This is a genomic window from Nocardia takedensis NBRC 100417 (genome assembly GCF_000308695.1).
Lineage (GTDB): Bacteria > Actinomycetota > Actinomycetes > Mycobacteriales > Mycobacteriaceae > Nocardia > Nocardia takedensis.
On the sequence record NZ_BAGG01000088.1, the window covers coordinates 1 to 57,671 of the forward strand.

Genomic DNA, 57,671 nt, shown 5'->3' on the forward strand with positions numbered 1-57,671 from the left:
CTACACCGGCATGTTCGCGATGAAATCCGACGCCATGCTCACCTACGACACCTGGTACGTGGTGCTCTCGCTGGTCATCGCGGTGGTCGCCGCCACGGCGGCCCTGTGGTTCACCGTGAACGTGCGCGGCATGATCGCCGCCGTCGGCGCGGCGCTGATCATGGCCGTCGCGGTCTGCGGCATGCACTACACGGGCATGGCGGGCATGCACGCCCAGCACGCGGGTCACCACGACACGCCGCCCGGCACCGACGCCCTGCACCTGTTGGCCCCGCTGATCGTCGGCATCAGCATCGTCACCATGGTGCTGCTCATCGCCGTCAGCCTGACCTCCATCGAACGCGACATCGACCTGCCCCCGCTGCGGCCCGCCACCATCCGCCCGGCCACCGACGACGTGGCGCCGCCGCCGCCCAAACACGTCTCCCTGTGGTCGACGGACAACGCTGCGGCACAGGCGGATCCGCCGAATCGGCCCGCGTCCGAATCGAACGGCACGGCCTACTGGCCGACTCGCGAGGTTCCGGGCGCTCGCTGAGCCGCTGCCCACGCGGGTGGAGCATGCCGGTCGGCGGCGAGGCGTCGGCCCAGCCGGCGACCGCCCGGTCGCCGCGGGCAGAGGCGACCCGGTCACGGCGCGCACCGGACACCCGGTGGGTCGGCGCGCATCCGTCGTGCGGTCTCGACGCGCGTCGAGACCATGCGGCGACCGAGCGGCGGGCGGGTCGATCGCCGCGACCGGCGCGCGCACGGCAGACTCGTGCGGGTGGTCACCGCGTACCGCTCCCCTTGGCTCGAGACCGTCGGACTGCGGTCCCGGCTGCGCGAGGCGCGCGTCCGGTGGCGTGCGCCGGGCGCGGCGCGGCGGGTCCTGCCCGCGATCCGGGACCACCTGGGCGCGGCGCCCGCCGCCACCGCCTACGCCTTCACGCTGTTCGTCACGTGGTGGACCCTGCGCGGCGTCGGGCCCGCGGTGGAGCGCAGGCTGATCCTGTCGGCATCGACGAATCTGTACAACATGCGCCACAATCCGGTGCAGGTGCTGGTCGCCTCGGCGTTCTGGACCGAGGGCGGCTTCCCGTGGCTGACCATCGCCGGTTTCCTGGTGGTCATGGCGGCCGCCGAGCGCTGGCTCGGGACGACCCGCTGGATCCTGCTGTTCGCCGCCGGGCACATCGGGGCGACATTGCTCACCGTCACCGCGATCGATCACGCCATCGATCGCGGCCTGATCCCGGTGCGGGTGGCCACGGCCGCCGACGTCGGCACCAGTTACGGCTTCACCGCGGTCCTCACCGCGATGACGTTCCGTTTCCGGGGGTGGGTCCGACTGCTGTGGGCGGGCACGATCCTGGCGGTGCTGGCGGCGGCGCTGTGGCTGGACCCGACCTTCACCGACTACGGCCACCTGTGCGCGGCGCTGATCGGACTGCTGGTGGGCGCGCTGGCGGTGGGGTTCTGGACCGTGCTGCGGCGGCGGGAACGGGCCGAAGCGGCCTGAACCTCAGCCGCTGACCGCCCGGCGCTGGGTGAGCCCGACCACCGGTTCCACCACCCGCGCCATCACCGGCCCCAGGATCGCCATGAGCAGCACGTACGCGGAGGCCAGCGCCGCCAGTTCGCCGGGGACCGCCCCCATGGTGACGGCCAGACCCGCGATGACGATGGAGAATTCGCCGCGCGCGACCAGCGCCGCGCCCGTGCGGGCCCGCCCCATCCGCCCGATGCCCTGCCGCGCCGCCGCCCACCATCCGGTGCCGACCTTCGTCGCCACGGTGATCACCGCCAGCAGCACCGCCCAGCCCAGGACCGGCGGGATGGCCTGCGGGTCGGTGCTCAGGCCGAAGGCGACGAAGAAGATCGCGGCGAACAGGTCGCGCAGGGGTTCGAGCAGTTTGACGGCCTCGCGGGCGGTCGATCCGGAGATCGCGATGCCGAGCAGGAACGCCCCGACCGCCGCGGAGACGTTGAGCGCGGAGGCCGCGCCCGCCACCAGCAGGGCGGCGCCGAGCAGTTTGAGCAGGAAGACCTCGTTGTCGGAGCTGTCCACGACCGCCGAGACGAAACGCCCGTAGCGCAGGGCGACCACCAGGACCACCGTCACCATCGCCAACGCCAGGCCCAGGCCCTCGAGTCCGGCCAGCAGGCTCATCCCGGCCAGGACCGTGGTCAGCACCGGGAGGTAGACCGCCATCGCCAAGTCCTCGAACACCAGGATCGACAGGAGCACCGGTGTTTCGCGGTTACCGAGCCTGCCCAGGTCGTTGAGCACCTTGGCGACGATGCCCGAGGAGGAGATGTAGGTGACCCCGGCCATGGTGACGGCGCCGGTGAAACCCCAGCCGAGCAGCACCGCGACCACCGCGCCGGGCGTCGCGTTGGCGACGATGTCGACCAGGCCCGCCGCCCAGGATCGGCGCAACCCGGTGACCAGTTCGGCCGCGGTGTACTCGAGGCCGAGCAGCAGCAACAGCAGCACCACGCCGATCTCGCTCGCGATGTGGCCGAATTCGTTGGCCGCGCCGAGTTCGACGAATCCGCCCTGCCCGAAGGCCAGACCGCCCAGCAGGTACAGCGGGATGGGCGACATCCCGATCCGCGCCGCCACCCGGCCGAGCATGCCGAGCACGAACAGAACCGCCCCGAGCTCGAGCAACGCGAGCGCGGTGGCGTTCACGGGTCACCCGTGGGACAGGATCTTCGCGGCCGCGTCCAGGCCGTCGGGGGTGCCGACCACGACCAGTACGTCGTCGGCGGTGAAGGTGAAATCCGGTCCGGGCGAGGGGTGCAGCTGTCCGGCGCGCATGACCGCCACGATGGAGGCTTTGGTGCGCGTGCGCATGCCGGTCTCGCCCAGCGTGCGCCCCTCGTACGGGGAGTCCTCGCCGATGGGCAGCTGTCTGGTGGTGATGCCGGGCAGATCCCGGTGGTCCTCACGCAGCTGGGCGACGAGTTGGGGCGCGCCGAGCAGGTTGGCCAGGACGGCGGCCTCGTCGGCGGACAGCGGGATCTGGGCGGCGCAGGAATCCGGATCGTCCAGTTTGGAGACGATCAGGTCGATGCCGCCGTCGCGGTGGTCGACCACACCGATGCGGCGGCCCGACCGCGCCTGGAAATCCTTGCGTACCCCGATTCCGGGCAATGCGGTGACATCGACGTTCACCACTCCACACTAACTCTCGGGACGCGCTGTGTGCCGGACAGCCCCGAGTGCGTCCGGCGCGGCGCGCGAGCACGCCCGCGACCTGGTCATATCCCGCCGGGAACGAGCGGCTCGAAGGTGCCGTCGGGGCCGGGCAAGTAGTCGACCACGGCGGTGACCGCCCCGACCGGCAGCGGACCGTAGAGGTGCGGGAACAGCATGGACTCCGGATCTCCGGGCACGCCGGGCTCCCATTCGATCGGGGAGCCGACGCGGGCGGGGTCGATGCGCAGCAGCACCAGGTCGCGGCGTCCGTGGAACAGTCGGTTGGCGGGCAGGTGCGCCTGGGCCGGTGTGGAGAGGTGGATGAAACCGACCTCCGCCAGTGAAGATGTCCGATACTCGCCGGCCGGCCTAGCGCTGAGCCACTCCTCCAGGGTGCAGATGTGAACAAGCGTGTGAGTGTCGTGGATCACGGGTAATCTCCCGGTAGACAACTGGATCGGCCGGATCGAGGCGTGAACGACGATGTGTGCAGGAGCGGGGCCCGCGATGTTCGCCCGTGGCGAAATCGCAGGTCATGTTATCGAAAACACACTGAATCATTCGCGGGAACAAAGCCCCCGTCCCGAACGTCTGACAGAGTAGTCGTACCACTGCTGGGAAGTAGCGGTTGCGAGCCCCGCGGAGTGACCACGGGGCCCCACACCAGGTGAACGGTCTGTAGTGCCGGGAGCCAGGACGGAGGAGTCATGCCAGGAACCCTGACCAGCACCCCGCTGACCGCGGTCGATCGCTGCGACCGCTGCGGTGCGGCGGCACGGGTACGTGCCACGCTGCCCGCCGGTGGAGAGTTGCTCTTCTGCCAGCACCACGCGAACGAGCACATGGATCGCCTGCGTGAGCTGGACGCCGTGATCGACACGGAGTCCGCGCCCACCCCCTGAAACCCGTGGTATTCGCGTCCCGACACAACAGCATCGAACAACAGAACAACGCTTTGACCGGCAGCGGGCGACCAAGTCGCCCGCTGCCCCTATGTGCGCGACCCGTCTGTGCGCGACCCGTCGGGTCCGCCCAGGAGGCCCGTCAGCAGTCGCGCGAGACCGAACTCGAAGGCGTCCTCGGGGTCGGCGGGAGCCTGGTAGTGCTCCCCCACCGCCGCGCCCACCCGTGAGGACAGCGGGAACCGCTCGACCGGCATGAGTTGTTCGAGCAGCGGTGCGTGCTCCTCCCACCACCGCGCGTCGGTCAGCACTTCGGCCTCGCGTCGCGCCGCGACGGCCACGCGGGCGTTGCCGGTCGCGAAATCGGTGAGCACCGCGATGGTGCGGTCCATGTCCAGATCGGTCAGTCCGATCCCGTCCAGCGCCGCCAACTGACGTTCGTAGCGTCGGATCCGGCCCGGCCCGAGCACCAGTCGCCAGGGCGAGACCTCCAGCAGCCACGGGTGGGCCAGGTATTCGGCGCGGATCTCGCGGGCGACGGCCGCGGCGCGCTCACGCGGCGTCCCGCCGAACGGTTCGTCACCCGCGCTGTCGGCGATGGCGTCGACCATCAGCACCGTCAGCGCCTCCTTGCTGGGCACGTAGGTGTAGAGGCTCATCGGGCGCATGTCCAGTTCGGCGGCGACGGTGCGCATGGACACCCGCTCGATGCCGTCGCGGTCGGCCAGCGCCACGGCGGTGTCCACGACCGTGTCGACGCTGATCTTGGGGCGGGGTCCGCGCCCGCCCGCCCGCGGCGGCACGACGTGCCGCCACAGCAGGGTCATGAGCTGTTCGGCGGTGCGGGTGGCGGTGTCGTCGCTCACGTCTTCCCTCGGCTGGGCGGGAAATAAATTCAGTACAGTGTACGTTGTCATGGCTTCCCGTACGCCCTACGACGATAGAGGTGTCATCCTGTCCGCGACACAGGCCACCTATCTCCCCGACCGCCACATGTTCGCGCTGTGGACCTGGACCGGCCTGCGCGCAGGCCCGCCCCCCGGCATCGGCGACCGCGAAACCCTCCCCTTGGCCGTCCCCGACCCGACCGGTGAACTCACCGTCACCGAGGTGGACTGCGCGTTGCTGGCCCCCGACGGCCTCCCTACCGCACCGATCGACCGCCCCGCTGCCTCGCTGCTGCTGTGGCGGCGGGTCCTCGACGGCGACGACACGGTGCACACGCTGCCCGTCGCCGCGCACGCCGTCCCGAACGCGATCGGCGGCGCGGTGGTCTCGGCCGAGCGGGCGCTGCGGACACTGCGCGACACCCTGCGCGCCGACGCCCTTCCCACCGCCGACCTGCGCCCCTACCAAGTGCGCGGCATCGGGTGGCTGCGCGAGACCGTCGACGCTTTCGGCGGCGCGGTGCTGGCCGACGAGATGGGCCTGGGCAAGACGGTGCAGGCGATCGGACTCCTGCTCGGCCGCACCGATCGCGGGCCCGGACTCGTCGTCTGCCCGACCTCGCTGGTCGGCAACTGGGCCCACGAGATGACCCGCTTCGCCCCGCGCCTGCGGCCGGTGCTCTGGCGCGGCGGCCCCTTGCCCGATGACGCGCCGGACACGGTGCTGGTGACCGGGTACCCGACGCTGCGCCCGCACGGCCACCTGCTCGCCGAACGGTCCTGGGCGACGGTGATCTTCGATGAGGCGCAAGCGCTGAAGAATCCGCGTACCCAGGTCGCCCGGGCCGCGCGCGCCCTGAGCGCCGAGGCCGCGGTGGCGCTCACCGGCACCCCGGTGGAGAACCATCTCGAGGAACTGTGGGCACTGTTGAACCTGGTCGCCCCGCGCATGTTCGCCCACCGCGGCCAGTTCCGCCGCCGGTTCGTGCGCCCGATCGGCGAAGGGTCGACCGAAGCCGCCGCTCGCCTGCGCGACGCTGTCGAACCGGTGCTGTTGGCCCGCCGCAAATCCCAGGTCGCGGCCAGCCTGCCGCCCAAGATCCACAGCGACCTGCTCTGCGATCTCACCGCCGAACAGGAACAGCTCTACGACCGACTGCTGGAACGGATCGTCGAGGAGGGCTTCGGCGCGGGCATCGAACGTCGCGGTCGCGTCCTGGCCGCGCTCACCGAACTCAAACTGGTCTGCAACCACCCCGGCCTGGTCACCGGTGACCTCACCGAACTCGGCGGACGCTCCGGCAAACTGGACCTGTGCGCCGACATCATCGGCGCCAACCTGGAGAACCGGTCGCCCACACTGGTGTTCACCCAGTACCGCCGCACCGGCGATCTGCTGGTCCGGCACCTGCGCGAACAGTTCGGCCTGGACGCGCCGTTCTTCCACGGCGGCCTGGACGGGGCCGAACGCGACGCGATCGTGCGCGGTTTCCAGGCCGAGGACGGTCCCCCCGTGCTGGTGCTGAGTCTGCGCGCGGCGGGCACCGGACTAACCCTCACCCGCGCCGCCGACGTCGTCCACTTCGACCGCTGGTGGAATCCCGCCGTGGAGGCGCAGGCCTCGGACCGGGCGCACCGCATCGGTCAGACGCGCACCGTCACCGTCACCACGCTGACCTCCGCCACCACCGTGGAGGAGCACATCGCCGGCATGCACGACCGCAAATCCGCGCTCACCGACCTGTCCGACAGCGACGGCATCGCCGCGCTGGCCCGACTCGACGACGATCGACTGGTCGCGATCCTGCGCCGAGTCCGGGAGGAGAACTGATGGCCGACAACGAATTCGGCTACACCCGCTGGGGCATGGACTGGGTGCGGCTGGCCGAACCGCTCGACGCGCGTCGCCCGGAACCGCTGCTGCCCCGCGCCCGCAGCATCGCCCGCAACGGCGGTGTGCGGGCGAGGATCACGGGCCGCGACGTGAAGGCGAGCATCCATCGCGGCGACCAGGCGTCGGTGACCCACCTCGAGGTCGCCCCGCTGTCGCGGGCGCGCGCGGCCGCCGTGGCCGCCGTCGTGGGCGACGCCGTGGTCCTCACCGACGAGCAGCATCGGGCGCTGGTCGCCGCGCAGGCGTCACCCGCCCCGGTGGTGGCCGCCACCGACTGCTCCTGTTCGGCGCGCACGGCCCGCTGCCTGCACGTGCTCGCGGTGCTCTACGACCTCGCGCGCCGAGTGGACGAGAACCCGCGCGTCGCCTTGGAGATCCAGGGCTACTTCGACGCGGCCACGGACGAGGCCGCGCCGGTCGAATCGCCGCGCTGGACGCCGATCAACGCGCTGGACCCCCGGTACTACTTCGAGGAACCCACCGGCTGAACGGCGGTCCGGCGGTGCGCGGCAACCGCCCGGGTCGGCACTGGTCCCTCGCACGTCTTCGAGGCGCGGAGACGCGCGTGGCAATCCCCGACCACGCGCGGACACTGTCGGCGCGCCGCGGGGCGACGGTGCGCACCACCCCACCGGTCAAGGGCGCGGCGGGTGCTTATCCGCGTCGCAGGGCGGCGATGCTCCTCTGGGTCGCAGGGCGGCGGGTGGTCACCTGCGGCGCAGGGCGACGGTGGTCATCTGCTGCGCAGGGCGGCGATGCGCTCGCCGAGTTGGTCGGCGGTGGCCAGCGCGGTGGGCGGGCCGCCGCATTCGCGCCGCAGTTCGCCGTGGATGACCCCGTGCGGTTTGCCGGTGCGATGGTGGTGCATGGCGACCAGGCTGTTCAGTTCGCGGCGCAGTTCGCCGAGTCGGTCGGCGGTGGCGACCCGTTCGGCCGCGGCGGTGGCCACCGGCGCGGCGGGGGCAGGCGTCACGGACCGCTCGGCGACCTGTTTGGTCTGGCGCTCGCGCAGCAGCGCGCGCATCTGCTCGGCGTCGAGCAGACCGGGAATCCCCAGGTAGTCGGCTTCCTCGTCACTGCCGGAGAAGGTCGCGGTGCCGAAGGAGGAACCGTCGTAGATGACCTGGTCGAGTTCGGCGTCGGCGGCCAGCGCGACGAAGGACTTCTCCTCCTCGCCCGGTTCGTCCTTCTGCTTGTTGGCATCGATCAGCAGGTCGTCCTCGAGACCGTCCTTCTCCCGGTGCGGCTTGCCGATGATGTGGTCGCGCTGCAACTCCAACTGCGCGGCCAGGTCCAGCAGCACCGGCACCGAGGGCAGGAAGACGCTGGCGGTCTCGCCGGGGCGACGCGCGCGCACGAACCGACCGATGGCCTGGGCGAAGTACAGCGGGGTCGAGGCGCTGGTGGCGTAGACGCCGACGGCCAGGCGCGGCACGTCGACGCCTTCGGACACCATGCGCACCGCGACCATCCACGGTTGGGTGTTGCGGCTGAACTCGGCGATCCGGTTCGAGGAGGTCGGATCGTCGGACAGCACCAGCGCGGGCTTCTCGCCGGAGATGTGTTCGAGCAGTTCGGCGTAATCGCGGGCGCGTTCCTGATCGGTCGCGATGACCAGGCCGCCCGCGTCGGGCATGCCGGAGGCCCGCAACTGGCGCAACCGGGTGTCGGCGGCCCGCAGCACGGCCGAGATCCAGTCGCCCGCCGGATCGAGCGCCGTGCGCCAGGCGCGGGCGGTCTGCTCGGCGTTCAACGGCTCGCCCAGACGGGCGGAATACTCCTCGCCCGCGCTGTCGCGCCAGTGCGCCTCACCGGAGTAGGCGAGGAAGACCACCGGCCGCACGACGCCGTCGGCGAGGGCTTCGGCGTAGCCGTAGGTGTGGTCGGCGCGCGACTGCGGCAGCCCGCCCTCCCCCGGTTCGTAGGTGACGAACGGGATCATGCTGTCGTCGCTGCGGAACGGGGTTCCGGTCAGCGCGAGGCGGCGGGTGGCGTCGCCGAACGCGTCGGCGGTGGCCTCGCCCCAGCTCTTGGCGTCGCCCGCGTGATGGATCTCGTCGAGGATGACCAAGGTGCGGCGGTTCTCGGTGCGCACCCGGTGCCGCGAGGGGTGCGAGGCGATCTGCGCGTAGGTGACGACCACGCCGTGGTAGTCGCCCGAGGTGCCGCCCGTGGCGTTGGAGAATCGCGAATCCAGCGCGATCCCGCTGCGCGCGGCCGATTCGGCCCACTGGTGCTTGAGGTGTTCGGTGGGCGCGACCACGGTGATCTGATCGACGGTGCGATCGGCCAGCAACTCCGCGGCGACCCGCAGCGCGAAGGTGGTCTTGCCCGCGCCGGGCGTCGCGACGGCGAGGAAGTCGCGCGGTTTGGTGGTGAGGTATTTCGTCAGGGCCCGCCGCTGCCAGGCGCGTAGCGCGCCGCCGCCGGCGGTCGTTCCCGAATCGCCCGGCGAGGCCCCACTTCCCGCCGCGGCGCCTCCCGATCCAGTCACGCAGAAGACCCTACTCGGCGACTTCGGTGTGTCGCCAAACCGACGCGGCGGGCGCGACCGGCGTCACAGTTTCGCCGGTGATCCACGTCGCGTTCACGCGGTCAGCATCGACACGTCGCCCCGACAATCCGGTACGTCGAGCGCACGTGCGCGATGCTGTAGGCACGATGACCGACGACAGTTCCACCGGCGAGCCCGATCCGCGGGGCGGCGACGAGCCGATCCACGGCGGTGGCGCGGGCACACGCCCCGCACACGCCGCCGCCCTCACCCGGCGGACCCGACGGGTGGGCCGGGCGACTTGGCGGCTGATCCGGCGGGTGGCGATCAAGGCGTGGAACGACTCGATCTTCGCGAAATCGGCGGCGGCGGCGTTCTGGCAGACCCTGTCGCTGGCCCCGCTGCTGCTGGGCGTGTTGGGCAGCCTCGGCTACGTGGGCGGCTGGTTCGGCCCCGACACCGTCGAGATCGTGCGCGCCAAGATCATCGCCTTCAGCCGGGACCTGTTCAGTTCCTCGGTGGTCTCGGATCTGATCGAACCCACCGTCGCCGACGTGCTCGGCAAGGGGCGCGGCGCGGTGGTGTCGGTGGGTTTCGTGCTGTCGCTGTGGGCGGGTTCCTCGGCGATGGCGACCTTCGTCGACTCGATCGTGGAAGCGCACGGCCAGCAGGACGCGCGACATCCGGTGTGGCAGCGCATCTTCGCCCTGCTGCTGTACGTGTTGTTCCTGGTGGCGGCGGTGTTCATCCTGCCGCTGGTGGCGCTGGGCCCCGCGATCATCGGCCGGGTCCTGCCCGATATCTGGCGCGAACCCGGACTGCGACTGCTCGACGCGTTCTACTACCCGGGCGTCGGCCTGCTGCTGATCGTCGGTCTGACCACGCTCTACAAACTGGCGCTGCACCGCACGCTGCCCTGGCACCGACTCTTCGGCGGCGCGCTGGTGGCGGGCGTGTTCTTCATGACCGCCAGTGAGGGACTGCGGCGGTATCTGTCCTGGGTGACCCGCACGGGCGTCAGCTACGGAGCGCTCGCCACGCCCATCGCGTTCCTGCTGTTCACGTTCTTCCTCGGCTTCGCGGTGATCCTGGGCGCGGAATTCAACGCGGCCGTACAGGAGTTCTGGCCCGCGCGCGCGACCCGTCTGGAGCAGATGAAGCGCTGGTGGGCCGATCAGGTCCGCGGTGACGGCGACGACGAGGAAGACGACGGCGCGGACCGACCGCACGCGGCGGGCGGCACCGCCCAGCCCGACGTGCCGATGGTGTTCGACAAGCCGCCCGCCCGTCCGGAAACCGCGGACGTGCCCGTCGAGCGGCCCGCCTCCCCGGCGGTCGCACCGGCGCGGGGCGCGGCCGGGACGGCGGGCGGACCGGGTCAGTCGCCCTTCTTGAGCCCGTCGTAGATCTTCTTGCACTCGGGGCAGACCGGCGAACCGGGCTTGGCCGAGCGCGTCACCGGGAAGACCTCACCGCACAGGGCGACCACGTGGGTTCCCATGACGGCGCTCTCGGCGATCTTGTCCTTCTTCACGTAGTGGAAGAATTTCGGGGTGTCGTCGCCCGTCGTCTCGTCGGTCGTCGAATCCGGGCGAACCAGGGTGTCGGTACTCACGACCTCCATGATGCCGCATCCGCGCCGCCGTCGCTGTCGACAGGGTCCGCCTTCGGCAGGGCCCCGACCTGGGCGTGTGCATGCCGCACCCGCTCGTGCCAGACTCGAAGGCATGCAGCAGCACGGGGATGCCGACGAGGCCGACGACATCGGCCCCGGTGATCGCCCCGACGTCGAGACGTCCGGAGCGCGACGCTCGCGCGGCTACTTCCCCGGGCAGGCCGAGCACGCGGTGCTCATCACCGAGGCCGCGCCCTCGCTCGAGGATCAGCACCGCGCCCGCGTGCGGCGCTACACGATGATCATGGCCTTCCGCATCCCGTGCCTGATCGGCGCGGCCGTGGCCTACAGCGTGTGGCAGAACGCGCTGGTGTCGCTGCTGATCATCGGCATCTCGATTCCCCTGCCGTGGATCGCGGTGCTCATCGCCAACGACCGGCCGCCGCGGCGCAAGGACGAACCGAGTCGCTGGGACGGTCGCGGCCACCGGCCCGCCCTCGAATCAGGGCAACACCGCTCGATCGACGGCTGAGTCGACCGCCACGGGCCGCGGTCGCCGGATCAGGATCGACATCACCGCGGCCGCCCCGCACAGCGCGCCCGCCAGCAGCCAGGCCAGGTCGTAGCTGCCTCGCAGGTCGCGCACCAGGCCCGCGCCCGTGGCGGCCGCGGCCGCGCCGATCTGATGCGAGGCGAAGACCCAGCCGAAGGCGATCGGGCCGTCCGCGCCGAACATCTCCCGGCACAGCGCCACCGTCGGCGGCACCGTGGCGATCCAGTCCAGCCCGTAGAAGATGATGAACACCCACATGCTCGGTTCGGTCTCCGGCGCGAACAGCGACGGCAGGATCAACAGCGACAATCCGCGCAGGGTGTAGTAGGCCAGCAGCAGGTAGCGGGGGTCGAGCAGGTCGGTCAGCCAGCCCGACAGGATCGTGCCTGCGACGTCGAAGATCCCGATCACCGCCAGCAACCCCGCCGCCGTCGTCGCGGGCATGCCGTGATCGTGCGCGGCGGTGACGAAGTGGGTGCCGACCAACCCGTTCGTGGACGCCCCGCACACCGCGAAACCGCCCGCCAGCAGCCAGAATCCGCGGGTGCGCGCGATCGAGGCCAACACCGTCAGCGCCCGGCCCGCGCCCGCTCCCGCGGGGACGCTCAGCGCGACGTCGCCGGGCGGCGCGCCGTAGGCGGTGACGCCCATGTCGGCGGGATGGTCGCGGATGAACAGCAGCACCAGCGGCACCACCGCCAGCGCGGTCGCCGCGACCACCAGCGCGGGCACGCGCCACCCGTGCTCGTCGGCGAGCGCGGCGATCAACGGCAGGAAGATCAACTGACCCGTCGCGCCCGCCGCGATGAGCACGCCGGTGACCAGCCCGCGATGCCGAACGAACCACCGTCCGGTGATGGTCGCCACGAATGGCATCGACATCGAGCCGACGCCGACGCCGACCAGCAGTCCCCAGGTCAGCACCAACTGCCAGGACGCGGTCATGAACACCGTCAGCCCGTTGCCCGCCGCGACGAGCACCAGGGCGCACGCCACCACCCGACGGATACCGAAACGGTCCATCAGCGCCGCCGCGAACGGTGAGATCAGGCCGTAGAGCAGCAGATTCAGCGAGACCGCCGCGCCGATCGTCGCGTGCGACCAGCCGAATTCCCGGTGCAGCGGTTCCATCAGCACGCCGGGCACCGACCGGAACGCCGCCGCACCCAGCAGGGCGACGAAGCCGACGCCCGCCACCACCCAGGCCGGATGCGGCCCGCGCCGCCCGGCGACCGCGATCACCGGTTCGTCGCGGTCGCGCACCCTTTCGCATTCCGTCACGGAACGAGGGTGCCCGATCCCGCCGTCGCCCACGAGTACGGCGAACGCCACGTCCCGTCGAAATCCCGCCGGCCGCGCGCCGGTTCGGCTCCCGAATCCGCTCGACACGAACCGAGCCGCCCCCTACTGTGTCCCCGGGGCATACCGGGTGCGTGTGTCCGACGACACACGGGAGCGGCGGATGATTCGCTGGGTCTGGGCCTTTCTCGACCGGCCCGCTCACCATTTCGACGACTGCGCGCGATTCTGGGCCGAGGTCACCGGCACGGCCGCCTCGGCACGGCGCGGCCACGACGACGAATTCCTCACGCTGCTGCCCGACCCCGCGCTCGCGGCCGCCGCGTCGGTGAAGATGCAGGCCGTGCGCGGCCTCGGCGGCGTGCACCTCGACCTCGACGTCGACGACGTCGCCGCGGCGGTGCGCGTCGCGCTGGACCTGGGCGCGTCCCTGGTCGCCAACCACCCCACCTACGCGGTGCTGCGCTCGCCGTCCGGGCAGATCTTCTGCTTCACCCCGCACGGTCGGACCCGCGGCGTGCCCGCCCCCGCCTTCCGCGCGCCCGACGGCACCCACAGCCGCATCGATCAGGTCTGCCTGGACATCGGACCGGCCGACCACGCCGTCGAGACCGCGTTCTGGCAGACCCTGACGGGCTGGGAGCACCGGCAGGGCAGGCTGCCGGAATTCGCGCGACTGCGCTCCTCGGACGGTCTGGCGGTGCAGTTGCTGCTGCAACGTCTCGGCGAGGACCGGCGCACCACCGCGCACATCGACCTGTCCTCCTCCGATATCGAGGCCACCGCGGCGTGGCACGAATCGCTCGGCGCGCGCGTGGTCGAACGCCACGAACACTGGATCGTGCTGCGCGACCCGGGCGCGGGCGTCTACTGCGTCACCGCGCGCGACCCGCACGGCGTCTGAACTCCGCGGCGGCAGGAATGGCAGAGTACCGATGTGCCCACCCCGCGAACCACCACCGCGTCCCCGCTCACCGCGCTGTGCCCGGATCTGCGTACCGCGCTGACCAGGGTCGGCTACGACGCGGACACCCTGCTCGAGGTCCTCGGTGACCAGGCCCATGCCGCGCTCGGCCGTCAGGAACCGGTGCCGGTCCGGCGGGCCGCGCGCGCGGCGGGCGACCTCGGCACGCTGATCCTGCTGTTCCTGGTGGGCGACGACGTCGCCGACCGCGACGCGGCGTCCGCGTTCGCCCCGCTCGAGGTGGACCGCGCCGTCGCCGCGGGCCTGCTGACCCGCTCGGGCGACCGGGTGCGCGCGGCGTTGGACCTGCGACCGCTGGACGTGGGCGCGGGCACCCGCTGGGTGCTCTCGGACCTGGACGACTCCATGCGCCGCCGCACCCTCACCGAGGACCACGTGCTCGGCGTCGGGCACGCCTCGCTGTCGCTGTTGCGCGCCACCCCCACCCGTCCGGTGGGCTCGGTCCTGGACCTGGGCACCGGATGCGGCGTGCAGGCCGTACACGCCGGTTCCTATGGGCGGTCGGTCACCGCCACCGACGTCAATCCGCGCGCGCTGTGGCTGGCCGAGGCGACCGCGGCCCTCAACGAACTCGACATCGATTTCCTCGAGGGTTCCTGGTTCGACCCGGTGGCGGGTCGCCGCTTCGATCAGGTGGTCGCCAATCCCCCGTTCGTGGTGGGCCCGGCCCGCGTCGAGCACACCTACCGCGATTCCGGTCTCGCGCTGGACGGCGCGAGCGAACTCGTCCTGTCGCGCGCGCCGGAATTCCTCGCCCCAGGCGGGACCGCCGCGCTGCTGGCCGCCTGGGCGCACGTCGAAGGACAGGACTGGCGGCAGCGGGTGTCCTCGTGGCTGCCCGCCGAAGGCGTCGACGCCTGGGTCGTGCAGCGCGACGTCGCCGATCCGGCTCTGTATGTCGGCACCTGGCTGCGTGACGCGGGCCTCGACCCGCGTGAGGCGGGAGCGCAGGAGCGCGCCGAGCGCTGGCTCGACGCGTTCGAGGCCGCCGACGTGGCGGGAATCGGCTTCGGGTTCGTCTACCTGCGCGCGATCGACGGTCCGACCGAGGTGCTGGCCGAGGACCTCGCCCACGGCTTCGAGGACCCGCTCGGCGCGGAGGCGAGCGACTATTTCGAGCGGTCGGCCTGGTTGCGCGCGGTCGCCCGGGACCCCGACCTGGCCTGGTCCGCGCGTTTCGCCGTCGACCCCGCCACCGCGCTGGAGCGGATCTACCTCTCGGGCGAGCACGGCTGGGAACAGCGGGTCGCGCGACTGCACCGCGGCGACGGCCCGCGCTGGCAGCACGAAGTGGACGACGTCACAGCTTCGCTGGTGGCCGGAATGCGGGCCGACGGTCCGCCGTTGCACGAGGTGGTCGAACTGCTCGCCCTCGCGCACGGATACGACGCGGACGATCCGGAACTGGCCGCCGATTCGCTGTCGGTGGTCACCGGTCTGGTCCGACACGGGCTGATCCGGCCCGTGTGAACCGGTCCGTGTAATCGCGGGAGAACGGGTAAGCGACGGGTACGAGCGCGGACGAGGTCAGCACCGTGTTCCGACCCGTGGGGGTTCTCAGGAACTTCTCAGCAGGAGAGCCGAGAACCCGCAGCTCAGAGCGGTTTATCACCGCCGCGAGCGGGAACTTTCCTCAGGTCGGGTCCGTTGTTCGGAGTGAGACACCACCGACAGGAGGCAAGTCATGACAAGCCCCGCCACCACTCGTGTGCGCACCAGCGATTCCGACCTCGACGCCCAGAGCCCCGCCGCCGACCTGGTACGCGTGTACCTCAACGGGATCGGTCGCACGGCGCTGCTCACGGCCGCCGACGAGGTCGAGCTGGCCAAGCGCATCGAGGCGGGCCTCTACGCGCAGCACCTGCTCGAGACCGGCAAGCGTCTGTCGGCCGGCCGCAAGCGGGATCTGGCCGCCGTCGTGCGCGAGGGTCAGGCCGCGCGTTCGCACCTGCTCGAGGCCAACCTCCGCCTCGTGGTCTCGCTCGCCAAGCGCTACACCGGCCGCGGCATGCCGCTGCTGGATCTGATCCAGGAGGGCAACCTCGGGCTGATCCGCGCGATGGAGAAGTTCGACTACGCCAAGGGATTCAAGTTCTCCACCTACGCCACCTGGTGGATCCGCCAGGCCATCACCCGCGGCATGGCCGACCAGAGCCGCACGATCCGGCTGCCCGTCCACCTGGTCGAACAGGTGAACAAGCTCGCCAGAATCAAGCGCGAACTGCACCAGCAACTCGGCCGCGAGGCCACCGACGACGAACTGGCCAACGAATCGGGCATCCCGGTCGAGAAGATCTCCGATCTACTGGACCACAGCCGCGACCCGGTGAGCCTGGACATGCCGGTCGGCAACGACGAAGAGGCCCCGCTCGGTGATTTCATCGAGGATTCCGAGGCCACCTCCGCCGAGTCGGCCGTGATCGCCGGTCTGCTGCACCACGACGTCCGCAGCGTGCTCGCCACGCTGGACGAACGCGAACAGCAGGTCATCCGGCTGCGCTTCGGCCTCGACGACGGTCAGCCGCGCACCCTCGACCAGATCGGCAAGCTGTTCGGCCTCTCGCGCGAGCGGGTGCGTCAGATCGAGCGCGAAGTCATGGCCAAGCTGCGCAAGGGCGAGCGCGCCGACAGGCTGCGCGCTTACGCCAGCTGATCCCCTCGGTGGTCGTGTGACCACCTCGTACCCGGTGGCCGGAATCCGGCCACCGTCCCAGCGCCGGCCGGTGCCCGCGCGCCCGTCCCCTCCGGGTCGCGCGAACCGGTCGGCGAACGCGTCTCCGGGGTTCGGCAACACTCAGTTCTGGTCGACCTGCACGTCGTAGTTGACGGTGTCGTCCTGCACGCTCGTGACGGTGACGGTCAGGCCGAGTTGATCCCCGCCCTCGGTCAGCGTGCAACGCATCGTCGTCCCCACCTTGCCGTCGAGGTCGCCGGGGCAGTCGATCGAATCCGGTTCCTGGCCGACCTTCTCGGTCAGCGTCTGCTTGACCGACTTCTCCAGTTCGGATTCGTCGATTTTCGGATCCGAGCCGATGGAGACCGAACACGCGGTCAACGCACAGGCCAGCAGCGGCAGGGCGATGGCGGCGAGCTTGTTCATGGCAGTACCTCTCGTAGGCGGGAGTCCATGGTGCCTCGAGATCACCGCCCGCATAGGCCCATTGACGACGGCACGCCGGATACGACGGCGCGGCCGGGGTGTCCGCCAGGTGTGTCCGCCCGCCTCAGGCCAATCGGCGCGGCCCCACGTCGAAACGACTCGGTTGCGGACCGACCCGCACCCGGGCGTAGAGGATCGCCGCCGAAGTCGGTGCGGCGAGCACCGGTTCGCACAGCAACTCTCGCACCTCCGGCAGATCGTCGAACAGCGCCGAGATCCGGCGGGCCGACTCCGCCAGGGCCGCCTTGTCCACCCGGGGACTGGCCGGGGTGCCCGAGAGCAGCGCCGCCGCGCGCGGCGCGTCGATCAAGGCCACCGATTCGTCCTCGGTCAACGGCAGCGCCCGATACGCGCGGTCGCCGAGCAGTTCGATGATGAGCCCCGACAATCCGAATTCGATCACCGACCCGAACGACGGATCGTCCTGCACCCGCAGGATGCAGCCCACGCCGGTCGGCGCCATCTTCTGGATGTGCAGCACCGGGTCGCCGCAGATGTCGACCAGATCCCGGTAGCCCTGCCGCACCGCCTCCGGTCGCCACAGGTCCAGGCGAACACCGCTGAGATCCGGGCGACGTCGCCACAACTCCCCGGTGGCCTTGGCCGCCACCGGATATCCCAGGGCCTCGGCCGCCGCGACGGCCTCGTCCTCGTCGCGCACCTCCCGGAACTCGACGATGTGGATGCCGTAGCAGCCCAACAGATCCACGGCCTCCAGATCGGTCAGCCAGCGACCGCCCTCGGCCATCCAGCCCGCCACCAGATCTCGCGCCCGGTCGACGTCCATGCCGTCGGGGCGCACCACGGCCGAGACCGGCTTGTCACGCCACTCGGCGTAACGCCGCACCCGCGCCAACGCGCGCGCGGCCCGCTCGGGATCGGGATAGGACGGGATCGATCCGCGCACCGCGATGCCGCCGGGACCGCGCTCGGACAGCAGGTTCGGGATGCCCTGCTCGGCGACGAACGTGGTCAGGATCGGCTTGCTCGCCTCCGGAACGGCCTGTGCCGCCGCGCGGATCGCGTCGGCGAAACCGGCCATCGGCAAGGGCACGGGGGGCGCGAAAACGACGATGACCGCATCGATCTCGTCGTCGCGCAAGGCCGCCACCACCGCGTCGAGATAGCTGCCGGGCGTGGCCTGCGGACCCAGATTCACCGGCTCGCCCACCTCGAGGCCCTCGCCGCGGGCGGCGTCGACCGCCAGCCAACTCAGCGCGGTGCTGTTGGAGACCACCGCCAACCGTCCGCCCGCGGGCAGCGGTTGGTAGCCGAGCAGGGCGGCGCAGTCGAACAACTCCGAGATCGAGTCGACCTGCACGATGCCCGCCTGCGCGAACAGATCCCGCACGATCGAACGGTCCATGTCGCCGGTCGGCTGGGTGCGCGCGGCCAGCCTGCCGCTGCTGACCGCGACGATCGGCTTGGTGCGGGCCACCCGGCGCGCGATCCGCGAGAACTTGCGCGGATTACCGAAACTCTCCAGGTACAGCAGGATCACCTCGGTGTCGGCGGCGGTGTCCCAGTACTGGAGCAGATCGTTGCCCGAGACGTCGGCGCGGTTGCCCGCCGAGACGAAAGTGGACAGTCCCAGATTGCGGGCCGCGGCCTCCCCCAGGATCGCCGCGCCCAACGGACCGGACTGGCAGAAGAACCCGATCCGGCCGCGGGCGGGCAGGATCGAGGCCAGCGTCGCGTTGAGCGAGACGGCCGGATCGGTGTTCGCGATGCCCAGCGCGCTCGGGCCGACCACGCGCATCCCGTGCCCGCGCGCCGCAGCCACCAGATCGCGTTCGGCCGCCATGCCTTCGGCCCCCGTCTCGCCGAAACCCGCGGTCAGCACCACCAGGCCCTTGACGCCCTTGGCCATACAGTCGTCGAGCACCGAGCCGATCGCGGCAGCGGGCACCGCCACCACCGCCAGATCCACCTCGTCGGGAATGTCACGGACGGTGGGATAGGCGAATACGCCGCGCACCGACCGGCGATTCGGGTTGACCGGATACACCGGCCCCTGGAAGACGCCGGAGAGCAGATTCGCCAGCATCACCCCGCCCACGCGGCCCACCGCCGGAGTCGCGCCGATCACCGCGATCGATCGGGGGGCGAGCAGATTGCCGACACTGCGCGCCTCGGAGGCCCGTTCGCGGGCGTCGCGCACCGAGACCAGCGCCTCGGTGGGATCGATCGCGAATTCCAGGTGCAGCACCGAACCGTCGCGGCTGCGCTCGACCTGATAGCCGGCTTCCCGGAACACGGTGACCATGGTGGTGTTCTCGGCGAGCACCTCGGCGACGAAGGTGTCGATCTTGGCCTCCGCGGCCGAACCCGCCAGATGTTCGAGCAGGATCGAGCCCAGACCGCGGCCCTGGTGGCCGTCGGCCACCACGAACGCGACTTCGGCCGAGCGCGGGCCCGGCCGGTCCAACAGTTCGTACCGGCCGACCGCGATGATCTGATCGCCCAGTTCCAGGACCAGCCCGACCCGGTCGCGATAGTCGACGTGGGTGGTGCGGTAGAGGTCGCGCGGTGAGATGCGCGGGTAGGGGCCGAAGTAGCGCAGATAGCGCGTGCGGTCCGACAGCGCCGCGTGGAACTGCTGCAACCCCTCGGCATCGTCGGGGGTGATGGGGCGCAACCGCACCACCCGACCGTCGGCGGCCAGGACGTCGGCGAACCAGTGCTGCGGCGGCGGGGGCGGGTCGGCCGGCGTACTCGGCGAGTCCACGCCCGGGGTCTGCTCAGTCACGAGGGTCCTCCGCATCCAGGCCGAGCAGCCCGAAAACCGCTCGGCGCGTGGCCGTCACGGCCGTGTCGACGGCCCGTTGCGCGCGATCGACACGCGGGTCGCCGGTTTCGGGTGTGCCGCCGGGGCCGTCCCACGGGCGGTAGGCGATGTCGCCGCCGTCGCCCATCGTCGGCGGCGCCGTGACCGTCGGCGCCTCCGCCGCCATCGCCTCGATCCAGGTCGACGGCACCGGGGTCGACGGGTCGACGTCGCGGTCCAACGCCGTGGCCAACAGATGCGTCCACGCGCGCGGGACCACGCGGACCGGGCTGTAACCACCGCCGCCCACCGCCAACCAGCGGCCTTCGGCGTAGCGGTCGGCCAGATCCCGCATCGCCAGGAACGCGGCGCGCTGGCCGTCGACGGTCAATTCCAGGTCGGCCAGCGGATCCTCGCGATGGGTGTCCACACCGCACTGTCCGACGATGATCTGCGGGCGGAAAGCCGCGAGCACACCGGGCACGACCGCGTGGAAACCGCGCAGCCACTGCGCGTCGGCGGTGCCCGGCAGCACCGCCAGATTGACCGCGGTGCCCGCCGCGGCCCCGCTGCCGGTCTCGTCCGGCCAGCCGGTGTTGGGCCACAGCGTCGCCGGATGCTGGTGGATGGAGAAGGTCAGCACCCGGGGGTCGTGGTAGAACGCCCGCTGGACCCCGTCGCCGTGGTGGACGTCGATGTCGAGATAGGCGATGCGATCGAAACCGTGGTCGAGCAGCCAGGAGATCGCCACCGCGGCGTCGTTGTAGATGCAGAAACCCGCGGCCGCGTCCGCCATCGCGTGATGCATACCGCCGCCGATGCTCACCGCGCGCCTGGTCCGTCCCTCGGCGATCTCCCTGGCCGCGGCCAGCGTGCCGCCGACGATCACCGAGGCGGCGGCGTGCATGCGCGGAAAGACCGGGTTGTCCTCGGAGCCCAACCCGTACGGTGGCGCGTGCAGCGCCACCGGCGGCGCCTGCGCCTGTTCGACGGCCTGGAGGTAGGCGGGTGTGTGCACCCGCAGCAGATCCGATTCGCTCGCCGGTCGCGGGGCGATGCGTTCGACGCCCTCGAGCACGCCCAGACTTTCGGCCAGCGCCATGGTGTACGCCAGTCGGGCCGGTTTCATGGGATGCTGCGGTGTCCAGGTGTAGTCCAGGAAACGTTCGCTCCACACCACCGCGGCGGAGGGGCCCGGCGCGAGCGCGGCCGGGGCCGGTGCGCCCTCGAGCGGGGCGGGCTGATCCTCGGGCGGGGTAGTGGCCATGATCGCAACGGTACGCGGGAAGCTGCCACACCCGTTCGACGTTGACATGCAGTAGAAATAGAGCATGTGCCGACGAGGCGGCCCCATGGGTGCCCACTCGGAGATCCGCCGCCGCACCGACCGGTGCGGGCGAGCAGTACGACGGCCCGGCGAGCGTGGGCCCCGTGACGGTCCTCCACGGGGATCCGTGCTGGCGAGTGGGTAGAATTCGGGCAGACGAAGGGGTAACAGGTGAAGGATCTGGTCGACACCACGGAGATGTATCTCCGTACGATTTACGACCTCGAGGAGGAGGGCGTGGTGCCCCTGCGCGCCCGGATCGCCGAGCGCCTCGAGCAGAGCGGTCCCACGGTCAGCCAGACCGTGGCCCGCATGGAACGCGACGGGTTGCTGCTCGTCGCGGGCGACCGCCATCTGGAGCTGACCGACAAGGGCCGCAGCATGGCGGTGGCCGTGATGCGCAAGCACCGGCTCGCCGAGCGGTTGCTGGTCGACATCATCGGTCTGGACTGGCAGAACGTGCACGCCGAGGCGTGCCGCTGGGAACACGTGATGAGCGAGGACGTCGAACGCCGTCTGGTCGAGGTGCTCAACCACCCCACCACATCCCCCTACGGCAACCCGATCCCCGGCCTGGACGAACTCGGCATCGCCGCGCCGATCGATTCGGTCGAGACCCTCGTCCGGCTCTCCGAACTGCCCAACGGTCATTCCCATGCCGTGGTGGTCCGTCGACTGGCCGAGCACATCCAGACCGATCCCGAGGTCATCGGTCGCCTGCGCGAGGCGGGTGTGGTGCCGGACGCGCGCGTCACGGTGGAGAGCAAGCCGGGTTCGGTCATCATCACCGTGCCGGGCCACGACGGTTTCGAGTTGCCCGAGGAGATGGCGCACGCCGTGCAGGTGAAGTTGGTCGCCGGGTGAGGCTTCTCGTCACGGGCGGCGCGGGATACGTCGGCGGCGTCTGCGCGCGGGTCCTGCTCGAGCAGGGCCACGACGTCGTGGTCGTCGACGATCTGAGCACCGGCAACGCCGACGGCGTGCCCGAGGGCGCGCGCTTCGTGCAGGGCGATGTCGCCGAGGCGGCTCCCGCGCTGCTGCGCGCCGAATCCTTCGACGGCGTCCTGCATTTCGCGGCGCAGTCGCTGGTCGGCGAATCGGTACAGCAACCGGAGAAGTATTGGCACGGCAACGTGGTCAAGACGCTGGAACTGCTGGAGGCCATGCGGCACAGCGGAACCGGACGTCTGGTGTTCTCCTCCACCGCCGCCGTCTACGGCGAACCCGATCGGGTGCCGATCACCGAGGACGCGCCCACCCGTCCGACCAATCCGTACGGCGCCTCCAAACTCGCCATCGATCACGCGATCACCTCCTACGCGATCGCGCACGGACTCGCGGCGACGAGCCTGCGCTATTTCAACGTCGCGGGCGCTTACGGCGGCCTCGGTGAGAACCGCGTGGTGGAAACCCATCTCATCCCCCTCGTGTTGCAGGTGGCCCTCGGTCATCGCAAGGCCATCTCCGTCTTCGGTACCGACTGGCCGACCCACGACGGCACCGCCGTGCGCGACTACATCCACATCCGCGATCTGGCCCAGGCGCATCTGCTGGCCTTGGACACCGCCGAGGCGGGTGTGCACCGGATCTACAATCTCGGCAGCGGCACCGGTTTCTCGGTCCGCGACGTCATCTCGGCCTGCGAGCGGGTCACCGGGCTGCCGATCGCGGCCCAGGACGCGCCGCGCCGTCCCGGCGATCCCGCCGTGCTGATCGCCTCGAGCGCCCGCGCCGTGCAGGAGTTGGGCTGGCTACCCGTGCACAACGATCTCGACGAGATCGTCTCCGACGCGTGGTCGTTCCTCCAGTCCCTCGGCGACCGGGCGCACAGCGCGCGCTGACCGCTACCGGCGCGCCAAGCGCAGGTAGCGCACGGCCGCCCCGGCGAATCCGGCCGCCGCGAGCAGGACACACCACAGGATCGCCTGCGGTGCGCTCTCGGCGGTCCCGCCGCCGAGCAGGCCGCGCACGGTGTCGATGACCGGGGTGGCCGGTTGGTGTTCGGCGAAGCCGCGCAGCCACTCCGGCATCGTGGAGGTGCGTACGAACGCGCTGCTGATGTACGGGATGAACATGATCGCGTAGGTCAGCCCGCCCGCCGCCTCGGGATTGCTCGCGATCATGCCCAGCGCCACCGCGATCCAGGAGATCGCCGTGACGAACAGCGTGATCACCGCGACCGCCGCGATCCACTGCCCCACATCGGCCCCCGGACGGAAGCCGAGCAGCAGCGCGACCGTCACCGCGACCGCGATGGCGAGCAGATTGCGGACGATCCCTTCGGTCACGTGGCCGACCAACAGCGCCGAGCGGAACATGGGCAGGGTGCGGAACCGGTCGATACTGCCCCTGGTCATATCCGCCGAAACCGCGGTGGCGGTGATGGAAGACCCGAAGCCGGTGCACAGCACCATGATTCCGGGCACCACGTAGTCCAGATACGGTCCGCCGACCGCGATCGCGCCGCCGAAGACGTAGGTGAACATCAGCATCACCAGGATCGGCATGAGCAGCGAGATGATCAGGGTGTCGCGGCTGCGCAGGGTGTGGCGCGCGCAGCGCCGGAACATCACCGCGCAATCGGCGATCGCCGCGCCGATCACCGGGCGCTCGCCTCGACCAGGTCGGCGGCGTGTTCGACGGTCCCCTCGGTGCGCAGGGCGCCGGCGAACCGCTCGGCCGCCGCCCGCTGCCGCCGCCCCAGCAACGGCGCCAGGGTGTGTTCCAGGCGGGGCCTGTTCAACCGGGTGAACGGCAGATGCGCTCCGACCCCGAGTCGACTCACCTGCGCACCCCACAGCGGCTGCTCGAAGGAGACCGAGCACACGAGGGTGGGCAGACCGGCGCGCAGACTCTCGAACAGCGTGCCGACCCCGCCGTGGTGCACGGCCGCCGCGCAGCGCGGGAACACCAGGTCGTGCGCGAACGAGCCGACGACCGCGATGTCGGGTCCGCCGCGGACCGCGTCGCGATCCAGATCGCTCCCCCCGGCGCTGACCAGCGCGCGCACACCCAGGCGCTGCGCCACCTCCGTCACCATCGCGAGGACGGCGGCGGTGTCGCGAATCGGCATGCTGCCGAAGCCGAAGAACACCGGCGGCTCACCCCGGTCGATCCAGTCCAGAATGGCCTCGTGGTCGCCGGCGAGTTCGCCTACCGCCGCGCGGGCCTGCTGGTCGAGGGTGAGGAATCCGGTGAACGGCCTGCGCTCGTCCCACTGTTCGGGCAGCCCAGGAACCAGCGCCGGATCGTAGATCTGGAGTTCCGGGACCCCTCGCCGTTCGAGCACCGCGGCCGTGCTCGCCCGTGAGGGCGGCAGACCGAGGTCGGCGCGCAGCGCGTTGAGGTAGCGCATGAACACCACCCGCCGCAGATTCTCGGCGACCGTCCAGGTAGCCCGGTTGACGCCGGCGGGCGGATTCCACTGCGGGGGCAACGATCCGGGAAACGGATAGGCGTTGTTGGCACGGCACGGGAAGTAGTGGAGGCTGACCAAGGGCACCCCCATCGCCTCGGCCACCGAACTCGCCCGGTCTTCGGTGACGGTGCTCGCCACGATCAGGTCGGCCCCCGCGCACACCTCGATCACCTCGCGATTCATCCGCTCGGCGTAGCCCGCCATCTGCCGGGCCACCAACTGCATCAGCCGCAGGGTGTTGCCCGCGGCCAGCGCGCGCTGCCCCTCCTCGGAGCTGTAGAGCCGCTGGACATCGGGCCCGCAGGGGCGGGCCGTCAGTCCGGTCGCGGTGACGAAATCGACCAGATTCGGCGGGGCGCCCACCACGATGTCGTGTCCTCGGCGGCGCAGTTCGAGCGCCAGCGCGACCACCGGTTGCACATCCCCCCGGGTCCCGGTGAGCGGGATCGCGATTCTCACGTCGGCCCTTTCGGTGCGGTTTGCTGCCCCGGCAACCGTACTGCCCCCGTCACGCACCTGCCCGTCCCCGAATTGAGGGCTCTCCGTACGGCGCGTGAATAAGTACAGTGCTGTGGTGTGCACGTAGCGCTGTTCATGGACTACCACCCGGAGACTCTGGGCGGCATCCAGATCGCGGTCGCCTCGCTGTGCCGCGGACTGCGACTCGCCGGACACCGCGTCACCCTGTTCGTCGCCCCGATGCCCGGCGCGGCCCCCAGCCCCGACATCGTGGAACTCTACGCGCGCGGCCCGCTGGTGAATGGATTCCCGGTGGTGGTACCCGGCGCGCGCAACGACGAATTGGTCGATGCCGTGTTCGCCGCGCACCACCCTGTCGACATCGTGCACACCCACACCACCTACGGGGTGGCGATCTCCGGGATGCGCGCCGCGCGCAGGCACGGCATTCCCCTGGTGCACACCGCGCAGAGCCGCGACGACGCGTTCATCGAACACACCTCGCCCGCACCGTACGCCGCCGCGTTGGCGCTGCGGATCCTGCACGGGCGCTACGTCCCGCATCGCGGCCGCACCCCGCGCGGCGTCGAGTCCCGGGCCGCCCGCAACGCCTGGCGCACCGTGGTGGCGCAGGCCGCGGCCGCCGATCGGGTGATCGCACCGACCCGGCATTTCGCCGAGGCGCTGCGGGCGCACGGGCTGACCGTCGCGCCGCGAGTGGTCTCCAACGGCGTCGACGACGATCTGGTCGACCGTTTGCGCGAGCTGCCGAGCGGGCCGGAGACCGACGGCCCGCTGCGCCTGGTGTGGAGCGGGCGTCTCTCGGCCGAGAAGCGCCCGCTGGCCGCTGTCGAGGCGGTGCGGCGCGTGCCAGACTGCACCCTCGACCTGTTCGGCGAGGGCGACCAGGCCGAGCCGATCGCGGCCTTCGTCACCGAGCACGGCCTCGCCGACCGGATCCGGCTGCACGGCAGGCGCACTCGCGAGCAGTGGTTGACCGCGGCCCGGCGCGCGGACGCCCTGCTGTTCACCTCCCACGGGTTCGACACCCAGGGCATGGTGCTGCTCGAGGCGGTGGCCGCGGGCGTCCCCGTCCTCTACTGCGATCCCGATCTGGACGAATCGGTGCCCGAGGGCGGCGGGCGGCGCGGCGCCGACCCCTCCCCCGAAGCCTTGGCCGGCATCGTCGCCGACCTCGCGGCCGATCGCGCGGACCTCGCCGCGATGCGCGCCGCCCTTGCCGCACACACCGACTCGGTCCGCAGCTCGCACCACCTCGCCGAGGTGCTCGCGGTGTACGCCGGGGCGCGCGGCGAGCTCGACCCGCCACCGATCCCGGCCACGCTGGCCGAGGTGCCGACCGCACCGGGGGCTCTGCCGGTGGTCGGGCACACGCTGCGCGCGCTGCGCGACGCTCCCGGTTTCGTCACCTCGCTGTCCGCGCTCGGGCCGATCGTGCGGATCCGCTTCGGGCTCAAGACCGGTTACCTGCTGACCACCCCGGACCTGGTGCGCGAGGTCGGACTCGGGGACGCGGAGTTCAACCGCGACGATCTGCGCGAGGCGATCGTGGACGTGGCGGGCTCCGCGGTGAACGTGCTGCGCGGCGAGGAGCACAAACTGCGCAGGCGGATGATCGCCCCCGCGCTGCGTCAGGGCCGTCTCGCCGAGTACTCGGCCGCCGCCGCGGGGATCGCGCACCGCTGGGCGGCGGCCCTCCCCGCCGACGCGCGGGTCGACCTGATGGACGAAGCCCACGGTCTGATCCTGGACACCGTCTCCTCGACGCTGTTCACCGCTGATTTCGGGGACCGCGCGCGACTGGAGATCCGGGACAACGTGCCGTGGCTGCTCAGCGAGGTGATCCTGCGCACCGCCCTGCCGCCGCAACTGCGCCGGATGCGGGTGCTCGCGGACCGCCGCTGGCGCAGCAGATCCCGCAAGCTGCGCGCGGCGATCGGCGGGGTGGTCGGTGAATACCGCCGCCGCGGCGAGGATTACAACGACGTGGTCTCGGCCCTGATCCGCCACACCGACCCGGAGACCGGCGCGCGACTGTCCGACGAGCACATCATCGACGAGGCGATCCTCATGCTCGCGGGCGGCGTCGGTTCGATGGCCTCGCTGACGGGTTGGCTGTGGCACGAGGTGATGGCACGGCCGCCGATCGCCGAGCGGTTGTGGGCCGAACTCGACGCCGTCGTGGGCTCCGATCCCGTCGGGCCCGAACACCTCCCGGCGCTGCCCTACCTCAAGCAGGTGGTCGCCGAGACGCTGCGCTTCTGGGGCCCGTGGATCAGTGCGGGCACCGCCGACGGCGATATCCGGGTGGGCGGCCTGACGATTCCCGACGGCACGGCCGTCATGTTCAGCCCGTACATGGTCCAGCACGACCCGCGTTACTTCGCCGCCCCGGAGGACTTCGATCCGGACCGGTGGTCGCCCGAGCGCGCGGGCGAGGTTGACAAGAAGGCGAATCTGTCCTTCGGCGTGGGCCGTCGCCGCTGCCTCGGCGACCATTTCGCGATGCTGGAGATCGCCCTGGCCTCGGCCGCGCTGCTCTCGCGCTGGCGCCCCGAACCGGATCCGCGCTACGTCGTGCGCGCGTCGAACCGCGATTTCGTGCTCTCGCCCTCGGCGCTGCCCGTCACCCTGCGCCCCCGCTGACCGAGCGCGCGGCGCCGACGAACCGCCCGTGGTCATTCGGGCCGCCCGCCGAGGTCGACGCCGAGGCGCGCGGCGGTGGCATGACCGCTGCGGGCCAGCCTGCGCAAGGTCTCGGGCCGCATTCCCGCGCGCAGCGCGGTCTCGAGCAGAATCGCCATCGGGTTGGTGGGGTCGGCCTCGAGAGCCGCGTCCAGGGCGATGCCCGCGAACGGACCGTCGCCGCGGATGTAGGCGCTGTAGCCCAGCAGCGCCGCTAGATCGGCGCGGTCGGGGCCGGTGCTGGCCCGGGTCAGGGTGAGCCACAGTTGTTCCGCGGCCCAGGCGTGTTCGCCCACGGCGAGAGCGAACACGCTGTCGCGCACGCACCGGTCGCGCAAGGCCACCACGACCTCGGCGAGCACCGGTGTGGCGAGTGCGCCGCCCGCGTCGATCTCGGCCACCCGCCACAGCACGTATTCCAGCGCGGCGCGCCGGTAGCGGTCGACGGCGCCGTGCCGCACCGCCACGGCGAACCGGTCACGCGCCAGACCGGCCGCGGTGTTCAGGCAGGCGTCGAATTCCGCTCGCCCCGCGGTGTTCTCGGCCAACAGGCTCACGAGTTCGGCGCGGGTGCGATGGATCGGGCGGCCGTCCACCACGTGTGCCACGGTGACCGGCGAGGCGTCCGGATCCGGCACCCGGCCGTGCTGGTGCGGGTCGAACAGATTCCACCAGGGGTGTCCCGCGGCGATGGCGGGCGTCGCCCACGCGCCGACGAGATCGATGCCGCGCCCGGTGAGCCGCCGTTCGAGGGCGGCGACCAGTGCCGCGGCTTCCGCGCGGCCGGCGTCCGCGGTGGCGGCGCGGCCCGGGAGGGAGGTGGGCGGGCCCTCGGTCAGGCCGTCGTCGACGACGACGGCGAGCACCTGCCGGGCGTCGTCGACCGCGCAGACCTGGCCGACGCAGCCGGCGAACGTCTCGATCGGGTCGGTGTCCGGGACGTCCTCGCACAGGTCGAAACGCACCACCGCCTCGATGACCGGTGTGGCGTGCGCGCCCTCCACGCCGATCACGGCCACGACCAGCGACCGCTCCGGACGGAAACCCACCATCGCGGGCAGAGCCGCGATCAGCTCGCCCGGATCCTCGACGCGCAGGGCCCCGTAGCGCGGCGCCGTCTCGCCGCACATCGCGGTGCGCGCCACCAGCGTCGGGAACTCGCCGAAATCGTCGGGCGGCTCCGAGATCGGGCGGCGGCCGTGCGCCTGGACCGCCAGGCCCCGGCCCAGCGGCGGCGGGCCGTCGTGCCGTCCGACCGGACGGCGGCACCACCGCGCGGCGGCGGGGCCGTTGTCGAGGGAGGTCGCGGATTCGCCACCGCGATCGTGCGGTTCGGTCGATGGGCTCATGGGGTCGATCCTGCGCTCGGAGCGGGCGACGGGGATCGCGCCGACCAGGGGATCCGGCGGCCCTGTGGACGAACGGGGCGCTGTGGACGACGCGCCGCGACGCGCCCCGCGCCACCGGCGGTCAGGCTTCGCGGACCTCGCGGACCGCGACGGCGAACAACTCGTCCTGGGCCGCGCTGTCGGGGATCTCGGTCACCTCGGCGAAGATCATGTAGGTCACCGTGATCCGCACGTCCGCGATCTGGGCGGCCACCGTCCGCATGGTCTGGACGAGGCCGACGCCGCCCACGTCGGGGCGCACCGTGTGACGCAGGGCGAGGGTGTCGTCGGCGTCGACGTCCGGCGGGTCGACCAGGGTGGTGCGCACGGTCGTCGTCGGGCCCGCGCCGCTGACCTGCATCTCCCCGCAGCCGAGCAACTGGGCGCGCAGTTCCGACAGCGGCCGGGTGGTGCGGGTCAGCTCGACGGTCAGGGTCGCGCGGGTCTCGTTGTCGGTGCCCACCGCCACGGCCGTGTTCTCGGGGCCCGGCGCGGCGGCGGGCGGGGTGCACGACGCAGGCGTCACGCGCGCGCCGCGCGGCACGCCGGTCAGATCGCCCGCCGCCTGCGCCGCGGCCTCCGGCGGCAGGCGCACGGCCGGATAGCGGGCCGGGAACTGGCCGGGATCGGGCAGCAGCGCGGCCAGATCGCCCGGTATCCGGCGCTGGACCGCGGTCTGGTCGGCGGCCAACGGGGATCCGGCCACGAGGCCGCCGCACCCGGTCAGCAGCGCTAGAATGACCGAGACCACGCCCGATGCGGCGATGGTCACCCCCCGCCTCGAAACCGGCACAGTCACGGGGCTCACTGTGCCAAACTCCCCGTGGTCGTCGGCGATGCCACGCCGTGCCGATCCCGGGGCCTCGCTCCGGGCGATTCGGCCCGGACGGGAATGCACACCTCCCGAACGCTGTTGCGCACACTGTTGGGCGGTGTCACACCGTGCGCGGTGCACGTCACCGTCATGGGGGACAATGGATGAGGTTCCCTCGCGCGGCGCACGTCGGGTGCCGGGACACGAACGTCCCGCATCGCATCGGCCGGTGGGTGCGGACCGCGCAGGAAGGAGTACGCGATGGACTACGAGTCGCGAATGTACGAACTGGAGTTCCCCGCTCCGCAGCTGTCCTCCGCCGATGGCTCGGGTCCGGTCCTCGTGCACGGACTGGAAGGCTTCACCGACGCCGGTCACGCCGTCCGGCTGGCCACCACCCACCTGCGCGAGAGCCTCGAGTCCGAACTCGTCGCCTCGTTCGACGTGGACGAATTGCTGGACTACCGCTCGCGTCGTCCGCTGATGACGTTCAAGACCGACCACTTCGCCGACTACGCCGAGCCGGAGCTGAACCTGTGGGCGCTGCGCGACACCGCGGGCACCCCCTTCCTGCTGTTGGCGGGCATCGAGCCGGATCTGCGCTGGGAGAAGTTCACCTCGGCGGTGCGCCTGCTGTCCGAACAGCTCGGCGTGCGGCGCACCATCGGTCTGAGCGCGATCCCGATGGCGATCCCGCACACCCGGCCGCTCGGGGTCACCGCGCATTCCTCCGATCGCGACCTGATCGCCGATCACCAGCGCTGGCCGGGTGAGTTGCAGGTGCCGGGCAGCGCGTCCTCGCTGCTGGAGTACCGGATGGCCCAGCACGGCCACGAATCGGTCGGTTTCTCCGTGCACGTGCCGCACTACCTGGCCCAGACCGCCTATCCCGAGGCCGCGCAGACCTTGTTGGAGAACGTCGCCGACAACGCGGGCCTGGAGATTCCGCTGGCCGCGCTCGGCGAGGCCGCGGCGCGGGTGCGCGAACAGGTCAACGAGCACATCGCGGGCAATTCCGAGGTCGAGACGGTCGTGCACGCGCTCGAGCGCCAGTACGACAGTTTCGTCAGTGCCCAGGAGCAGCAGTCCAGTCTGCTCGCGGGCGACGGCGAACTGCCCAGCGGCGACGAGTTGGGCGCGGAGTTCGAGCGGTTCCTGGCCGAACAGGGCGGCTGGGACGGCGAGGGCCCGGCCCGCGGCTGACGGTGTCGCCGCGAGGTCGGAGCCGACTCGGGGCGGGTGATCCGAGCCCGTAGGGTGTGCGGAGTGGATCTGACCGAACTGCTGGAGATACCGGGGACCGACGCGGACGCGCTGTACGAGTCGTTCGGGCTCTGGGCCGCCGCCCAGGGCACCCCGCTGTATCCCGCGCAGGACGAGGCGCTGCTGGAGCTGGCCTCGGGGTCCCACGTCATCCTGGCCACGCCGACCGGTTCGGGCAAGTCCCTGGTCGCGGTGGGCGCGCACCTGTTCGCGCTGACCCGCGGGCAGCGCACCTACTACACCGCCCCGATCAAAGCGCTGGTCAGCGAGAAGTTCTTCGCGCTGTGCGAGGTGTTCGGCGCGGAGCGGGTCGGCATGGTGACCGGTGACGCGGCGGTCAACGCCGACGCGCCCATCATCTGCGCGACCGCCGAGATCCTGGCCAATCTGGCGTTGCGCGAGGGCGCGGACGCCGAGGTGGGCCAGGTGGTGATGGACGAGTTCCATTTCTACGCCGATCCCGATCGCGGCTGGGCCTGGCAGGTGCCGTTGCTGGAGTTGCCGCGCGCGCAGTTCCTGCTGATGTCGGCGACGCTGGGCGAGGTCGATTTCTTCGCCCGCGATCTGGAGCGGCGCACCGGCAATCCCGCGGCGATCGTGGCGGGGACCGAACGTCCGGTGCCGCTGCATTTCTCCTATGCCAGGACGCCGATCACCGAAACGCTCGAGGAATTGGTCACCACCCACCAATCCCCGGTCTACGTGGTGCATTTCACCCAGGCGGCGGCCTTGGAGCGGGCGCAGGCGCTGACCAGCGTGAACTTCGCCTCCCGCGCCGAGAAGGACGCGATCGCGGCGGCGCTGGGCGGATTTCGTTTCGCGTCGGGTTTCGGCAAGACCCTCTCGCGGCTCATCCGGCACGGGATCGGCGTGCACCACGCGGGCATGTTGCCGAAGTACCGCCGACTGGTCGAGCGACTGGCCCAGGAAGGGCTGCTGAAAGTGGTGTGCGGCACCGACACCCTCGGCGTCGGGATCAACGTGCCGATCCGCACGGTGCTGCTGACGGGGCTCACCAAATTCGACGGGGTGCGCACCCGCAGACTCAAAGCGCGCGAATTCCACCAGATCGCCGGGCGGGCGGGGCGTGCCGGTTTCGACACCATGGGCACGGTGGTGGTGCAGGCCCCCGAGCACGAGGTGGAGAACACCCGACTGCTCGCGAAGGCGGGGGACGACCCGAAGAAGCAGCGCAAGGTGCAGCGGCGCAAGCCGCCGGAGGGGTTCGTCTCCTGGAGCGAGGAGACCTTCGACCGCTTGGTCGTCGCGCAGCCCGAGCCGATGGTGTCGCGGTTCTCGGTGACCAACGCGATGCTGCTCAACGTGATCGCCCGTCCCGGCAACTGTTTCGACGCGATGCGGCATCTGCTCGAGGACAACCACGAACCGCGGCCCGCCCAGCGCCGCCACATCCTGCGCGCGATCCGGCTCTACCGCGCGCTGCGCGATGCCGGTGTGGTGCAACAACTCCCGGAGCCCGACGCCAAGGGCAGACACGCCAGGCTGACCGTCGATCTGCAACGGGATTTCGCGCTCGACCAGCCGCTGTCGCCGTTCGCGCTGGCGGCCTTCGAGTTGCTCGACAAAACCGCGCCGGGCTATACCCTCGATGTGGTGTCGCTCATCGAATCCACCCTGGAGGATCCGCGTCAGCTGCTGATGGCCCAGCAGCACAAGGCGCGCGGTGTGGCGATCCAGGAGATGAAGGCCGACGGGATCGACTACGACGAGCGGATGGAACTGCTCGAGGAGGTCACCTGGCCCAAGCCGCTGGCCGAGTTGATCGAACCGGCCTACGAGACCTACCGGGTGGGCCACCCGTGGGTCTCGGAGTTCGCGCCGTCGCCGAAGTCGGTGGTGCGCGACATGATCGAGCGGTCGATGACCTTCGCCGAGCTGATCTCGTTCTACGAACTGGCCCGCTCCGAGGGCGTGGTGCTGCGCTATCTGGCCGACGCCTATCGCGCGCTGCGGCGCACCGTGCCCGAGTCGGCGCGCACCGAGGAACTCGAGGACATCACCGAGTGGCTCGGTGAACTCGTCCGCCAGGTCGACTCGAGTCTGCTCGACGAGTGGGAGCAGTTGACCGGTCCGGGCGCGGAGGCCGACGCCGAGCAGGTGGCCTTCGGCGCGGAGACGGTGCGGCCCATCTCGGCCAACGAGCGGGCCTTCCGCGTCATGGTGCGCAACGCGATGTTCCGCCGGGTGGAACTGGCCGCGCTGCGCCGCTGGGACGCTCTGGACGAACTCGGCACGGGGCCGGACTGGGAGTCCGCCCTGGCCCCCTACTTCGCCGAATACGACGCGATCGGCACGGGCCCCGACGCTCGCGGGCCCCAACTGCTCGGGATCGAGCGAAGACCGGGGTTCTGGCAGGTGCGTCAGGTGCTCGACGATCCGGCGGGCGATCACGGCTGGTCCCTCGACGCCACGGTGGATCTGGCCGAATCCGACGCCGCGGGCGAGATCGTCTTCGACGAGATCACCGTCACCGCGGGCTGACGCCCCGACCCCTTGTTCGTGCTGGTCAGCGGTACTGTCGTGCCGCCTTCCGGTGCGCGTCCGGCCCACCCGCGATTCCGGGTTTCGATGGATTCGTAGTTGGGTACCGGGCGCTGATACTCTCTCCCCCGCCGCCGAACCGAAAGATCTACTATGCCCGAATCGCCCTTCCTTGTCATCGACCCTGGAAGAGTCGCCGCGAATTTCCGCGCCCTCGCCACCGCCCTGTCCCCCCGACCGACCCGCATCCGTTACGCGGTCAAGGCAAGTCCGGTCGATGAGCTGATCACCCTGCTCGCCGCCGAGAACGCCGAATTCGATGTCGCCAGTCTCGGCGAGATCCACCAATGTCTGGCTCTGGGCCTCTCGCCCGCCACCCTCTGCTACGGCAACCCCATCAAGAAGGCCGCCGATATCGCGCGCGCCCACGCACTGGGGATCCGCCGCTACGCCTTCGACACCGAGGACGATCTGGCTCGCATCGCCGAGCACGCCCCCGGCGCCGAAGTCGAATGCCGGTTCCTGTCCGCGGCCCCGGCCTCCCGTACGCCCTTCGGCACGAAGTTCGGCTGCGCGCCCGCCGAGGCGGTACGCCTGCTCGCCCGCGCCCGCGATCTCGGCCTTGATCCCGCGGGTCCCTACTTCCACGTCGGCTCCCAGCAACTCGATCCCGAGGCGTGGCGGATCGGCATCACCCAGGCCGCCGAGATCACCGAGGCGTTGGCGGACAAGGGAATCGCCGTGCGCACCGTGAACATCGGTGGCGGCTTGCCGATCTCCTACGCCGAATCCGCTCCCGGACTCGACGAGTTCGCCGCGGTCATCACCGACGCCGCCGCCCGATTCCTGCCCGCGACAACCGAACTCGTGGTCGAGCCCGGCCGCGCGCTGGTCGGCGACGCGGGCACCATCCACGCCGAGGTCGTCGGGGTGCGCACCGCACCGGACGGACGGCGCTGGGTCTATCTCGACGTCGGCCGCTACAACGGCATGGCCGAGACGGAGAACGAGTACATCGCCTACCAATTCGAGACCGACCGCGACGGCGATCCCGTCGACGAGGCGGTGGTCGCCGGACCGACCTGCGACGGCGACGATGTACTGTACCAACGCACGCGTGTCCTTCTGCCGACCACGTTGCGAGCCGGCGATCCCATCCGGATCCTGCACACCGGCGCCTACACGGCGAGCTATTCGTCGGTGTCCTTCAATGGTTTTCCGCCCCTGACCGTTCATGTCTCGGGCGCTGAGCGAGAGTGAGTCTGCTCATGACAGCGGAATTCACCGGTTGGCACGTGCTGGCCGAGTTCGGTGGTGTCGACGCGGCGCTGTGCGACGACCTCGAACGACTCGAATCGGCGTTGCGTGAGTCGCTGATCGCGGCGGGCGTCACCATCTGCGATGTCGTACACAAGAAGTTCGATCCGCAGGGGGTGACCGTCCTCGCGCTGTTGTCGGAGTCCCACGCCTCGATTCACACCTATCCGGAGTCCGGCGACATCTTCGTCGACGTCTTCACCTGCGGAAGCATCGGTGCGGGCGCGACCAAGGCCGTCGAGTTGCTGCGCGACAAGCTCTCTCCCGCCGAGGTTCGGATGCAGGTCATCCAGCGCGGTCACGGGGCGGAGAAGGTCCGCGAACCCGTCGGCGCCGGGCTGACCCGCACCTGGGATCTGCACGAGGTGGTCGTCGACACCCACACCCCGTTCCAGCACATGGTCATCGCCAGGACCGAGCAGGGGCTGAGCCTGTTCTCCGACGACGATCGCCAGTCCACCGAGTTCTCCCAGCTCACCTATCACGAGGCGATGATGGTTCCGGCCTTCGTGCTCGCGGAGAAACTGGATCGGGTGCTGATCATCGGGTCGGGCGAGGGCGTGGCCAGTCAGATGTCGGTCGGCGCGGGCGCGACCGTGGTCGACCACGTCGACATCGATCAACTCGAGGTCGAGTTGTGCGCCGAGCACCTGCCCTACGGGTACACCACCGCGGAACTCGCGGCGGCGGTGGCGGGCGAGGGTCCGATCAAGGTGCACTACGCCGACGGGTGGGATTTCCTGGCCGAAGCCCAGCGGGAGGGGCGGACCTATGACGTCATCGTCATCGATCTGCCCGACGAGCGGGTCGAGGACGCGCAGCACAACCGCCTCTACGAGGCGGAGTTCCTGTCCCGATGTAAGGCCCTGCTCGCGCCGGGCGGCGTGCTCAGCGCGCAGGCGGGGTGCGCGACGATGTGGCGCAACGAGACGTTGGAACGGTCGTGGGCGCGCTTCCACGAGCAGTTCGGCACGGTGGTCATCTACACCAGCGACGAGCACGAGTGGTCGTTCCTGTTCGGCCTGAACGAGCGGATCGCGGACCCGGTGCCGGGGATGACCGACCGTTTGGTCACCTTGCCGTATCGGCCGCAGACCCTCGACGCCCGCGCCTTGGTGCGCGGCGCGATCGAACCGTACGCGCTGCGCGCGGGGCGCTAGGAGATCGTCGGACGCCCCGTCGCCGCGGCGGCGGGGCGTTCGGCGTTTCTCAACCGGTCGCGCGCCACTGTCCGCATTCGGTGACGAAGGCCGCCAGGTGGGCGGTGGCGAAGTCGGCGTGTTCCCAGTCCTGGTCCAGGACCGGGCCGGTCCAGACGTAGGCCAGGACCGCGCCGTCGGGGGTGTCGAGGCGGCGCAGTTCGTATTCCTCGTCCTCGAAATCGTCCAGGACCGCCCATTCGCGCGGATCGAGGCCGGTCAGCAGCAGTCCGGGGGCGTGCGCGTCCGGCGCGGGGACCAGACCGGGATAGATCCGCCCCGGCAGCGCCGCGACGCGCCAACCCGCCAGGTCGGCGGTCTCGGTGTGCGGGCTGCGCCCGATCAGTTCGCGCAGGACTTCGGGGAAACGCAGCGTGCCGTAGACGAACAAGGTGTCCTGCGGGCCGACGGGTCGTTCGGCGTCGGGGATCGCGGGTGCGCGCGCGGCCGATTCCTGCCGCCGCCACTTCACCAGCAGCCACGCGCACCAGCCCGCCACGGCCGCGCCGACGGCCATCGCCGGGAGTTCGCCGTCGACCAGATGGCCGATCACTCCGATGCCGCCGAACACGACGCCGACCCAGGCGGCGGTCCTGGGGTGCCGCCGGAGCAGATCGCGCACGGCGTGCACGGCGTGGCGGACCTCTTCCGGGTGACGCTTGCACCAGAGCACGAAGTAGATCGGCCAGGCGACCGGGAAGAGCAGGATCACAACGATGCGCGCAACCATATTCCGTGCCTCCGTGCCACCCGCCGTACCAGATATCCGAGGGCACGGCCGCCGGACGCTGCCCTCCCAGTGTCCCCTACCGCGGGCGGGGACGCAGGGGAACGGGCGGCCCGTTTGCTCTGCCCTTGCCGGTGCGTCGTCACCTCGATGGGCTACCCGTTCGTTCGCGCGCCATGCAGGATGTGACGTGCCCGCCCGCGGTCGCCTCCGGCCGAACTGTCAGTGCGGACGGTGTGCCCGCACGATCGCGGCGAGGAATTCGTAGTCCTCGGCGCGAGCGGTGGAGGCCCGGTGGACCAGTCCGATGGTACGTCCCGGCGCGGGTGCGGCGAAATGCGCGGTTTCCAATGCGCCACGGGCGGTTTCGGCGGCCACGGCCATCCGGGGGATCAACGTGACGCCGAGGCCGCCCGCCACGCACTGCACGACCGTGGAGAGCGAGGCGGCCCTGGTGTCGCCGACCGCGCCCGGCGCGACGTCGAAGGAGCGGCACAGGTCGAGGGTCTGGTCACGCAGGCAGTGCCCTTCGTCCAGGAGCAGCAGCGGCTGGTCGCCCAAGGCGTTCGGGGCGATGTCGGCGCGACCGCCGAGTTCGTGGCCGCGCGGGGTGACGAGCACGAATTCCTCGTCGAACAACGGGATCTCGACGACGCCGTGCGCCTGGGTCGGCAGGGCGAGCAAGGCGACGTCGAGCACCCCGGTGCGCAGCCCCTCCAGCAGTCGCGTGGTCTGATCCTCGACGATCTGGGGATGCAGGTCGGGCAGTCGCTTGCGCAGTTGCGGGAGCAGGGTGGGCAGGACGTAGGGCGCGACCGTGGGGATGATGCCCATCCGCAGGGCGCCGCCCAGACCGCCGCCGGTGGCCGAGGCCACGAAGCGGTCGGCGGCCTCGAGGGTGGCCATCGCCTGCGGCAGCAGTCGCGTCCCGGCGGCGGTGACCAGCACGCGCCGGGTGCTGCGTTCGATGAGCTGTAGGCCGAGGCCGTTTTCCAGGGCGGCCAGTGCCTGCGATAACGTGGGTTGGCTCACGCTGAGACGAGCTGCGGCGGTGCCGAAATGGCGGTACTCGGCGATCGCCACGAACGCACGCAGCTGCGACAGTGTTGGCTGATAAGTCTGATCAGTCACGCCTATCAGTGTAGTGCGACTGATCACCTTTACCTTTCACTGCGCGTTGGGCAAGATCACGAACGCACGCATCGCACGCCGACAATCCCACAAAGGACGAGGAGACAAGCATGGCCCTGCTGACCATCGGCGACCAATTCCCGGCATACAACCTCACCGCCGTCATCGGCGGTGACCTGTCGAAGGTCGACGCTCAGCAGCCCGACGACTACTTCACCCGGATCACCAGCGACGACCACGCGGGCAAATGGCGCGTGATCTTCTTCTGGCCCAAGGACTTCACCTTCGTGTGCCCGACCGAGATCGCCGCGTTCGGCAAGCTCGAAGAGGAATTCGCCGATCGCGACGCGCAGATCCTCGGCGCGTCGGTCGACAACGAGTTCGTGCACTTCCAGTGGCGTGCCCAGCACGAGGACCTCAAGACCCTCCCCTTCCCGATGCTGTCGGACCTCAAGCGCGAACTCGCCTCGGCCACCGGCGTTCTCAACGCCGACGGCGTCGCGGACCGCGCCACTTTCATCGTGGACCCGAACAACGAGATCCAGTTCGTCTCGGTCACCGCCGGGTCGGTCGGCCGCAACGTCGACGAGGTGCTGCGCGTACTCGACGCGCTGCAGTCCGACGAACTGTGCGCCTGCAACTGGAAGAAGGGCGATCCGACGATCGACGCGGGCCAACTGCTCGCCGCGAGCGTCTGAGCCACACCACCACGATCATCGCCCCACCCCCGCGCCGCGGGGACGATCCGAGCCGAGGAATCACCCATGAGCATTGAGAACCTGAAGAACTCCCTCCCCGAGTACGCCAAGGACCTCAAACTCAACCTGTCATCGATCTCGCGCACCACGGTGCTCACCGAGCAGCAGCTGTGGGGCACCCTGCTCGCGTCGGCGGCCGCCACCCGTTCGGCCACGACGCTGCGCGAGATCGCCGAGGAAGCGGCCGACACCCTGTCGGCCGAGGCGTACGACGCCGCTCTCGGCGCCGCGTCCATCATGGGCATGAACAACGTGTTCTATCGCGGCAAGGCGTTCCTCGAGGGTCGCTACGACGATCTGCGCGCGGGTCTGCGGATGAACATCATCGGCAACCCGGGTGTGGACAAGGCCGACTTCGAGCTGTGGTCATTCGCGGTCTCCTCGATCAACGGCTGCGCGCACTGCCTGGAAGCCCACGAGAAGACCCTGCGCGAGGCGGGCGTCTCGCGCGAGGTGATCTTCGAGTCGCTGCGCGCGGCGGCCATCGTCGCCGGCGTCGGGCAGGCCGTGGTGTCGACCGAGTCGCTGGCGGCCGCCGCGCTCTGAACTCGCCGCGACGTCGGATTCCGTGCCCCGCTCCCCTCTGGAGCGGGGCACGTTTCGTTTCTTCGCTACCATTCAGCTATCGGCAAAATCACAGCTTCCGACGGCCGGTGCGATGACCACCGGGTTTGCGGCAATCACCGGTGAGGATCATCGACATGGGTCGTTGTCGGCTCCGTGGCGCACGGGTCGGCCGGTAGGCTCGCGGCATGGGCACACACGGTGAACCTGAGGTCATGAGCACGCGGGTCGAGGTGGTGCGCGTCTTCACCGATGCCGCGGGTCGACTCGGTAACGAGCTCGGCATCGCCAGAGCCGCCGAGGTGATCGCCGCCGATCCGCAGGCGCTGGCCGCCCGCGCGGGCTTCAGCGAGACGGTGGTCGTCTCCGATCCGGTGGACGAGATCGCCCGCGTACGCGTTTACACCCCCGCCTTGGAACTGCCCTTCGCCGGACATCCGTCGGTCGGCACCGCCTGGTGGTTCGCCGAACAGGGCATTCCGGTCAAGGTGCTCCAGATGGCGGCCGGACCGGTCACGATCGAGATGACCGGCGGGCTGACCTGGATCAAGGCCCGCGGCGAATGGGCTCCCGACTTCACCTTCCACCAAGTGGCCGACCTCGAGGAGCTCGAGGCGCTGCGGCCCGACGATTTCACCGGCGGCCCGCACTACCTGTGGACCTGGACCGACGAACACCGTGGCGCGCTGCGCTCGCGCATGTTCGCCCCGACCATGGGCATCGCCGAGGACGAGGCCACCGGCGCGGCGGCCGTCGCGCTGACCGCGCAGCTGAGGCAGGGTTTGGTCATCACCCAGGGCAAGGGCTCCCAGCTGTTCACCCAGTGGGATTCCGACGGATGGGTGCATCTCGGCGGGCGGGTCAGCGCCGATTCGGTGATCGATATCTGAGTCACCGGCCTCCGGGTCACCCGTGGACGGCGGCGATCAGCATGTACGCCGTGCCCAGGTCCATCACCAGGTGCGGGATCACCGCCGAAGCGCCCGCGGACGGATGGGCGAGCAGATGCGGACGGTGGGTCGCGGGCAGGACCAGCATGACGGCCGCGTCCAGACAGAACAGGGTCGCCAACGCCAGGGCGGGCGCGACGGCGGGACCGGAGTGGCCGGCGCCGTTGTGGCCCGACATCGCATAGAGCATCGCCGCCGCCGCGACCGCGTGGTAGCCCAACGCTCCGGCCCGGTGGATCACCGCGTCGAAACCATTGCGGTGCGGCGTGATAGCGGTGCCGTGCGGCGTGATAGCGGCGTGCCGAGTACCGTCAGGGTGCTGATCGACGCCTGAGCGCTGTTCGACGCCGAAGTGCTGGGCGAGGCCGATCAGCGGCAGCAGGACGAACACCACGGCCATCGCGGTCAGCACCCCGCGCAGGGCGTGCGGGTCCGCGGTCGCGGGGAACACCAGCATGGTCAGCATCACCAGACACATCAGCAGGTGCGCGGCATCCGATTCGCGATGCGCGGACGTCGAGACTTCCCGCGCGGTCGCCGAATCGCCGACCACCGCCGGATTGTCGACCACCGCCGAAGCACCCGCCGCCGCTGAATCGCCCGCCGCGGTCGAATCGCCGGAAGTGACGTCAGCACGAAATCCACTGTGCGCCAACGCCTCCACACGGAGCGGTAGCGCCAAGCGCGTCGCGACGATCACCGCCGCGACGGCGAAGGCGAACGCCGCCGACCACCGCAACACGGCGTACTGCTGCACGAAAGCCGTCACACCCCACCACCTTCCGACGCGTACACCCATGCTCGCACCGACAAGACCGTGTCCGCGGGAGTTCAGGGGTCCGTGCGGTGCCCCCACACCGCCCCCGCGTCGCCTTCACGCCGCCGAAGCCCACCGCCTCACGGCACGCCCACCGCGCCCCGACCTGTCCGCCGTGCCGACGGCCGCGTCATCGCATCGTCTGGCCTCGCCACACGCCACCCAGCCGGGTCATCGCGCTGCCCGTCCGCCTCACCACGCGGCCCGCCCGCTGGATCGTGCGGAACGGCGGGCCCGCCACCGCGCCACCATGGGCGCGCCCGGTGGCGTCACGGCGGCGGCGACCACGGAGGCGGCCAGGAGATAGGTCGCCACCGCGACCGCCGAGACCAGGAACACCCTGGCCGTCGCACTGCGCTCGCGCGCATCGCTCATGATCGTCCCCCTTGGTCGGATCACCGTGCAGCATAGCCACGGGTCCATCGCGGGGTGGCCGATCACGCTCGCGCACCGAGAAATTCACCTTTGCGCCGGCGTCGCGATCAGTCCTCGCGCAGTACGCGTTTGAGCACCTTGCCGGTGGGCGTGCGCGGCAACTCCGCGACGAACACCACATCGCGCGGCACCTTGAACCGGGCCAGATGCGCTTTGACGTGCTCGCGCACGTCGTCCTCGCTGAGCGTGTGGCCTTCGCGCACGACGACGACCGCGCGCAACCGCTCCCCGTGGCGTTCGTCTGCCACACCGAAGGCGCACACCTCCCGTACCGCCGGATGCGCGGCCAGCAGTTCCTCCACCTCGCCCGGGTAGACGTTCTCGCCGCCGGAGACGATCATGTCGTCGTCGCGGCCGTCGACGAAAAGTCTTCCCGCGCGGTCGAAATGGCCGAGGTCGCCGGTGGACATCAGGCGGCCGACGCGCGGTTTGTCGCCGCCGCCGGTGTAGCCGTCGAACTGGAAGTCGTTGCCGACGAAGATGCGTCCGGTCCAGCCGCGCGGCAGTTCGATGCCGTCCTCGCCGAGGATCTTCACCGTGGTGCTCGGCACCGGCTTGCCGACGCAGCCCGGTTCGCGGGCCAGATCCGCCGGGGTGGCGATGGTCGCGTAGGCGACTTCGGTGGAGCCGTAGACGTTGTAGACCACGGGGCCGAAGGCGCCGGTCACCCGGCGGCACAGGTCGGCGCCCAGTTGCGAACCGGCGACGAAGATCACTCGCAATTTGCGCAGGTCGCGCCCCACCCGCGCTTCCGGACCGAGGTCGACGATGCGTTGCAGCATGACGGGGACGGCGATGAGCGCGGTCGCGCGGTGTTCGTGCAGGCTGTCGAGGACGGCCTGCGGGTCGAAGCGTCGGCGGATGACCAGGGTGGAGCCGAATCCCATCGCCAGCATCGCCTGGGCGAAGCCGAGGGTGTGGAACAGCGGGGCCGGACATTCGGTGACCTCGCGGGCCCGCATGGGCACCCGGGACAGGATCGCGCCCAGCGGGGCCAGCGAACTCGGTTCACCGCGCCCGGCCCCTTTCGGCGTGCCGGTGGTGCCGCTGGTGAGCAGCACGATGCGCGCCGTGGTCGACGGCGGGCGCGGGCGGTGGCGCGCGCCCGAGGCTATCAGGTTGTCGAGGGTGTCCACGGCGGGTTCGTCGACCCAGGCGCGGTAGGCGCCGCGCGCCAGGTCGAGATCGTCGGGCAGCGGGGCGTATTCGTCGTCGTAGACCAGCAGGTCGGCGCTCTCGCGGGCGAGCACCTCGCGCAGTTGCGGCCCGGCGAACCCGGTGTTGAGCAGGATGATCCTGGCGCCGCATTTGGCGGCGGCGAAGACCGCGTAGTGGAAGCCGCGGTGGTTGCGCACCAGCACCGCCACCCCTTCGCCGTCGCGCAGGCCGCGCGCCCGCCAGGCGTTGGCCAGCGCGGTGCTGCGCTCGTCGAGTTCGCGGAAGGTGACCGGGCCTGCTTCGTCCAGAACGGCCACCCGGTCGCGGTAGCGCAGCGCGGCTACGGTGGCCAGGCCGCCGAGCATGCCCGCGCGCAGAACGGCGACGCCCATACGAGCCAGTCGGTCTGGCCGTTCGGGGGTGGCCAAGCCGGCGCGCACCGCCAACGCGGCGTAATAGGTCTCGTCGGCGGCGCGCCGCACCGCCCCGGCCGCGACCGTCCCGAGGGTCTCGGCAAATCCCATGTCCAGAACCTCACTGTTCTCGCCCCACCCGACACGCCGATGGCAGGTGCCCTCACCCTAGAGCGCCGGTCACACCGCCGTCGAGCCTCGCACTCTCGCCGCGAGAGAATGGCAGCCGTGCCGAACACCACCGACGTGCGCTTGGACATCGATGATCTGTCGGGCCCGGAGATCAAGGCCCTGCTTCGCGAACATCTGGCCGAGATGCGCGAGCACTCGCCCGACGGCAGCATGCACGCGCTGGACGTCGAGGGGTTGCGCGATCCGTCGATCACGATGTGGAGCGCCCGCCTCGGGCCGGATTTGGTCGGGTGCGGGGCGCTGCGGCGACTCGACGACGAGCACGCCGAGATCAAGTCGCTGCGTACGGCCGCGGGCCACGCCGGGCGCGGCGTGGCGACCGCGGTGTGAGACTCACCCCAGCGCGGCGGTGAATCCCGCCGCCAGTTCGTCGATCTGGTCGTCGGTGGTGATCAGGGGTGGGGAGATCTGGAGGGCTCCCGAGCCGATCGCGCGGGTCGAGACACCGTGGGCGCGGAGTACTTTCACCAAGGGCAGGGCGTCGGCGGGGTCGGCCAGTTGGATGGCGGCCAGCGCGCCGACTCCCGAGCGGACCTCGGCGACGCGCGGGTGTTCGGCCAGCGGGGCCAGCCGGGTGCGCAGTGTCGCCTCGAGGCGGAGGGCGGCCCCGGGCAGGTCCTCGCGTTCGGTGATGGCCATGGTGGCAAGGGCGGCGGCCGCCGCGCCCGCGTGGCCGCCGTAGGTGTAGCCGTGCCGCCACCAGACCCCGCCCGCGAAGAACGGCGCGGCGACGTGCGGGGCGACGATCAACGCACCGAGCGGCACGTATCCGGAGGTCAGGCCCTTGGCGGCGATCAGCATGTCGGGTGCGAGGTCGTAGCGGGCCGAGGCGAACCAGTCGCCGCCGATGCGGCCGAAGCCGGTGATCACCTCGTCGGCGACGAAGAGGATCTCGTGTTCGCGGCACAGGTCGCGCACCCGGGACAGGTAGCCGGGCGGCGGCGGATACACCCCGCCCGCGCCGAGGACCGGTTCGCAGAAGAACGCGGCGACGCGCTGCGCGCCGAGGTCGGCGACGAGCGCGCCCAACGCCTCCGCGTCGTCCCACGCGACCGAGCGGGTGTCGGTCATCAACTCCCCGTAGCCCTCCCGGTTGGCCGGGAGCCCGGTCAGCGAGGTGCCGCCGACGTGCATGCCGTGGTAGGCCCGGGTGCGCCCGACCAGCACGGTCTTGTCCGGTCGGCCGACCTCGCGCCAGTACCGCCGCGCCAGTTTGGCCGCCGAGTCCACCGAATCCGAACCGCCCGCGGTGAAGAAGACCTTGCTGTCGGGCACGGGAGCGACAGCGGCCAGGCGACGGGCGAGTTCGGCGGTGACCGGTTCGGTGACGTCGCCGAAGCCCGAATAGTGCGCGAGGGTGCGCAGTTGGTCGGCCACCGCGTCGGCGACCTCCGCGCGTCCGTGTCCGATGTTGGCGAACCACAACCCGGCGGTGGCGTCGAAGTAGCGCGCCCCCGCCGCGTCCCAGATGTAGGCGCCCTCACCGCGGGCCACCACGAACGCGCCGTCGTGTTCGACGGCGCCCATGTCGGCGAATCCGTGCCACAGCGCGGTCATCGCGTCCACCTCCTGAGGGGTTCAGGTCACCTCGGCCGCGGGCGTGCGCCAGCGCGTGGCCAGCGCGCCCACCGACGCGACCGCCGGCGCCAGCAGCGCGAACACCCCGGCCAGCACGATCAACCCGATGATCAGGGAGACGTAGCCCTGGTGGCGCGGGTCGATGAACGGGTACGGGTACCAGTCCACGAGGGGGCCGCGGATCAGCGTGTACACCCCGTAGACCAGCGGGTAGATCAGCCAGCCGCCGATCAGTCGGGCGGTGACGCCGAGCGCGACGGGCGACAGCACCCAGTCCGCGAGCAGCACGATCGGCAGGATGCGGTGCAGGACGTCGTTGATCCAGCGGTCGGTGAGCATCACGTCCAGATTGGCCAGCAGGACGGCGTAGACGACGCCGGTGATGAGCAGGTACAGCGTCACCGCGCCGCGTATCGTCTGCCAGCGGCGACCGGCGGGGTCGCGCAGGCCACCGATCAGCAACACCGCGACGCCGAGCACGTTGGACTGGATGGTGAAATAGCTGAAGTAGTTCGCGACGGAGAAGGTGACCAGGTCGGCGTCGCGCAGCGGAATCCAGACCAGCGCCAGGACGCCCAGCACGCCGAAGCCCACCCGGAGCATCCGGATCCACCACGCCGTTCCCGCCGCCGACCGCATCGCTCGATGGTCGCACAGCCGGACTGGTCACCGCCCCGATTCGGGCAGCGAGCACACTTCCCGCAACGGTGTCGACCGGACGGGTCGCCCACCGTCGCCGCGGGCTGCCCGGGCCGCGTGTCCGCGCGGCCCATTAGGCTGGAAGGGCCATGACCAGGACAGCCGACCCCGCGACACGCGAACTGCGCACCAGGCTGGCGAACCTCTCCCTCCGCGACGAGTACCGGCTGCGCCGCCGCCTCGATCGCGCGCGCGGCGAACAACTCGCCGAGGTCGCCGCCGAGATCACCGCCGCCGAACACCGCGTCGAGCAGCGGCGCGCCGCCGTGCCCGCGATCGGCTATCCCGAGCAGTTGCCCGTCACCCAGCGTCGCGAGGACATCGCCGCGGCGATCGCCGCCAACCAGGTCGTGATCGTCGCGGGTGAGACCGGTTCGGGCAAGACCACCCAGATCCCGAAGATCTGCCTGGAACTGGGGCGCGGCATCCGCGGCGTCATCGGGCACACCCAGCCGCGCAGGCTCGCGGCGCGCACCGTCGCCGAGCGCATCGCCGAGGAACTGGGCACCGAACTCGGCGACGTGGTCGGCTACACGGTCCGCTTCACCGATCACGCCTCCGACCGCACGCTGGTCAAACTGATGACCGACGGCATCCTGCTCGCCGAGATCCAGCGCGACCGCCTGCTGCGCCGCTACGACACGATCATCATCGACGAGGCGCACGAGCGCAGCCTCAACATCGACTTCCTGCTCGGCTACCTCAAGCAACTGCTGCCGCGCCGCCCCGACCTGAAGGTGATCATCACCTCGGCCACCATCGACCCGGAACTGTTCGCCCGCCACTTCGCCGACGAGCGCGGTGAGCCCGCCCCGATCGTGGAGGTCTCGGGGCGTTCCTACCCGGTGGAGATCCGGTACCGGCCGCTCTCGCTGGAGTTGCCTCCGCTCGACGAGGACTCCGACACCCGGATCGTCGACCGCGACCCGGTCGACGCCATCGGCGACGCGGTGCGCGAACTGTTCACCGAGGGCGACGGCGACGTGCTGGTCTTCCTGTCCGGTGAGCGCGAGATCCGCGACACCGCCGACGCGCTGCGCGATCTGCGGTTGCCGCGCACCGAGATCGTGCCGCTCTACGCGCGACTGTCGGCGGCCGAGCAGCACAAGGTGTTCGAGCCGCACACGGGCCGCCGGGTGGTATTGGCCACCAACGTCGCCGAGACGTCGCTGACGGTGCCCGGCATCCGTTACGTGGTCGACCCGGGCACCGCGCGCATCTCCCGGTACTCGATGCGCACGAAGGTGCAGCGCCTGCCGATCGAGGAGATCTCGCAGGCTTCGGCGCGGCAGCGCTCGGGCCGCTGCGGCCGTGTCGCCGACGGCATCGCCATCCGCCTGTACTCGGAGCAGGATTTCGAGACCAGGCCCGCGTTCACCGAACCGGAGATCCTGCGCACCAATCTGGCGGCGGTCATCCTGCAGATGACCGCGCTCGGGCTCGGCGACATCGAGAACTTCCCGTTCGTGGAGGCCCCCGACAAGCGCGCCATCCGCGACGGCATCGCCCTGCTGGAAGAACTCGGCGCGATGACCAGGCAGTCCGCGTCGCCGCGTCCCGCCCCCGCCGCTGCCGCCGACACCGAAACCGCCCCTGCCGAATCCGACACCGGCACCGCGCGGGCCGAATCCGCCGAATCGCGGTCGGACCCGGGGTTGACGCTGACCGCCACCGGTCGGGAGATGGCCCAGATCCCGGTGGACCCGCGCATGGCGCGGATGCTCGTGCAGGCGCACCGCACGGGCTGTCTGACCGACGTGCTGATCATCGTGGCGGCGCTGTCGATCCAGGACGTGCGCGAGCGTCCGGCGGAGTTCCAGCAGGCCGCCGACACCGCGCACGCCCGTTTCGTCGTGGACGGCTCGGATTTCCTGGCCTACCTGCGCCTGTGGACCTATCTGCGCGAACAGCGAACGGCGTTGTCGTCCAACCAGTTCCGTCGCATGTGTCGCGAGGAGTTCCTGCACTACCTGCGCATCCGGGAATGGCAGGACCTGCACGGCCAACTGCGCACGATCACCCGCGGCCTCGGCTGGTCCGCCGAGGACGCGCGCGCCGAAGCCCCCGACTCCGCGGCGGAACCGACCTCGCGACGCGGCGGACAGGGTTCGCGGCGCCGTCGCGGGGGCGGGCGGCCCGCGCACTCCGACCGGGCGCGCCCCCGCGCGGCGGAGACGGCGAAGGCGGAAGACGACAGCGTCCCGTGGGATTCCACCGCCGTGCACCAAGCACTGCTGGCGGGCATGCTCTCCCACATCGGGGTGCGGGAGGCGGAGTCGCGCGAATTCCTCGGCGCCCGCAACGCGAAGTTCATGATCTTCCCCGGTTCGTCGCTGGCCAAGAAACCGCCCCGCTGGGTGATGGCCGCCGAACTGGTGGAGACGTCGCGGCTGTGGGGCCGGATGGCGGCCAAGGTGGAGCCGGAATGGGCCGAACGGCTCGCGGGCGATCTGGTCAAGCGCACCTACTCCGAACCGCACTGGTCGGCCAAGCGCGGCGCGGCCCGCGCCTACGAGCGGGTCACCCTGTACGGGATCCCGCTGGTCACCGGACGCCCGGTGGACTACGGGCGCATCGACCCGGAACTGTCGCGCGAGTTGTTCCTGCGGCACGCGCTCGTCCAGGGCGAATGGCAGACCCGGCACGAGTTCTTCCACCGCAACCGGGCGCTGCTCGAGGATGTCGCCGACCTCGAGCACCGGGCGCGCCGCCGCGACATCCTGGTCGACGACGAGGTCCTGTTCGAGTTCTACGACAAGCGCATTCCCGCCGAGGTCGTCTCGGTCCGCCATTTCGACACTTGGTGGAAACGGGCCTCGCGCACCGATGCCGGTCAGTTGGATTTCACCGAGTCCACGGTGGTCAACGACAACGCCGCCGGTCTGGACCCCACCGATTTCCCGGACGCCTGGCGACAGGGCGAGCTGTCCTTCCCGCTCGGCTACCAGTTCGAGCCGGGACAGGCCGACGACGGCGTCACCGTTTCGATCCCGGTCGAGCAACTGGCCCATGTCCGTCCGGTCGGCTTCGACTGGCTGGTGCCGGGCATGCGCGAGGAACTGGCCGCGGCCTTCATCAAGACGCTGCCGAAATCGTTGCGCCGCAGCGTGGTTCCCGCCCCCGACTTCGCCGCCGCCGCACTGGCCGCGCTCACCCCGCGTTCGGAACCGCTGCGCGTCGGGCTGGCGCGGGAACTGTCACGACTCGGCTCGATCACCGTCTCCCCGGCGGATCTGGATCCGACAACCCTGCCGGACCATCTGCGGATGACCTTCGCGGCCGTGGATTCCACCGGCGCGGTCCTGGCCAAGGGCAAGGATCTCGGCGCGTTGAAAACGGCGCTGGCCGAGCAGGTCTCGGCCTCGGTGGCGCGCGCGACCGCGGGCGCGGAACGAGCGCCCGCCACGGTGTGGACCTCGGGGTCGCTGGGCACGCTGCCCGCGACGGTGCGGCGCGAAGTCGCCGGGCAGACGGTCACCGGCTACCCGGCGCTGGTCCCCGAACCCGAGGGCGTCGCGGTGCGCGTTCTGAGCTCACCCGCCGAACAGGCGGCCGCCATGCGCACCGGCACCCGCGCGCTGGTCCTGGCCGCCCTGCCCACCTCGGTGCGCGCGGTCACCGCGAGTCTGCCGCCGCGCGACCGGCTCACCCTGAGTCAGAACCCGTACGGCAGCCTGGACGCCCTGGTCGAGGACTGCCGCGCGGCGGCCGCCGACGAGTTGATCGCGGCGGCGGGCGGCCCGGTCCGCTCCCCCGAGGAGTTCGACGCGCTGCTGGCCCGCGTCCGGCCTCAGTTCACCTCCGCGGTCGCGCGCCTGGTGCGCGCGGCGGTGCCGGTGCTGGCGGGCGCGCACCGGGTGAGTTCGCTGCTGGCCGACACCGTCGAACGCGATATCGCCGAGGATGTCCGTCGCCAACTCGACGACTTGGTCTTCCCCGGATTCGTGTCCGAATGGGGCGGTGACCGGTTGCGCGAGATTCCGCGCTATCTGGAGGCGGCCGCCGTGCGACTGGCCGCGCTCCCCGGTTCGGCCGTGCGCGACCGCCAGGGCATCGCCGAGGTCGACCGCGCCCTGAGCGCCTACGACCGCTTGGTCTCGGCCCTGCCCGAACACCGCCGCGACGCCCCCGACGTGGCGGCGATCTGGTGGATGATCGAGGAGTTCCGGGTCAGCCTGTTCGCCCAGAAGTTGGGGACGCCCTACCCGGTGTCGGTCAAACGCATCGAGAAGGCGATCGCGGCCGTGCGACGCTGATCGCCCGCCCGCCCGTCAGTCGACCGCGACCGCCGCGGCGGCGCGCGCCGCTCGCATGTCCTGGATCTCGCGCTCGAAATCGTCGGCCGAGGTGAAGGAGCGGTACACCGAGGCGAACCGCAGGTAGGCGACCTCGTCCAGATCGCGCAGCGGCCCGAGGATCGCCAAACCGACCTCGTGACTGGGCACCTCCGGCGCGCCCTTGGCGCGCACCGCGTCCTCGACCTGCTGGGCCAGCAGGTTCAGGGCGTCGTCGTCGACCTCGCGGCCCTGGCAGGCCCGCCGCACGCCGCGGATCACCTTCTCCCGGCTGAACGGTTCGGTGACTCCGCTGCGTTTGACCACCGACAGGATGGCGGTCTCCACCGTGGTGAAGCGCCGCCCACAGGTCGGGCAGGATCGTCGACGGCGGATGGCCGCACCTTCCTCGGCCTCGCGTGAGTCGACCACCCGGGAGTCAGGGTGTCGGCAGTACGGGCAATGCATCCGAGAGATCCTTCGTCGATGCGCGCGCTCGCGTCCGGCCCGGTCTCCGATCGTGTCGACCGGCCCGGCGAGCTCGTGTACAGGGCGGCTGCTACACCTCCATAGCACTTCGAGAATACTCGCCCCGCTACCGGGTGTTGTGCGCGGAGGCGCGCGGGCTCAGCCGCCGACGCGCCACTGCTGGGTCATGTCCGCCACGACTTCGGGCAGTCGCTGCACGAGTCGGCCGCGCGCGAGCTTGTTCCAGAACGGCTCGCCCAACACACTCGCGGCCATCGCCGGGTTGGTCTCCATATCGATGTGGCGGGGCACCAGATCGCCGACGATGTAGGCCCAGCGGCTCTGGCGGTCGGCCCAGTTGAAGTTCGGCAGCGGGGTGCGCAGGGCCAGCGTCTGCCCGTTGACCTGGGCGCGCACGGTCGCGGGCGCGAAGACGCCGGGCGCGCGCACGCCGGGGACGGCGGGTTTGCCCGCGACGGTGCTGATGTAGGTCAGGACCCGGCCCATCGCGCCGCGACCGCGCGAGGTGGCATCCCACTGGTCGGCGACGACGTGGTTCTGCTCGCGGTCGGTCATCGCGATCAACGCGTCCACGAAACCTTTGGTGGCGCCCGCGCCGAGGCCGGCCCACGCGGTGCGCAGCGCCTCGTCGATCACCCCCGCCGCGTACAACTCCTCGATACCCGACATCCCGCGCGCGACGTAGGCCTCGTGCATCGGCACCAGGTCCAGGAAGATGTGCTTCTGCATGACCATCAGCCGGGTCTGGTACCAGCTCAGATCCTGCGCGGTCAGGCGCGGCCCCTCGGCGGCCAGCAACCGGATGTCACCGGGGACCTGCGCGACCAGTTCCGGCGGGGTGGCGCGCAGCAGGTCGGCGACGGCCGTGCCGAGTTGGTGGATGCCCGGCAGGTCGACCAGCAGGCCGACATCGCTCATGTCGAAGAACCCGGAGGCGAAGGACCCGCCCGCGATCCCGGCCAGACCCGCCCAGTAGAACTCGGGGTGCGCGGTGGCCAGGCGCAGATAGTTCACATACACCTGGTTGAAGGTGGCCTCGTTGGCCCGCACGCCACGGGTCGGGTCCCAGGCCGCGAGATCGATCTTCGCGTTGTCGGTGGCCACCACCAGCCAGTACTGGTGCAGCAGTGTGGCGTACCGTGACGGATCGATCCCGTCGGCACGGGCCTGTTCGACCGCGGTCCGCAGCGTCGACTCCTCCAGCGGGAGAACGGGGTTCAGCCCGCCGCCGTTCTCGCCCTCGCCGTTGACGACGGGAAGATCGAGGTAGAGCGAGTAGGCGGGTACGGCCTGGGCCGCGGGAATCGCGCTCAGGCCCAGCAGAAGACAGCTGAACAGCCCGACCAACCGGGCGAGCGTGCGGACGGCGCGTCCGACGGGGTGGTGCGTCATTGCAGGGTCCCGTAATCGATCGTGGCACTCAGGCGTTCGGTCAGGTCGACTGCACCGTAGCAACACGTTCCAGTCGCTGATCGATGAATTCGGACATCTTGTCGGGAACGGTTCAGCGGGGGAAGTTCTCGCCGGGCACCGAGCGGTATTCGGCGGCGACCGGCACCGGAGCTGGGTCCGTCTCCGGAATGAGCCCGGCCCGCCAGTGCGCCAAGCCGATCAGCGCCGCCACCACCAGCGCGCTGAGCAGCGCCGCCGCGGCCAGCACCGCGTAACCCACCTGCGCCTGCTCGACGCTGTCCACCCGCTGGGGCGCGCAGCGCACGGGCGTACGGGTCGACCGGTGCCCGCGGTAGGCCATGGCCGCCGCGGGCCTTCCGGCCCGGGGGCGACGCACCGCGACATGGCGCGGACCGCGCGTCGCCGGACGGTGTTCGAACACCGGCTCGAGCTCGGCCGGAATCAGATCTTCGCTGGTGGGAGCGGTGGAGGCGAGGGCGGTGCGGGTTGCGGTCTTCATCGGACAAACCTCCGTGAGGGGTGGCTGCGGGTGGCTCGAAGGGACGCTAGTCGATCACTTGTTCGAAGAACCGATGCCGGATTTCTACCACGCCCCGCCGACAAAGTCAGCCCGAACACCCGACATGCGTCGAACAGATGTTTGAAACATCGTCGTGGCCGGACTAAATTCAGACGCGCGAGTTCATCAACAGGAAGGCGGTTGCCGGTGAGCCACACAGACGACACGGGTGAGGAGAGCGGAGCCGGGGCGGACCCGTCCTCGACCGGAGCAGACCTCACCGTGCGTCAGCGCAAGGTACTCGAGGTCATCCGCACCTCGGTCAGCGAGCGCGGCTACCCGCCGAGCATCCGCGAGATCGGCGACGCCGTGGGTCTCACCTCCACCTCCTCGGTCGCCCACCAGTTGCGCGCCCTGGAACGCAAGGGCTATCTACGGCGCGATCCGAATCGTCCACGCGCGGTGGACGTGCGCGGACTCGACGAAGCCGTGCGCGCGGTCACCACGCTGCCCGGCGCGGCGGTCGAGGACACCGAGACCGGCGTGGACAACGGCCACCCGGCCCCTACCTACGTGCCGGTGCTGGGTCGCATCGCCGCGGGCGGTCCGATCCTGGCCGAACAGGCCGTCGAGGACGTCTTCCCGCTGCCGCGCGAACTGGTCGGCGACGGGTCGCTGTTCCTGCTGAAGGTCGTCGGACAGTCCATGGTCGACGCCGCCATCTGCGACGGCGACTGGGTGGTGGTGCGTCAGCAGAACGTGGCCGACAACGGTGACATCGTGGCCGCGATGATCGACGGCGACGCGACGGTGAAGACGTTCAAGCGCACCGGGTCGGAGGTGTGGCTGATGCCGCACAATCCGCTGTTCGAACCGATCCCCGGCAACGACGCCCGCATTCTCGGCAAGGTCGTCACGGTCATCCGCAAGATCTGACCCGCGTCTCCCAACGGGACAGCGCCTCCTCGGGGAGTCGCTGTCCCGTTGCCTTTTCGGCCCGTCAACCCCGTCGGGCCGATCCGTCCGGGACACCGCAGCCGAATGACACACTCGGAACGGCGAATTCACCCTCGACCGCTCAGCCTACATTGTGACCGGTCACCGAACGCGGTCCATTCCTTGTGATGATTCATGCACACCGGAAGTGTTCGCGGCCACCACCGTTCAGCTACTCTCTGACTCCGGAGGGTGCCGGTCCGTGGCAGCCGGTGTCGGGGCCGGGGGCATCTCCGCCGCGCACACCCAGTATCTCCACCGCGCGAGCGCCGCACCGCCCCCGGATACAAAGGATTCACCGCCTTGCCCAGAACGCTGACCAGGATTCTGATCATCCTGATCACCCTGTTCACTGCGGGTTCGCTGATGAGCTCCGCCTCCGCCGATCCGCTCTATCCCTCCCCCGACCCCGATCCGTTCTACACCGCGCCCGCCGACCTGTCGGCGAAAGCGCCCGGCGACGTAATCCGCACCCGCCGCATCGATACCGGCATGTATGTCGGCACCGAAGGGTGGCAGGTGGCATTCCGCTCGACCAATTCGGGCGGCGACGCGATCCTGGGCGTCACGACGGTGCTGCTGCCCTCGGGCGTGCGCAATCCCCCACTGGTGTCGTATCAGGCGCTGATCAATTCGCTCGGCAGCAAATGCAATCCCTCCAAATCGCTGTTCAACGGTGAACTCCAGGACGCGATGGGCGCGATGCTGCCGATCGGTCGCGGCTGGGCGATCTCGCTGCCGGACTATCTCGGCCCGAATGTCGCCTACGGCGCGGCGAAGCTGAGCGGCATGGTCACCTTGGACAGCGTGCGCGCGGTCCAGCGCGCGACCGAGATCGGGCTGTCGAATTCCCCGGTCGCGATCGCGGGCTATTCCGGCGGCGGTATGGCCTCGGCGTGGGCGGCCGCACTGCAACCCACCTACGCTCCCGAGTTGAAGCTGGCCGGGGTCGTGGCGGGCGGTATCCCGGCCGATCTGGAGGAGATGGCATTGGGCCTGGGCTTCGCGCCGCATCCCGGTTTCGGTCTGGCCTTCGCCGCCGCGATGGGCCTGGAACGCGAATACCCGGACCGGTTGCCGATCTCGGATCAGCTGAATCCGACCGGATTGTGGTTCCGCGAGTTCACCCACGACGAATGCCGCCGTTTCCTGTTGTTCCACGGCGCGATGCGCAGCGCGGACCAACTGGCCGCCTCGAAATCACTGATGGACAGCCCGGCGGCGCGGGAAGTGCTGCACGAGAACAGCCTTCGGGATTTCCCCGGAACCCCCACCGCCCCGATGTACATCTGGCAGGGCGTCTACGACACGCTGACGCCGTTCGATTCGGTGAAACAGACCGCCGACCGTTATTGCCGCGCGGGCGCGCCGCTCACCTTCGTCCCCTATGAGATCGCCGAACACATGACGACGGCGGCGGCCGGTTTCGCCGACGCCTGGAATTATGTCGAAGCGCGCTTCCGCAACGAGGCGCCGCCCGTTCGCTGCTGACCGGCGATTTCGCGCGGGACGCGATCGGACCCCCGACCCGAGTGCGCGGACTCGCGCGAAAAAAGGGCCGGGAACGGAGTTCCGTGGTCTCCGTTCCCGGCCATTCCTCACGGAAGCAACAGCATCCCGAGGAATCCCTGGATCGCACTCACGAGCGACTCGACGAAGTTCGGAATCATGATTCTTCCCTTTCTCTGCGTGATCACGGCGCCACGCCGCACACCGGTCGAGCGGGCTCGAACCTGACCACACGTGGTCGCCGCCGCGATATCTCATGAGGTATTCGATGTCACGGGACCCGGGGATGGGCGCGCGGCGAAGCGAATACGCCGCTGCGCGCGCGACAATGGCGCGGTGACGGAACTGGTGTGGTACGCCGCCTACGGCTCGAACATGCACAGCGCCCGCCTGCGCTGCTATCTCGCCGGTGGCACTCCCGAGGGCGGCGCGATCACCCTGCCGGGCTGCCGGGATTCGACCGCGCCGCGCGCCACCGTCGCCCGCACCCTGCCCGGCATCGTCTACTTCGCGACCGAATCGCTGACCTGGACCGGTGGCCGCGCTTTCTACGACCCCGACGGCGCGGGCGAGACCCCGGTCCGCGCGTATCTGATCACCGCCGAACAGTTCGCCGACTTGGTCGCCCAGGAGATGTACCGGCCGCCCGGTCCCGATCTCGACCTCACCGAAGCCCTCGCCACCGGTCGCCAGTCCCTCGGCCCCGGCCGTTACGAAACCCTGGTTCACGCGGGAACTCTCGACACCCACCCCTTGCTCACCTGCACCGCGCCCCGGCACTACACCGGCCTGCCGGGCAATCCGCCCTCGCCCGCCTACCTGCGGCACCTCGCGGCCGGTCTGGTCGAATCCCACCACTGGTCCGTGCCGCACGTGGCCCGATACCTCGCCACCCGCCCCGGAGCCGAGTCGCGCTGGACGCCGGAAACCGTTGCGGCGGTGCTGGAGTCGTAGGGGGGCTCAGACCGCGACGGTGACCGAATCCGGATCCACCGCCCCCGCGTCGACCCGCGCCGGGGACAGTGCGGTGACGGCGCGGGCGATCGCGTCGGAATCGGCGAGGGTGACCGAGTCGACGCCGGGGCGGATGCCGACGGCCGTGGACCAGTGCACCGATTCGGTGGGGATGCCGAAGGCGAAGCGGCGCGGATGGGGCGTGTCGGTCGCGTCCACCACGCGGTGCGGACGCGGCGTCACGGCCAGACCGCCGGTCTCGTGCACGACGCCACCGGATTCGAGGCGGAAGGGGGTGCACTGGCCGGTGGTGAGCAGATGCAGCAGCAACGGGTCGGCGGTGCGGCGCAGATCCGGTTCGGGAAGTCTGGCCTCGATGAGCGTGCCGGTGCGCACGCGGAAGTCGGCCACCCGGGGCGACCAGGCGACATAGCGTTGGTCGCGGACGTCGACGCAGACGACGGCGGCGGGACCGAGCACCTCCAGCACGCCCGCCTCGACCAGCGCGCCCATCTGCTCGACGCGATCGCCGGGCGGTCCGATGGACAGGTAGGAGTTCAACGGCGTGAACCAGGTGTAGAGGTCCTCTGCGTGCGAGCGCGGGGTGAGCGCGCCGCGGTCCACGGCGTAGCGCAGTTCGTTCCTGACATCGCGCAGGACGTCCAGGGCCGCCTTCACGGGGCTGCTGAGATTGCCGCGGCGGGCGTCGGCGACGTCGCGGGCGAGGTGGTCCAGGATCCAGGCGCGGAATTCGCTCTGGCCCTGGAATTCTCGTCCCCCGGTGGGGTCGGCCACCAGCGACCAGTCCCACTTCCGATCGGCGAGACCGTAGGCCGCGAGCAGGCGGTCGATGCCGGTGCGCGCGGACGCGGCGCGGTCGAGGGCGTCCAGGAAGGCCGGGCGTTCGGCCGCGCGGCCCTGCGCGGCCAATCGCGTCGCGTAGTAGACGCTTTCGACCTCGCGGGCGATCAGGGGCCACAGGTCCCGTTTGAAGTCGACGGCCCCGCGCGCGTCGCGCAGCTCGCGGATGGCCTCGACGGTGAGGTAGCGCGGGATGTGCCTGCCCGCCACGCCTTTCTCGTTGTCGCCGCGCGCGTGGTAGGGGATGCCGCGCCGGGACAAGGCGTACAGGCGGGGTTCGTCACCGCAGGCGCGGTAGACCAGTCTGCCGTCCTCGCGGTGGAATTCGCCGCCGCGGCCGGTGCTGAGCAAGGCCATGTAGTCGAAGAAGTTCAGGCCGAGACCGCGCAACAGGACCGGTTCGCCCGCCGGGATGTCGGTGAGGTCGATGTCGGCGGGGTTGCCGGGCGGGAGGTAGCGCAGGTGGTGGATGCGGGCCAGACTGGCCGCTCTGGCTTCGGCGCGGGTGGGCCGCACCGGGAGATGACCTGGGGTCAGCACGACGGCGTCCAAGTCGTGCAGGCGGGTGCCGTCCTCGAGGCGCACACCCTGGGGTCCGACCGTGCGGCCGTGGGTGTCCGCGAGCGCCACGGCGCGCGAAGCGTGCACGACCACCTCGACGTGGCGCGGAGCGCGGGCGAGCACACGATCGAAGCAGGCGCGCAGGTAACTGCCGTAGAAGGCGCGGGTCGGATAGCTGTTCGGGCCGAGAGCGGCGGCCTCGGCCAGCGTGCGCCGGTCCAGATCCGGGGTGGGCTCGGCGGTGATCGCCACGGCCCAGTCGTACAGGGACGGACCCGGTTCGATCGGGCCGTCGATCCGCGCGCTGTCGTCGGTGTACACGGTGATCTGACAGGCCACCGTGTTGGTGAGCAGATGCCGGGACTGATCGCTGCGCCACACGTGGCCCGCGCCGGGGGCCGCAGGGTCCACCACGTGCACCCGCAGGAGGTCGAAGGACGGGGCCGCGCGCTCGTTCGCGCACAACCGCTCCAGGACCGACAGGCCCCGCGGCCCGAGCCCGATGATGCACAGACGGAACACCTCAGCGTCACCCATACCGCCAAGCCTCACACCGA

Annotated in this window: 50 protein-coding genes; 25 read left to right on the top strand and 25 right to left on the bottom strand. The window is 70.8% G+C overall.

Annotation, left to right across the window (positions count from 1 at the left end):
* Positions 1 to 538, top strand: a 538-nt coding sequence (locus ON30_RS36190; protein WP_281004733.1) for an MHYT domain-containing protein, incomplete at its 5' end; no start/stop codon positions are given.
* 162 nt (positions 539 to 700) lie between these two features.
* The gene (locus ON30_RS17565; RefSeq protein WP_245554096.1) at positions 701 to 1,501 is read left to right on the top strand and encodes a rhomboid-like protein; all 801 of its coding nucleotides are present in this window, start codon (positions 701 to 703) and stop codon (positions 1,499 to 1,501) included.
* 3 nt (positions 1,502 to 1,504) lie between these two features.
* Here ON30_RS17565 and ON30_RS17570 read toward each other — a convergent pair whose 3' ends face one another.
* The 3 genes from ON30_RS17570 to ON30_RS17580 form a co-directional block, all read right to left on the bottom strand.
* Entirely contained in the window at positions 1,505 to 2,677 is a 1,173-nt protein-coding gene (locus tag ON30_RS17570) for a cation:proton antiporter (RefSeq protein WP_040708536.1), read from the bottom strand.
* A gap of 3 nt (positions 2,678 to 2,680) precedes the next feature.
* Positions 2,681 to 3,163, bottom strand: a complete 483-nt coding sequence (locus ON30_RS17575) for a cation:proton antiporter regulatory subunit (protein WP_040708617.1) — start codon at positions 3,161 to 3,163, stop codon at positions 2,681 to 2,683.
* 86 nt (positions 3,164 to 3,249) lie between these two features.
* Complete coding sequence (locus tag ON30_RS17580; protein WP_245554097.1) at positions 3,250 to 3,618, bottom strand: DUF952 domain-containing protein; 369 nt, start codon at positions 3,616 to 3,618, stop codon at positions 3,250 to 3,252.
* Between the two features lie 276 nt (positions 3,619 to 3,894).
* On the opposite strand from ON30_RS17580, the gene ON30_RS17585 reads away from it, so the two are divergent.
* Positions 3,895 to 4,089, top strand: a complete 195-nt coding sequence (locus tag ON30_RS17585; protein WP_040708537.1) for a DUF7455 domain-containing protein — start codon at positions 3,895 to 3,897, stop codon at positions 4,087 to 4,089.
* Between the two features lie 89 nt (positions 4,090 to 4,178).
* On the opposite strand, the gene ON30_RS17590 is transcribed toward ON30_RS17585, so the two are convergent.
* On the bottom strand, positions 4,179 to 4,955 hold the full coding sequence (locus tag ON30_RS17590) for a TetR/AcrR family transcriptional regulator (protein ID WP_040708538.1): 777 nt from the start codon (positions 4,953 to 4,955) through the stop codon (positions 4,179 to 4,181).
* A 127-nt stretch (positions 4,956 to 5,082) separates the two neighbouring features.
* Between ON30_RS17590 and ON30_RS17595 the strand changes: the two genes are divergently transcribed.
* Positions 5,083 to 6,807: a DEAD/DEAH box helicase gene (locus ON30_RS17595; RefSeq protein WP_040708540.1), complete on the top strand. Its 1,725-nt coding sequence runs from the start codon at positions 5,083 to 5,085 to the stop codon at positions 6,805 to 6,807.
* The gene (locus ON30_RS17600) at positions 6,807 to 7,358 is read left to right on the top strand and encodes an SWIM zinc finger-containing protein (RefSeq protein ID WP_040708541.1); all 552 of its coding nucleotides are present in this window, start codon (positions 6,807 to 6,809) and stop codon (positions 7,356 to 7,358) included. Before ON30_RS17595 ends, ON30_RS17600 begins: the two co-directional genes overlap by 1 nt.
* Positions 7,359 to 7,603: 245 nt before the next feature.
* Here the strand turns inward: ON30_RS17600 and ON30_RS17605 are convergent, their stop codons facing one another.
* On the bottom strand, positions 7,604 to 9,364 hold the full coding sequence (locus tag ON30_RS17605) for a DEAD/DEAH box helicase (protein WP_040708542.1): 1,761 nt from the start codon (positions 9,362 to 9,364) through the stop codon (positions 7,604 to 7,606).
* A 167-nt stretch (positions 9,365 to 9,531) separates the two neighbouring features.
* Between ON30_RS17605 and ON30_RS17610 the strand changes: the two genes are divergently transcribed.
* Positions 9,532 to 10,770 carry a YihY/virulence factor BrkB family protein gene (locus tag ON30_RS17610; RefSeq protein ID WP_083911471.1) on the top strand — a complete coding sequence of 413 codons (1,239 nt, stop codon included), beginning with the start codon at positions 9,532 to 9,534 and terminating at the stop codon, positions 10,768 to 10,770.
* On the opposite strand, the gene ON30_RS17615 is transcribed toward ON30_RS17610, so the two are convergent.
* Complete coding sequence (locus tag ON30_RS17615; RefSeq protein ID WP_040708620.1) at positions 10,743 to 10,979, bottom strand: DUF3039 domain-containing protein; 237 nt, start codon at positions 10,977 to 10,979, stop codon at positions 10,743 to 10,745. The two genes, ON30_RS17610 and ON30_RS17615, sit on opposite strands and share 28 nt — an antisense overlap.
* Positions 10,980 to 11,091: 112 nt before the next feature.
* Here ON30_RS17615 and ON30_RS17620 point away from each other — a divergent pair, with 112 nt between their 5' ends.
* A complete protein-coding gene (locus ON30_RS17620; RefSeq protein WP_040708543.1) occupies positions 11,092 to 11,511 on the top strand; it encodes a DUF3099 domain-containing protein in 420 nt (139 codons plus the stop codon).
* On the opposite strand, the gene ON30_RS17625 is transcribed toward ON30_RS17620, so the two are convergent.
* Positions 11,482 to 12,813 carry an MFS transporter gene (locus tag ON30_RS17625; RefSeq protein WP_373282569.1) on the bottom strand — a complete coding sequence of 444 codons (1,332 nt, stop codon included), beginning with the start codon at positions 12,811 to 12,813 and terminating at the stop codon, positions 11,482 to 11,484. The two genes, ON30_RS17620 and ON30_RS17625, sit on opposite strands and share 30 nt — an antisense overlap.
* A gap of 181 nt (positions 12,814 to 12,994) precedes the next feature.
* Between ON30_RS17625 and ON30_RS17630 the strand changes: the two genes are divergently transcribed.
* From ON30_RS17630 to ON30_RS17640, 3 genes are all read left to right on the top strand, one after another.
* The gene (locus ON30_RS17630; RefSeq protein WP_040708545.1) at positions 12,995 to 13,735 is read left to right on the top strand and encodes a VOC family protein; all 741 of its coding nucleotides are present in this window, start codon (positions 12,995 to 12,997) and stop codon (positions 13,733 to 13,735) included.
* A 33-nt stretch (positions 13,736 to 13,768) separates the two neighbouring features.
* Positions 13,769 to 15,286, top strand: a complete 1,518-nt coding sequence (locus tag ON30_RS17635) for a DUF7782 domain-containing protein (protein WP_040708546.1) — start codon at positions 13,769 to 13,771, stop codon at positions 15,284 to 15,286.
* Between the two features lie 214 nt (positions 15,287 to 15,500).
* Positions 15,501 to 16,469, top strand: coding sequence for a sigma-70 family RNA polymerase sigma factor (locus ON30_RS17640; RefSeq protein WP_040708547.1), 969 nt, complete (start codon positions 15,501 to 15,503; stop codon positions 16,467 to 16,469).
* 141 nt (positions 16,470 to 16,610) lie between these two features.
* On the opposite strand, the gene ON30_RS17645 is transcribed toward ON30_RS17640, so the two are convergent.
* The 3 genes from ON30_RS17645 to ON30_RS17655 all read right to left on the bottom strand — a co-directional run bounded on the left by ON30_RS17645 (position 16,611) and on the right by ON30_RS17655 (position 20,872).
* The gene (locus ON30_RS17645; RefSeq protein ID WP_040708548.1) at positions 16,611 to 16,916 is read right to left on the bottom strand and encodes a DUF4333 domain-containing protein; all 306 of its coding nucleotides are present in this window, start codon (positions 16,914 to 16,916) and stop codon (positions 16,611 to 16,613) included.
* A gap of 124 nt (positions 16,917 to 17,040) precedes the next feature.
* Positions 17,041 to 19,740 carry a bifunctional acetate--CoA ligase family protein/GNAT family N-acetyltransferase gene (locus ON30_RS17650; RefSeq protein WP_083911473.1) on the bottom strand — a complete coding sequence of 900 codons (2,700 nt, stop codon included), beginning with the start codon at positions 19,738 to 19,740 and terminating at the stop codon, positions 17,041 to 17,043.
* Positions 19,718 to 20,872, bottom strand: a complete 1,155-nt coding sequence (locus tag ON30_RS17655; RefSeq protein ID WP_245554102.1) for an acetoin utilization protein AcuC — start codon at positions 20,870 to 20,872, stop codon at positions 19,718 to 19,720. The genes ON30_RS17650 and ON30_RS17655 overlap by 23 nt, the downstream gene beginning before the upstream one ends.
* Before the next feature lie 369 nt (positions 20,873 to 21,241).
* On the opposite strand from ON30_RS17655, the gene ON30_RS17660 reads away from it, so the two are divergent.
* Positions 21,242 to 21,934 carry an iron-dependent transcriptional repressor DtxR gene (locus tag ON30_RS17660; protein WP_040708550.1) on the top strand — a complete coding sequence of 231 codons (693 nt, stop codon included), beginning with the start codon at positions 21,242 to 21,244 and terminating at the stop codon, positions 21,932 to 21,934.
* Entirely contained in the window at positions 21,931 to 22,911 is a 981-nt protein-coding gene (galE, locus tag ON30_RS17665) for a UDP-glucose 4-epimerase GalE (protein WP_040708552.1), read from the top strand. Before ON30_RS17660 ends, galE begins: the two co-directional genes overlap by 4 nt.
* Before the next feature lie 3 nt (positions 22,912 to 22,914).
* Here galE and ON30_RS17670 read toward each other — a convergent pair whose 3' ends face one another.
* Positions 22,915 to 23,673 carry an ABC transporter permease gene (locus tag ON30_RS17670; RefSeq protein ID WP_245554098.1) on the bottom strand — a complete coding sequence of 253 codons (759 nt, stop codon included), beginning with the start codon at positions 23,671 to 23,673 and terminating at the stop codon, positions 22,915 to 22,917.
* Positions 23,670 to 24,947 carry a glycosyltransferase gene (locus ON30_RS17675; RefSeq protein ID WP_040708553.1) on the bottom strand — a complete coding sequence of 426 codons (1,278 nt, stop codon included), beginning with the start codon at positions 24,945 to 24,947 and terminating at the stop codon, positions 23,670 to 23,672. Before ON30_RS17675 ends, ON30_RS17670 begins: the two co-directional genes overlap by 4 nt.
* A gap of 117 nt (positions 24,948 to 25,064) precedes the next feature.
* On the opposite strand from ON30_RS17675, the gene ON30_RS36195 reads away from it, so the two are divergent.
* A complete protein-coding gene (locus tag ON30_RS36195; RefSeq protein ID WP_083911475.1) occupies positions 25,065 to 27,614 on the top strand; it encodes a cytochrome P450 in 2,550 nt (849 codons plus the stop codon).
* Positions 27,615 to 27,646: 32 nt separating this feature from the next.
* On the opposite strand, the gene ON30_RS17685 is transcribed toward ON30_RS36195, so the two are convergent.
* Together ON30_RS17685 and ON30_RS17690 are read right to left on the bottom strand one after the other, a co-directional pair.
* Entirely contained in the window at positions 27,647 to 29,002 is a 1,356-nt protein-coding gene (locus ON30_RS17685) for a DUF4192 domain-containing protein (RefSeq protein ID WP_051029474.1), read from the bottom strand.
* Positions 29,003 to 29,123: 121 nt separating this feature from the next.
* Positions 29,124 to 29,813 (bottom strand): DUF5642 family protein, encoded by a 690-nt coding sequence (locus ON30_RS17690; protein WP_085999351.1) that lies wholly within the window; start codon positions 29,811 to 29,813, stop codon positions 29,124 to 29,126.
* Positions 29,814 to 30,116: 303 nt separating this feature from the next.
* Between ON30_RS17690 and ON30_RS17695 the strand changes: the two genes are divergently transcribed.
* From ON30_RS17695 to speD, 4 genes are all read left to right on the top strand, one after another.
* Positions 30,117 to 31,058, top strand: coding sequence for a PAC2 family protein (locus ON30_RS17695; RefSeq protein WP_040708554.1), 942 nt, complete (start codon positions 30,117 to 30,119; stop codon positions 31,056 to 31,058).
* A gap of 87 nt (positions 31,059 to 31,145) precedes the next feature.
* Entirely contained in the window at positions 31,146 to 33,620 is a 2,475-nt protein-coding gene (locus tag ON30_RS17700) for a DEAD/DEAH box helicase (protein ID WP_373282580.1), read from the top strand.
* A 153-nt stretch (positions 33,621 to 33,773) separates the two neighbouring features.
* A complete protein-coding gene (locus ON30_RS17705; RefSeq protein ID WP_040708556.1) occupies positions 33,774 to 34,880 on the top strand; it encodes a type III PLP-dependent enzyme in 1,107 nt (368 codons plus the stop codon).
* 8 nt (positions 34,881 to 34,888) lie between these two features.
* Entirely contained in the window at positions 34,889 to 36,097 is a 1,209-nt protein-coding gene (speD, locus tag ON30_RS17710) for an adenosylmethionine decarboxylase (RefSeq protein ID WP_040708627.1), read from the top strand.
* Positions 36,098 to 36,146: 49 nt separating this feature from the next.
* On the opposite strand, the gene ON30_RS17715 is transcribed toward speD, so the two are convergent.
* Both ON30_RS17715 and ON30_RS17720 read right to left on the bottom strand, forming a co-directional pair.
* Entirely contained in the window at positions 36,147 to 36,866 is a 720-nt protein-coding gene (locus ON30_RS17715) for a gamma-glutamylcyclotransferase family protein (protein ID WP_218006275.1), read from the bottom strand.
* 219 nt (positions 36,867 to 37,085) lie between these two features.
* Complete coding sequence (locus ON30_RS17720; protein ID WP_040708557.1) at positions 37,086 to 37,994, bottom strand: hydrogen peroxide-inducible genes activator; 909 nt, start codon at positions 37,992 to 37,994, stop codon at positions 37,086 to 37,088.
* Between the two features lie 110 nt (positions 37,995 to 38,104).
* Between ON30_RS17720 and ON30_RS17725 the strand changes: the two genes are divergently transcribed.
* The 3 genes from ON30_RS17725 (at position 38,105) to ON30_RS17735 (ending at position 40,206) form a co-directional block, all read left to right on the top strand.
* Positions 38,105 to 38,692: a peroxiredoxin gene (locus ON30_RS17725; RefSeq protein WP_040708558.1), complete on the top strand. Its 588-nt coding sequence runs from the start codon at positions 38,105 to 38,107 to the stop codon at positions 38,690 to 38,692.
* 66 nt (positions 38,693 to 38,758) lie between these two features.
* A complete protein-coding gene (gene ahpD / locus ON30_RS17730; protein ID WP_040708559.1) occupies positions 38,759 to 39,298 on the top strand; it encodes an alkylhydroperoxidase, AhpD family in 540 nt (179 codons plus the stop codon).
* A 233-nt stretch (positions 39,299 to 39,531) separates the two neighbouring features.
* A complete protein-coding gene (locus tag ON30_RS17735) occupies positions 39,532 to 40,206 on the top strand; it encodes a PhzF family phenazine biosynthesis protein (RefSeq protein WP_040708629.1) in 675 nt (224 codons plus the stop codon).
* Positions 40,207 to 40,222: 16 nt separating this feature from the next.
* Here the strand turns inward: ON30_RS17735 and ON30_RS17740 are convergent, their stop codons facing one another.
* From ON30_RS17740 to ON30_RS17750, 3 genes are all read right to left on the bottom strand, one after another.
* Positions 40,223 to 41,035, bottom strand: coding sequence for a DUF5134 domain-containing protein (locus tag ON30_RS17740; protein WP_040708560.1), 813 nt, complete (start codon positions 41,033 to 41,035; stop codon positions 40,223 to 40,225).
* Positions 41,036 to 41,275: 240 nt separating this feature from the next.
* Positions 41,276 to 41,458: a hypothetical protein gene (locus ON30_RS17745; RefSeq protein WP_040708561.1), complete on the bottom strand. Its 183-nt coding sequence runs from the start codon at positions 41,456 to 41,458 to the stop codon at positions 41,276 to 41,278.
* A 107-nt stretch (positions 41,459 to 41,565) separates the two neighbouring features.
* Positions 41,566 to 43,200 carry an acyl-CoA synthetase gene (locus tag ON30_RS17750; RefSeq protein WP_040708562.1) on the bottom strand — a complete coding sequence of 545 codons (1,635 nt, stop codon included), beginning with the start codon at positions 43,198 to 43,200 and terminating at the stop codon, positions 41,566 to 41,568.
* A 117-nt stretch (positions 43,201 to 43,317) separates the two neighbouring features.
* On the opposite strand from ON30_RS17750, the gene ON30_RS17755 reads away from it, so the two are divergent.
* Positions 43,318 to 43,611 carry a GNAT family N-acetyltransferase gene (locus ON30_RS17755; RefSeq protein WP_051029476.1) on the top strand — a complete coding sequence of 98 codons (294 nt, stop codon included), beginning with the start codon at positions 43,318 to 43,320 and terminating at the stop codon, positions 43,609 to 43,611.
* Between the two features lie 3 nt (positions 43,612 to 43,614).
* Here ON30_RS17755 and ON30_RS17760 read toward each other — a convergent pair whose 3' ends face one another.
* Positions 43,615 to 44,838: an aminotransferase family protein gene (locus ON30_RS17760; RefSeq protein WP_040708631.1), complete on the bottom strand. Its 1,224-nt coding sequence runs from the start codon at positions 44,836 to 44,838 to the stop codon at positions 43,615 to 43,617.
* A gap of 21 nt (positions 44,839 to 44,859) precedes the next feature.
* Complete coding sequence (locus ON30_RS17765; protein WP_245554099.1) at positions 44,860 to 45,462, bottom strand: Pr6Pr family membrane protein; 603 nt, start codon at positions 45,460 to 45,462, stop codon at positions 44,860 to 44,862.
* A 185-nt stretch (positions 45,463 to 45,647) separates the two neighbouring features.
* On the opposite strand from ON30_RS17765, the gene hrpA reads away from it, so the two are divergent.
* A complete protein-coding gene (gene hrpA, locus ON30_RS17770) occupies positions 45,648 to 49,814 on the top strand; it encodes an ATP-dependent RNA helicase HrpA (protein ID WP_040708564.1) in 4,167 nt (1,388 codons plus the stop codon).
* Positions 49,815 to 49,829: 15 nt separating this feature from the next.
* Here the strand turns inward: hrpA and nrdR are convergent, their stop codons facing one another.
* The 3 genes from nrdR to ON30_RS17785 form a co-directional block, all read right to left on the bottom strand.
* Positions 49,830 to 50,300, bottom strand: coding sequence for a transcriptional regulator NrdR (nrdR, locus tag ON30_RS17775; protein ID WP_040708565.1), 471 nt, complete (start codon positions 50,298 to 50,300; stop codon positions 49,830 to 49,832).
* A gap of 159 nt (positions 50,301 to 50,459) precedes the next feature.
* Positions 50,460 to 51,713, bottom strand: coding sequence for a hypothetical protein (locus ON30_RS17780; RefSeq protein WP_040708566.1), 1,254 nt, complete (start codon positions 51,711 to 51,713; stop codon positions 50,460 to 50,462).
* Between the two features lie 112 nt (positions 51,714 to 51,825).
* Positions 51,826 to 52,233 (bottom strand): hypothetical protein, encoded by a 408-nt coding sequence (locus ON30_RS17785; RefSeq protein WP_040708567.1) that lies wholly within the window; start codon positions 52,231 to 52,233, stop codon positions 51,826 to 51,828.
* A gap of 282 nt (positions 52,234 to 52,515) precedes the next feature.
* Between ON30_RS17785 and lexA the strand changes: the two genes are divergently transcribed.
* The 3 genes from lexA (at position 52,516) to ON30_RS17800 (ending at position 55,692) form a co-directional block, all read left to right on the top strand.
* Complete coding sequence (lexA, locus tag ON30_RS17790) at positions 52,516 to 53,169, top strand: transcriptional repressor LexA (RefSeq protein ID WP_373282581.1); 654 nt, start codon at positions 52,516 to 52,518, stop codon at positions 53,167 to 53,169.
* Between the two features lie 363 nt (positions 53,170 to 53,532).
* On the top strand, positions 53,533 to 54,720 hold the full coding sequence (locus ON30_RS17795) for a lipase family protein (protein WP_439928100.1): 1,188 nt from the start codon (positions 53,533 to 53,535) through the stop codon (positions 54,718 to 54,720).
* Positions 54,721 to 55,074: 354 nt separating this feature from the next.
* On the top strand, positions 55,075 to 55,692 hold the full coding sequence (locus tag ON30_RS17800; protein ID WP_218006276.1) for a histone deacetylase: 618 nt from the start codon (positions 55,075 to 55,077) through the stop codon (positions 55,690 to 55,692).
* Positions 55,693 to 55,698: 6 nt separating this feature from the next.
* On the opposite strand, the gene ON30_RS17805 is transcribed toward ON30_RS17800, so the two are convergent.
* A complete protein-coding gene (locus tag ON30_RS17805) occupies positions 55,699 to 57,651 on the bottom strand; it encodes an FAD/NAD(P)-binding protein (protein WP_040708569.1) in 1,953 nt (650 codons plus the stop codon).
* Positions 57,652 to 57,671 lie beyond the last annotated feature (20 nt).

Excerpts from the sequence above, each read along its gene's own strand:
- ON30_RS17715 (WP_218006275.1), bottom strand. The coding sequence starts at position 36,866 with ATGGTTGCGCGCATCGTTGTGATCCTGCTCTTCCCGGTCGCCTGGCCG.
- ON30_RS17640 (WP_040708547.1), top strand. The coding sequence starts at position 15,501 with ATGACAAGCCCCGCCACCACTCGTGTGCGCACCAGCGATTCCGACCTC.
- ON30_RS17585 (WP_040708537.1), top strand. The coding sequence starts at position 3,895 with ATGCCAGGAACCCTGACCAGCACCCCGCTGACCGCGGTCGATCGCTGC.
- ON30_RS17610 (WP_083911471.1), top strand. The coding sequence starts at position 9,532 with ATGACCGACGACAGTTCCACCGGCGAGCCCGATCCGCGGGGCGGCGAC.
- ON30_RS17565 (WP_245554096.1), top strand. The coding sequence starts at position 701 with ATGCGGCGACCGAGCGGCGGGCGGGTCGATCGCCGCGACCGGCGCGCG.
- ON30_RS17595 (WP_040708540.1), top strand. The coding sequence starts at position 5,083 with ATGTTCGCGCTGTGGACCTGGACCGGCCTGCGCGCAGGCCCGCCCCCC.
- ON30_RS17620 (WP_040708543.1), top strand. The coding sequence starts at position 11,092 with ATGCAGCAGCACGGGGATGCCGACGAGGCCGACGACATCGGCCCCGGT.
- ahpD (WP_040708559.1), top strand. The coding sequence starts at position 38,759 with ATGAGCATTGAGAACCTGAAGAACTCCCTCCCCGAGTACGCCAAGGAC.
- ON30_RS17780 (WP_040708566.1), bottom strand. The coding sequence starts at position 51,713 with ATGACGCACCACCCCGTCGGACGCGCCGTCCGCACGCTCGCCCGGTTG.
- ON30_RS17685 (WP_051029474.1), bottom strand. The coding sequence starts at position 29,002 with ATGAGCCCATCGACCGAACCGCACGATCGCGGTGGCGAATCCGCGACC.
- ON30_RS17765 (WP_245554099.1), bottom strand. The coding sequence starts at position 45,462 with ATGCTCCGGGTGGGCTTCGGCGTGCTGGGCGTCCTGGCGCTGGTCTGG.
- ON30_RS17785 (WP_040708567.1), bottom strand. The coding sequence starts at position 52,233 with ATGAAGACCGCAACCCGCACCGCCCTCGCCTCCACCGCTCCCACCAGC.
- ON30_RS17805 (WP_040708569.1), bottom strand. The coding sequence starts at position 57,651 with ATGGGTGACGCTGAGGTGTTCCGTCTGTGCATCATCGGGCTCGGGCCG.
- ON30_RS17760 (WP_040708631.1), bottom strand. The coding sequence starts at position 44,838 with ATGACCGCGCTGTGGCACGGATTCGCCGACATGGGCGCCGTCGAACAC.
- speD (WP_040708627.1), top strand. The coding sequence starts at position 34,889 with ATGACAGCGGAATTCACCGGTTGGCACGTGCTGGCCGAGTTCGGTGGT.
- ON30_RS17645 (WP_040708548.1), bottom strand. The coding sequence starts at position 16,916 with ATGAACAAGCTCGCCGCCATCGCCCTGCCGCTGCTGGCCTGTGCGTTG.
- ON30_RS17705 (WP_040708556.1), top strand. The coding sequence starts at position 33,774 with ATGCCCGAATCGCCCTTCCTTGTCATCGACCCTGGAAGAGTCGCCGCG.
- ON30_RS17655 (WP_245554102.1), bottom strand. The coding sequence starts at position 20,872 with ATGAAACCGGCCCGACTGGCGTACACCATGGCGCTGGCCGAAAGTCTG.
- ON30_RS17735 (WP_040708629.1), top strand. The coding sequence starts at position 39,532 with ATGAGCACGCGGGTCGAGGTGGTGCGCGTCTTCACCGATGCCGCGGGT.
- ON30_RS17650 (WP_083911473.1), bottom strand. The coding sequence starts at position 19,740 with ATGCGGAGGACCCTCGTGACTGAGCAGACCCCGGGCGTGGACTCGCCG.
- ON30_RS17745 (WP_040708561.1), bottom strand. The coding sequence starts at position 41,458 with ATGAGCGATGCGCGCGAGCGCAGTGCGACGGCCAGGGTGTTCCTGGTC.
- nrdR (WP_040708565.1), bottom strand. The coding sequence starts at position 50,300 with ATGCATTGCCCGTACTGCCGACACCCTGACTCCCGGGTGGTCGACTCA.
- ON30_RS17750 (WP_040708562.1), bottom strand. The coding sequence starts at position 43,200 with ATGGGATTTGCCGAGACCCTCGGGACGGTCGCGGCCGGGGCGGTGCGG.
- ON30_RS17630 (WP_040708545.1), top strand. The coding sequence starts at position 12,995 with ATGATTCGCTGGGTCTGGGCCTTTCTCGACCGGCCCGCTCACCATTTC.
- hrpA (WP_040708564.1), top strand. The coding sequence starts at position 45,648 with ATGACCAGGACAGCCGACCCCGCGACACGCGAACTGCGCACCAGGCTG.
- ON30_RS17600 (WP_040708541.1), top strand. The coding sequence starts at position 6,807 with ATGGCCGACAACGAATTCGGCTACACCCGCTGGGGCATGGACTGGGTG.
- ON30_RS17695 (WP_040708554.1), top strand. The coding sequence starts at position 30,117 with ATGGACTACGAGTCGCGAATGTACGAACTGGAGTTCCCCGCTCCGCAG.
- ON30_RS17725 (WP_040708558.1), top strand. The coding sequence starts at position 38,105 with ATGGCCCTGCTGACCATCGGCGACCAATTCCCGGCATACAACCTCACC.